Raw genomic sequence first — 55,862 nt, forward strand, 5'->3', positions numbered from 1 at the left:
GTCCAGCGAATACCCCCGGGGGTAGAGCACTGAATGGGCTATGGGGACTCACCGTCTTACTGATCCTAATCAAACTCCGAATACCGGGGAGTACTACTGGGCAGACACACGGCGGGTGCTAACGTCCGTCGTGGAGAGGGCAACAACCCTGACCACCATCTAAGGTCCCTAAGTTATGGCTAAGTGGGAAAGGATGTGAGGATCCCAAAACAACCAGGATGTTGGCTTAGAAGCAGCCATCATTTAAAGAAAGCGTAACAGCTCACTGGTCTAAATAAGGGTCTTTGCGCCGAAAATGTACCGGGGCTAAAGCCATACACCGAAGCTGTGGATGCACATTTGTGCGTGGTAGCGGAGCGTTCCGTAAGCCTGTGAAGGGACAGTCGTGAGACATCCTGGAGGTATCGGAAGTGAGAATGCTGACATGAGTAACGATAAAGGGAGTGAGAGACTCCCTCGCCGAAAGTCCAAGGGTTCCTGCTTAAAGTTAATCTGAGCAGGGTTAGCCGGCCCCTAAGGCGAGGCCGAAAGGCGTAGTCGATGGGAACCACGTTAATATTCGTGGGCCTGCAGGTAGTGACGGATCGCGTGTGTTGTAAGGTCTTATTGGATTGATCTTGCAGCGAAGCGGTTCCAGGAAATAGCTCCTGCATATAGACCGTACCCTAAACCGACACTGGTGGACTGGTAGAGAATACCAAGGCGCTTGAGAGAACTGCGTTGAAGGAACTCGGCAAAATGCACGCGTAACTTCGGAAGAAGCGTGACCTCCATTTAGGCAACTAGGTGGGGGTGGCACAGACCAGGGGGTAGCGACTGTTTACCAAAAACACAGGGCTCTGCGAAGTCGCAAGACGACGTATAGGGTCTGACGCCTGCCCGGTGCTGGAAGGTTAAGAGGAGATGTGCAAGCATTGAATTGAAGCCCCAGTAAACGGCGGCCGTAACTATAACGGTCCTAAGGTAGCGAAATTCCTTGTCGGGTAAGTTCCGACCTGCACGAATGGCGTAACGACTTCCCCGCTGTCTCCAACGCAGACTCAGTGAAATTGAATTCCCCGTGAAGATGCGGGGTTCCTGCGGTTAGACGGAAAGACCCCGTGCACCTTTACTATAGCTTTACACTGGCATTCGTGTCGGCATGTGTAGGATAGGTGGTAGACTTTGAAGCAGTGGCGCCAGCCATTGTGGAGTCATCCTTGAAATACCACCCTTGCCTATATGGATGTCTAACTGCGGCCCGTTATCCGGGTCCAGGACCGTGTATGGTGGGTAGTTTGACTGGGGCGGTCGCCTCCTAAAGAGTAACGGAGGCGCGCGATGGTAGGCTCAGAACGGTCGGAAATCGTTCGTCGAGTGCAATGGCATAAGCCTGCCTGACTGCAAGACTGACAAGTCGAGCAGAGACGAAAGTCGGTCATAGTGATCCGGTGGTCCCGCGTGGAAGGGCCATCGCTCAACGGATAAAAGGTACGCCGGGGATAACAGGCTGATGACCCCCAAGAGTCCATATCGACGGGGTTGTTTGGCACCTCGATGTCGACTCATCGCATCCTGGGGCTGGAGCAGGTCCCAAGGGTATGGCTGTTCGCCATTTAAAGCGGTACGTGAGTTGGGTTCAGAACGTCGTGAGACAGTTCGGTCCCTATCTGCCGTGGGTGTAGGAATATTGATAGGATCTGTCCCTAGTACGAGAGGACCGGGATGGACGTATCTCTGGTGGACCTGTTGTCGTGCCAACGGCATAGCAGGGTAGCTATATACGGACGGGATAACCGCTGAAGGCATCTAAGCGGGAAACCCACCTAAAAACGAGTATTCCCTATCAGAGCCGTGGAAGACTACCACGTTGATAGGCCGGGTGTGGAAGTGCGGCAACGCATGTAGCTTACCGGTACTAATAGCTCGATCGACTTGATCACTCCCATTTACAATATCCATCAAGCGTAGCTTGATGAAAACTTTGCCCCTCACGCCTTATTCACTTCGTGAATGGCTCCGGGTGGGCGGCGCAAAGGCGCCGGCACACAGTCGTGTGCTTATTGTTTATCAGCGTTTATCGCTGATTTATCTGCACGAAAGACAACCAGCTTCTCAAATTTGTGTTCTTCGCCGACCTGGTGGTTATGGCGGAGCGGCTGCACCCGATCCCATTCCGAACTCGGCCGTGAAACGCTCCAGCGCCAATGGTACTTTGTCTTAAGACACGGGAGAGTAGGTCGCTGCCAGGTCTGCCAAGAACACAAATCAAACTATCTTCTCAAATACATACAAAACACCCATAGCGCGGGGTGGAGCAGCCCGGTAGCTCGTCAGGCTCATAACCTGAAGGCCGCAGGTTCAAATCCTGCCCCCGCAACCATCTTTACTTGCGACCCCGTAGCACCCGCTGCGGGGTTTTTGCTTTGCGTGGAAATCGTAAGGATTCCAGCGAGATCGCCCTGAACGTCGATCTCCACCTTGCCGTCGACTGGGGTCAGCACGATCTGATCCACGAGCGAGCGCAGCGTGTCGGCGGCCTCGATCCGCTTCCCCTCATCTTCGTCCTGCAGAGCGTCGTAAAGCTGTTGGACCCGCTTGCGGTATTGCAGTGCCATGCTCGGGTGCAGCAGCGGTGGCGGCTCGTCGGCTTCGGCCAGGAACTGTTCCAGTTCGGTCTTTCGGGCCTCGAGCTTCTTGCTGCGTTCTTTCACCATGTCGACCGAAAGGGCGTCGCTCAGGTACAGGTCGAGGATCTTTTCCAGTTCTCGGTTGACCTTGGCCAGTTCCGCCTCGGCCGACGCGATACCCGCACGGCCTTCCATGCGCAGGCGGTTCATCTCCTGCGTGAAGACCTCGCAGAAATGGGCGAAGAGCTCCGGATCGACGAGCTTGGTGCGCAGCGCATTGAGTACACGCGATTCAAGCTCGTCGCGGCGGATGTTGACCCGGTTGTTGCAGGTCCCCTTGTTGCGCGCTGTCGCACATCCGATCAGCGTCGCCGAAATCGCGGAATAGCCGCCACCACAGCAGGAACATTTGGTCAGTCCCGAGAAGAGGTATTTGGGACGGCGGCGGGTATTGATCCGGGAGAGATCGGCCTCGCCGTTTTCCTTCCGTGCGATCTTGTTCTTTTCCTGTCGCGCCTTCACCGCGCTCCAGAGGTCGTCGTCGAGAATGCGCAGCTCCGGCGCCTCCTGGATGACCCATTCCTCTTCCGGGTTGGGGCGGGCCTGCCGCTTGCCGGTGCTCGGATCTTTGACGAAGCGCTGTCGGTTCCAGACGATCTTGCCGACATACATCTCATTGTTGAGGATGCCGTTGCCCCGTTTCGGGTTGCCGTTGATCGTGCTGAAGCCCCAGTCGCCGCCTGACGGAGCGGGAATGCCTTCCTTGTTCAGGGCGAAGGCGATGGTCTTGGCCGATTTGCCGGCGGCATAGTCGCGGAAGATGCGGCGCACGACTTCGGCCTGGAATTCGTTGATGGTGCGATCGCCGCGGATCGGCTCGCCGTTCGCATCGAACTTCTTGACCACATCGTAGCCATAGGCATTGCCGCCACCCGATTTGCCTGCCTCGACGCGGCCGCGCTGCCCGCGGCGGGTCTTGTCGGCCAGATCCTTCAGGAACAGCGCATTCATCGTGCCCTTGAGGCCGACATGCAGATGCGTCACCTCGCCTTCCGACAGGGTGAACATCTTCACGTCGGCATAGGACATGCGCTTGAAGATGCCCGCGATGTCTTCCTGGTCGCGGGAGAGGCGGTCCATCGCCTCGGCGAGGATCAGGTCAAAGCGGCCGCCCATTGCGTCGGCCATGAGCGCCTGAATGCCCGGCCGGATCAGCGAGGCGCCGGAGATCGCGTGGTCCGAATACTCCTCGACGATGTGCCAGCCCTGCTTCTCGGCATGGAGACGGCACATACGGAACTGGTCGGCGATGGAAGCGTCGCGTTGATTGTCGGAAGAATAGCGAGCGTAGATCGCGACTTTCAAAACTTGGCTCCCATCCATATCAGGAGGAGCGCTTCCTCCTTTGCCGTGACATCATCACTTCCTCTGCATAGCACTCCTGCGCCGCCTGCCTCGCCAGGATGCCGACCAGTCGCAGAAGGCGTGGGTCGGGATTGCCGCGTGGCGTAAACGTCAGCTCCGGCACGTCCAGCAGCAAGGATTCGAGCAGCGCTTCGCGCTCTCCTCCTGTCATCTTTGCCGGGTTTCCTGGGGCTCGCAAGGTCATAACTTGCAGCATTCGCCCCGAGGGAAGCATAAGCAACGGAAATTGAAGGCGAATATTCGGCGGCAATTGGCGCGGGTGAGCGTGCTATCGCGTAGCTCAGCGTGTCCTGGCGAGCCATGGCGTAGCAAAATAACCTATCGGAATCCCTCGCTGGCCCGGTCATCATTGGCCTCGTCGCCTCTCCTCATGAGGTCATTGACTGTAGGCGCAACCTTATCGTATTGTAATTCGCGATACAAGGCGCTATATGCCGACCAAGGAGATTCGCCATGGCCACGACCGCCGAACGCAAGGAATACCCGATCTCGATGCGCTTGCCCGAGGCGGATGTCGCAATGATCGATCGCGCCGCCAGCTTGCGCGGCCGCTCGCGCACCGATTTCGTGCGCGACGCCGCTGTGCGCGCGGCCGAGGAGGTCGTCATGGAGCAGGGCCTGATCCGGATGAGCCCGGAGGGCTTCGCCGAGTTCATGGATGTGCTGGCGCGTCCGGCCGCTCCCGTTCCGGAGATGGTAGACGTTCTGAAGCGGCCCGCGCCATGGGAGCCCGGCTACGTGGCGAAGCGGTAAGCTCTTGCACCTTTCGGGTCCTGAACCGCTCTCTGCCGAACACGATGTGTCCGAGTTCACCTGTGGCAAGCCCACGCTTGACCACTGGCTGAAATCACGCGCCCTCTCCAATCAGCAGAAGGGCTTCACCGCCGTCCTCGTCGTGCATGAGGCTGGGCGCGTGGTCGGCTTCTACGGCCTCGCGCCTACCGGTGTGGTGCCTTCGGTTCTGCCGCGTTCGATCAGGACGGGGCAGCCGCCCAACCCGGTCCCCTGTATGCTGCTCGGCCAACTCGCAACCGACACCGGATGGGCAGGGCTGGGCATCGGGACCGGTCTTGTGAAGCATGCTCTCCAGCGCTGCGTTCAGGCCGCATCGCTGATCGGCGGGCGGGCCTTGCTGGTCAACGCCGTCGACGGGGAGGCGGCCAAGTTCTGGAGGCGGCGTGGCTTCGAGCCTTCCAGGGATGATCCCCTGGTTCTGCTCCGCTCGATCAGCGACATCGCTGCCTCGCTCGGCGAGGGCGGTGGGTGAAAGCTTGGCTGGCCTCCAACCGTAGCGATCCGCCCCTTCAGTCAGATTGAAGTAGATCAGATCCGCCCATGCAAATTCGTCCTCCCCCATTGCCCACATTCCACTGGCAGATGTTCGTGCTTTCCTTCGCGCTATTCTGGGCGGTCGGCGGCATGCCCGAACCTGCCAAGGCTCAGCCTCGGCCGCAGATTGCGAAGTGCGTTCCCGGCCAGGCCCGTACCGCCGACGAATATTGCCTCGTTGATGGCGACACGATCTGGATCGACGGGGAAAAGCTGCGCATGGAAGGCTACGACACCCCGGAACCGCAAACCCACATCTGTGGTGGCGACGCCGAAATCGCGCTGGCACACCGAGCCAGTGATCGGGTGATCGAGCTGCTGAACTCGCACGACTGGACCGTCGAATATGGAGAGCCGGACAACACCGGCACGCGGACGCTCGTGACGATCAGAATCGGTGGTCGCGACATCGGTGACATCCTGATTGCCGAAAGGCTGGCCAGACCCTGGCCCGATGGCGAAGAATGGTGGTGCAACCCGTAGACGTTAGTTCCACGCCGTCGACCGCCTGGCGAGATCAAACTAACTCACTGTGCGCCCCTTCTCTGTCGTTTCGACGATGATCCGCTGATCCTGGAAGCAGCTTTTCAGCGCCCAGTGTGACCAAGGCTTTGCCGTGCGAGGTAGGCGCGACTTGATGGAGTAGCTGTTCATCGCACTTGCATTCCCGCCGCTCGGATTCGACAACTGGTGTACTCGGGGGAAAATGCCATGCAGCTTGAGCGTGCTCGCATCAGAAATTTCCGTTCACTTCGCGATGTCGAAGTCGTTTTTGGCGCACACACCGCATTGATCGGCGGCAATGGCGCAGGAAAGTCTTCAATCTTGAAGGCTATCGAGAAGTTCTACTCGACTACGAAAAACTGCGACGCTGACGATTTCTTTGGACGCGATCAAGGGCAGCCGATCGAGATTGAACTAACCTTTCACCAGCTTAGCGAGCAAGAAGCCGCAGCGTTCGAGGATCGGGTGCGGGATGGTAGGTTGGTCGTCACCCGCATTTTTGACGGAGGTCCATCAAGTGGACGCTATCATGGTGTCGTTCCACAGATTCCCGACTTCGTCGCTGTTCGGGCTCATTCCGCAGCCACACCCAAGCGCGCTGCTTATAATGCCCTGCGCGAGAATAACCCACTCTACGCCGACCTTCCCACTGCTGGCAGTGCGGCAGCGGTCGACCAGGCGATGCTAACCTGGGAGGCTGAGCATCCCGATCAGTTGGTGCTGCTGCCCGACGATGGTCAGTTTTTCGGATTCCAGAACAACAGCCGAGGCAAGCTCCAGCAGCACACGAGCTTCGTGTTCATTCCGGCGGTTCGCGACGCATCAGCGGACGCGGCGGACGGCAAGACGAGCGTCATCGGCAAACTACTCGAACTGCTAGTGCGCAGTCAGATCCTTCAGCGGCCGGACGTTCAAGCGTTCAAGGCGCAGTTGACCGAGGCCTACCAGGCCTTGGTATCCGCCGAAAATATGCCTGAACTCGGTGCGCTCGCTGGGACCCTCACCGCCGACCTGCGGGGTTTGTATCAAGATGCTGAAGTTTCGTTGGCCTGGCGCGAGGTCGGCGAGATGCCAGTCCCGTTGCCAATGGCGGATGTGTTTCTCAAGGACGAAGGCTTCGGTGGACCGGTGGACAGGCAAGGTCACGGCCTCCAGCGTGCCTTCATCTTTACACTTCTCCAGCATCTTGCGCGAACTGCCGTGCCGGAGGGCGACGAGGCACCCCCTGATAGTGACGTTGACGGCAGTGATGACGCGCCCGCTGCGGCTGCGGCTGCGGTCATGGCGCAGGCACCGACGCTTATCCTCGCAATTGAAGAACCCGAACTGTATCAGCATCCGACCAAACAGCGGCACTTCGCGGAAGTGCTGCGGGGCTTGAGTAGCGGTACGCTCCCTGGCGCGCAGGGCCACACACAGGTTATCTTCGGTTCGCACTCGCCAATGTTCATTTCGATGGGGAAGGCCGACGAGATCAGGCTTACCCGGCGCTCGCATTGTGACGACAGTGAATTCAAGCAATGCAGCCTGCAAGCGCTGGATCTCGGCACCGTTGCGCAGAAGCTCGAACGCGGCTGGAATAAGCCCGCTGGCACTTTCAGTGCACAGACTTTGATGCCGCGGTTGCACATTCTCGGTGCTGAATTGGCCGAAGGCTTTTTCGCCACCGGTGTGATTCTGGTTGAGGGCCGAAGCGATAAAGCGGCGCTCACCGCGACGGCGCGGATGCTCGGCGTGAATTTCGAGGCGGCCGGCATCGCCATCCTGTCAACCGAAGGCAAAGCCAATCTCGATCGTCCCTATGTGATTTTTCGCGAGCTGGGTATTCCAACCTTCATGCTATGGGATTGCGACCAGCAGTTACCCGAGGCTAAACGAACGCCGGCAACCGATCTTGCTTTGAGCAAGCTCGCTAAGCCGAACGATCAGATCGACGCCGCGCCCACTAGCGACCTCATCAGCGATTGTTACGCGCATTTCGAAAAGACATTGGAGCACAAGCTCAAGGAGGATCTCACGCCTGAAGTACACACGGCGTGCCTTGCTGCTGCCTGCGAACCCTTTGGTGTGCATCCGAGCAACGATGCGCAGAAGATACCGGAAATCGTCTATCAGACACTTCTCCGTGCTAAAGAACAGGGCCACGAGAGCGAGATGCTGAAGAGCCTCGTCCGTGCCATGTGGCGTTTCTTCCGCGATGAGGAAATCCCGGACCCGACGGAGGCGCAAGCTCCGGTAGCAGTGGGTGCGTGATCCATGTGTGGCACTGTAACGAGGAACTGATTCGTGGCGACGCTCAAGATCATCCATACGGCTGACTGGCAGCTCGGAAAGCCGTTCGGGCGCTTTCCGCAGGAGGTGCGTAGTGCGTTGGCTGAGGCTCGCCTCGATGCCATCGATCGCCTCGGTGCTGCGGCAATATCCAGCGGTGCCACGCACATCGTCGTCGCCGGTGATGTGTTCGACAACGTCGAACCCGGCGACCGCATCGTCACGCAGATGCTGTCACGTATGCAGCGGGCGTCGGTCACCTGGTGGCTGATGCCGGGCAACCACGATCATGCGCGAGCCGGTGGACTCTGGAGCAGGCTGCGCGGGCGTGCGCCTGCCTCAGTCCGGATCGTGGACACTCCCGAGCCTATTGAGATGGAGCAGGGTGCTTGGCTTCTGCCGGCGCCCCTGGAGCACCGGAAGACGGTGTCCGATCCTTCCGCGGCGATGGTCGATATGACGACGCCGCCGGGGGCACTCCGCATCGGTCTCGCACATGGCTCCATCACAGAGTTTGGCGCCACCGGAGAGAGCTCCAATCTGATCCCGCCGGATCGCGCCAAGTCCGCGGGCCTTGACTACCTCGCGCTCGGGGACTGGCATGGCTTTTTGACGGTTGGCGACCGGACCGCTTACAGCGGGACCCCTGAAATTGACCGGTTCGGGCGCGATGAGCCGGGCGGCTGCATCGGCGTGAGCCTGCGATCCAACGAAACGCCCGAGCTGCAGCGGATCGAGACCGGTCGATATCGCTGGATGTCGCGCCGCTGGAGTATGGAGAACATGGAAGACTTGGACCGTGAACTCGCCGCGCTCCGCAGCGAGGCGCGTTTGTCGGACGTGCTCCTTTCGCTCCATCTCGTCGGTGTGGTGAGTCTCGCCGACCGCGTCACGATGACGTCGGCCGTCCAGGACTGTCTGGCGCACGAACTGCGGCATTTGGAACTCGACGCGGATGGCCTGACCGCGCGTCCGACGGCAGAGGACGTCGCCCAAATCGATGTCCAAGGTGCGCTCGCCGGGGCGACTGCTACCCTACAGGCCAGGGCTACCGGATCGGGTTCCGATGCCCAGATCGCCGCCGCGGCGCTGGAGCGTCTCTATGTCGAGGCGATGCGATTCGATGCGGAGGTTGCGCGATGATCCTCAAATCCCTGGAGGTCGAGAACTTCCGCAAGTTCCGCGAACCGCTACGCATCGACGGCTTCACCGACGGTTTGAACATCGTAGTCGAGCCGAACGAGACGGGCAAATCTACCCTATTGGAGGCCCTGCGTGCGGCCTTCTTCATCCGCTACTCCGCCAAGACCGAACTCGTCCGTTCCTATGTCCCGACTGGTGATGACGTGGCGCCCCGTGTCACTGTCGGCTTCGGCCTCAACGGGCAGACTTGGAGGCTCGAGAAGCAGTTCATGAAGTCTCCCTCCGTGCGACTTACCGGCGCGAGCGGGCGACGAGAGAGCGATGCGGCCGAAGAAGCGCTGCAGGAGCTGCTCGGATTCGAGCGGGGCAACAACCGGGGCAGCGATCCCGAAACGCGCGGGCCCCTTGGCATGCTCTGGGTCGAGCAGGCGACGGCACTCTCCGTGGAGAGTCCAAACCGCATCGTGCGCGATACCGTTCGGGGAGTGCTCGAGGCGGAAGTCGGCGCGGTGACGGGTGGTCGACGCTTTGACGCGATCCGGGCCAGCATCGAAGCGGCATATTCAGCGCTGCGCACATCGGCGACGGGCAAGTCGCGCGGCGACTTAGCGGTGGCAGAGGCTCGCGTGTCCACGGCGACGGCTGCCCGCCAGGCGGCCGAGACCAACTTCCATGAATACGAGAACACTCTCACCGAGTTGGACGCGGCGAGGTCACGGCTTAGGATTATCGAGCGTGATCTCGTCGACCCAGAGGCGGCGGAGCAGCGAAAAAAGCTCGAGGCGGACCAGAAGGTCGCGGAGACCGCCTCTCTGCGGTCGACTGCGGCGGAGGCGCAATTCGGACGCGCCGACGAGGTCGCGAAGACGGCTTCGTCGAGGATCGAGCGATTGGACGCAGCCGAGGCTCGCGTCGGATCCGCCGGCACATACCTCGAAGAGAAGGCTCGTCTGCGGGACGAAGCCAAGGCTGAGGCTGCTCGTGCCGGTGAGGAGGAAAAATCACTCCGCGCCGCGCTCGACGAGGCTCGCGCGGAAAGGGAGAAACACGAGGAGGCACTGTCCTCCGCACGCGCGCGATTGCGCGGGTTCGCTAATGCCGCGGGCGCTCGTCGCGCGATCGATGCGCGAAAAGCTCTAGCCGAGCTAGAGGAGCGTGAGCGTGCGCTGGTTGATGACTCCGCCGGGGCCGTCGATAGTGACGACCTTGAGGAGATTACCGAACTCGAGCTTGCCGCCATCCAGGCACGCGCCCGGTTCGAAGCAGGCGCTGTGAAGGTAGAAGTCGAACTCGGGGCGGGCGCATCTTTGAGGATTGACGGGTTGACGACCGACGTCACCAGCGTTGACGTCCTCAAGACCACCAAGTTCGAGTTGGGTGATGCGGGCAGCCTAGTCGTGCGCCCGCCGCAGGGTTCGGGTCAGTCCATTGAGGCCGATCTTGCAGCGGCGACGGAAGAACTCGCTTCCGCCTTGCGGTCGCTCGGCATCAAGTCGCATGCGGAGGGCGTGGCCCGGAACGAACGGGCCTCCGCTGCCAAGCGCGAGTTGAAGGCGCTCCGGACACAGATCGCCTCGGCATGTCCTGGAGATCCGACAATCGGGTTGGCGCCCGGGGCAGATGCCCTGCGCGCCTTCGTGGCCGAGCTGGGCGACATCGCCGACGTTGTCGCCCCAACCGACAATGTCGACACGCTGGAGAAGGCGGTGGTCGACGCCAAGCTCGCCGAGGCTGCCGCATCCGGAAAGCGCGAAGACGGGAGGACGGCTCTGTCGAAGGCGGAGAGTACGCTCGCAACGGCCGAAGCCGATTATTCCGCAGCCATCCGCGAATCCGAGGCTGCGGCTGAAGATCTCCGGAACCTCCTAGAGATCGGGGATCGGGAAACGCTCGAAGCGGCGCGCGGTGAGGCTCAGCGGGAGCGTGCCGCGAAGTTCGAAGCTCTCGAGAAGGCGCGCGAAAGCGCCACGTCTTTCGACGCCGACGCTATCCGACGCCGCATTGTGAACCTCGATCGTGCCGCCAGCCGGGCCGGCGAGGAACGACTTGAACTGACCGCCCGGATCGCGTCGCTCGAATCCACGATCGTTAGGGAAGGGACAAACGGGCCTGCCGGTCGCCTTGCCGAAACGCGGGAGGAAGAGGAGGCCGCGATCGCCGCTTGCGATCGTTTGCGGCATGAGGCCGACATGCTTGAGGTGCTCCGCGAGGCGCTGTCGGATGCCGCGAATGAAGCGTCGAGGACATTCCTCGCACCCGTCACGGCTCGGGCTAGTCGATACATCCAGCAGCTTCTTCCCGGATGTGATCTGTCATTCAACGAGGAGCTCGGGCTGACCGGCCTCACGAGGGCGGGGATCGATGAATCCTGTGGTGATCTCAGTCGAGGCACGCAGGAGCAGTTGGCGATATTGACTCGGCTCGCGTTTGCGGACCTCCTGCTCGAGGATGGAGCGCCGATCTCTCTGATCCTCGACGACCCTCTCGTCTATTCCGATGATGCCCGCTTGGAGACGATGACCGACATCCTGCAGGACGCTTCGAAGCGGATGCAGGTGATACTTCTCACGTGCCGGTCGAAGGCTTTTCGTCACGTCGAAGCCAATAGGATCACGCTGAGATGAGCAAACGGATGGATGCGGCGAACCGCTACAGGCTCGCCTTCACTGAAGCGGAGGAGGCGCTGGTCGCACGGATCGATTTGCGTTGATCGCATGCCAACCATGCCGAGGCCCGTGCTGCCTACCTCGCGAACCAAGCCGATCTTGGATATGTTGAGATCGCTGAGAGAGCGGGACGCCGTGCCTGCTCAACGGATCAGCTATTGGACCCAGATTATCAGCCTGGACGCTTGAAGGGCTCATATGAGCAGCCGTTCGAGCGCAATGATTGCCGGAGCGAGGAAATCTATACTGGCCTTCCCGCGAGGCGCTCGTCGAGAACCGGCTCGTCCCAGGTGCGCGTCACCCCGAGCCACTTGTCGATCACCGCCTGAAACTGGGGCTCTGCGAAACAGGTCTGGAACGTGTAGAGGCGATTGACCACTTGCCGCATCAGGTCGCGCATCTCCTCATCGTCGAACCGCGACACGCTTCCCCAGGGGATGTGGTTGCCGTCGGCGTCGATGACGAAGACATCGGAATAGTCACCGGTCTTCGTGACCGGGACCGGCCCCGCATGCAGGTCCTCCAGCATGCTGTTGCGGACGCAGATCATCGCCATCGCCTTGGCGAGCGTCGCCGCTAACTGTTCTTCTTCCTTCCGGCCCATTTTCGTCCTCCGGATCATTGTCAGAGGCCCGGCAACATGCCATCGGCGGCTGCGCTCGCTGGCGTCTCCGCGATCACCAGCCGCTCGTCGGGCAGCGGCCGTTGCAGGTCCTTCGCTTCCTTCCAGTCGGCGGTTAGCCAGGTCTCGACTTCGTCACGGCCCGTCAGGATGACGGGCATGGCCTTCGGATGGATCGGTTTCACCACGCCATTGGCCTCGGTCGTCAGGAAGGCGAACAGCTGATGATCGCCCGGACGCGGGGTCCGGTTCGATCCGCGGGTTCCGCGCCATGGCGTCCAGATTCCCGCGAAGAAGAACAGGGGCTGGGTCTCATCGAGGGCGAACCAGTGCAGCGGTTTGCGCTTCGTGAATGGCGTCCAGATTCCCGCGAAGAAGAACAGGGGCTGGGTCTCATCGAGGGCGAACCAGTGCAGCGGTTTGCGCTTCGTGACCGGATCGGGCTTTTGCCCATATTCGGAAAAGGCGGTGGCCGGGACCACGCTGCGATGCTCAACTCCGAGCCATTTGCGCCAATGGGGGCTGGCCGTGTTGCGGATATTGGTGACGCCGGTGTCCGGTGCATCGCGGGACTTCAGATATTCGATGGGCGTCGGCATGCCCCAGGTCAGCGAAGCCAGTTCCCGTCCGCCATCGGTGTTGCGCACCACCGGAGCCGGCCGGTCGGGATAGACGTCGATCGAAGGTTCGAGATTGCCGATGCTGTCATGGGTGGCGGCCACGAAATCCCTGATCGCCTGCTGATTGGTCGTAATGCGATACAGGTTGCACATCGCCCCACTACTCTCCTTGCGAATACTTTACGCCACCATAGGGCATCGCGCGCCGTCGATCACTTCCGGGATGGCCGAGATTGACTCTCGACCCACAAGAGAACAAATAAAGAACATAGCAACAGAATCGACCAGTGCAAAGCCCCGGAGACGCCATCCTCATATGCCCAGCCGTGCCGACAGCCCAGCCATTGCCGAACTTCGGGCGCGCATCGCGCGGCTCGAAGGCGATGGCGTGCGTCCGCACGAGGTGCTGCCCTTCGGGATCGCGCCGCTGGATCGCAAGCTGCCCGGTGGCGGACTGGCGCTCGGATGCCTCCATGAAGTCGCCGGAGGCGGCAACGGGGCGGTGGATGGCGCGGCTGCCGCCTGTTTCACCGCCGGGATCGCCGCCCGCACCGCCGGCCAGGTGCTCTGGTGCGTGGCGCTCCAGGATCTCTTCGCACCGGGGCTGGAGCAGGCCGGATTGCCGCCCGGCCGGGTGATCTTCGTCGAAGCCGGGGACGACAAGGCGACTCTCGCCTGTATGGAGGAAGGGCTGCGGCATGGCGGGCTGGGGGCGGTCGTCGGTGACGTCGCGCGCCTGCCGATGCCCGCCTCGCGGCGGCTGCATCTGGCCGCGAAAGGTTCGGCGACGATCTGCATCGCGTTGCGCCGCTGGCGGCGGCAGGCGGAGGCGAGCGATTTCGGGCAGCCGACGGCGGCGATGACCCGCTGGCGGATCTCGGCGCTGCCGTCCGCGCCCCTTCCGGTTCCCGGTGTTGGACGGCCGCGCTGGCTCGTTGAGTTGATCCGGGCGCGGGCGGGCGAATGTCTCGATATCGAACTGGAGGCGTGCGATGGCTCGGGTCATCTCTGTCTTCCTGCCGAACTGGCCGACAGACCGGTTGCGGCGGAAGGCGGGCGACGCAGCGCCGCCCGGTGAGGCGCCGCTGGTCATCGCCGGAAAGGAGAAGAACCGCCGGGTGGTGACGGCGGCCGATCCGGCCGCGCAGGCGCTCGGCCTGCGCGCCGGAATGCCTGTCACCAAGGCCCAGGCGATGGTGCCCGGCCTCCACATCGAGCCCGCCGACCCGCGGGCCGACCTGGACAGCCTCGAACGCCTCGCGCTCTGGGTGCTGCAACGCTTCTCACCTATCGTCGCCGCCGACGCGCCGGACGGGATCGTCATCGACGCGACCGGCGCCGACCATCTGCATGGCGGTGAGGCGGCCATGCTGGAGGTGCTGACCGGTCGGCTTGTCATGTCCGGCGTCACCGCCCGCGCCGCCATTGCCGATAGCTGGGGCGCGGCCCATGCGCTGGCGCGCTACGCGGCCGATCCGCTGTTTGTCGCCCCTCCCGGCGAAACCGTCCCGGTCCTCGCGCCGCTGCCGCTGCAAGCACTGCGCCTGCCGCCCGCGATCGCGGTGGGGTTGAATGACCTGGGCTTTGTCCGCATCGGCGACCTGATCGGGCAGCCCCGTGCGCCCCTGACCCGGCGCTTCGGCCCGGAGCTCTGCCGGCGTCTCGATCAGGCCCTGGGTGCGGTCGCCGAACCCATCGAGCCGATCCGACTGGAGGAGCTGGTCTCCGTCCGCCGCGTCTTCGCCGAACCCATAGGCGCCGCCGAGACCATCGCGCGCTATATTCGCAAGCTGGTCATGGCGCTCTGCGAGGCGCTCGAAGGGCGGGGTCTTGGCGCGCGCCGTCTCGACCTGCTCTGCTACCGCGTCGACAACCGGGTCGAGACGGTGCGCATCGGTCTGGCCATGCCGGTGCGGAATCCCGCGCGCCTGACCCGGCTTCTCTGCGACAAGATCGAGACGATCGCGCCAGGCTTCGGCGTCGAGATCATGTCGCTGACCGCCACCCTGGCCGAACCGCTGGCCCTGAAACAGGCGGCCAGCAGCCTGATCGAAGAGGGGGCGCCGGATCTCTCCGGCCTGATCGACACGCTGGCGAACCGGGTCGGCGCGCGGGCGGTCTATCGCTTCGCCCCGGTGGCGAGCGATGTGCCCGAACGCTCGGTCCGCCGCCTGCCGGCGCTTGCCGAGGATACGGGCGCAGGCTGGCCGGACCATTGGCCGCGCCCCTCGCGGCTGCTCTCCCAGCCGGAGCCGATCGAGACCATGGCGCTGCTGCCGGACCATCCTCCGAACTGGTTCTCCTGGAAGGGCGTGCGCCGCCGTGTTCGCCGGGCCGACGGCCCCGAGCGCATCTTCGGGGAATGGTGGAAACGCGATGCCGAGCTCATCGCTGTGCGGGACTATTTCCGGGTCGAGGACGATGCCGGCGAACGCTTCTGGATCTTCCGCTCCGGCGATGGCGAGGATGCGGCCACCGGCTCGCATCGCTGGTTCCTGCACGGGATATTCGGATGAGCGCGCCCGCTTACGCCGAATTGCAGGTGACGTCGCATTTCTCCTTCCTGCGCGGCGCGTCCTCGGCCGAGGAGCTGTTCGCCGCGGCGGCCGCGATGGGGATCGAGGCGCTCGCCGTGACCGATCGCAACACGCTGGCCGGCATCGTGCGCGCCCATGAGGCGGCGAAGGAGGCGGGGGTGCGGCTGATCGTCGGCTGCCGCCTCGATCTTGCCTGCGGCATGTCGGTGCTGGTCTATCCGACCGACCGGGCGGCCTATTCACGGCTTTGCCGATTGCTGTCGCTGGGCAAGGGGAGGGCGGGCAAGGCGCGCTGTCATCTCGAATGGGACGATCTGGTCGCCTATGGCGAGGGGTTGATCGTGGTCCTGGCGCCGGACCTCGCCGACGAGACCTGCGGTCTGCGGCTGCGGCGCCTGCGCGATGCCTTTGGCGATCGCGCCTATCTCGGCCTGACGCTGCGCCGGCGGCCCAATGACCAGATGCGCCTCTGGGAGCTGTCGACGCTCGCTGCGGGCCTAGGTGTGCCCACCGTCGTGACCAATGACGTGCTCTTCCATGAGCCCGGACGCCGCATCCTGCAGGATGTCGTCACCGCGATCCGGCACAATCTCACCGTCGATGCGCTCGGCACCCGGCGCGATCGCCATGCCGACCGCTATCTGAAGCCGCCTGCCGAAATGCACCGGCTCTTCGCGCGCTGGCCCGAGGCTTTGGCCCGGACGCGTGAGATCGCGGATCGCTGCCGCTTCTCGCTCGACGAGCTGCGCTATCAATATCCCGAAGAGCGCGACGATCCGGCGCTGACCCCGCAGGAGACCCTGGAGCGGCTGACCTGGGAGGGCGCGGCGAGCCGCTATCCCGAGGGTGTCCCCGACGAGGTGACAGCGGCGCTGAAGCATGAGCTGGCCCTGATCGGCAAGCTCGACTACGCGCCCTACTTCCTGACGGTGAACAGCATTGTCCGCTTCGCCCGGTCGCGCGGCATCCTCTGCCAGGGGCGCGGATCGGCCGCGAACTCGGCCGTCTGCTATGTGCTCGGTATCACCGCGATCGATCCCGGCCGCAACGATCTCCTCTTCGAGCGTTTCGTCTCCGAGGAGCGCCGGGAGCCGCCGGACATCGACGTGGATTTCGAGCATGAGCGGCGCGAGGAGGTGATCCAGTGGGTCTATGAGCATTACGGCCGCGAGCGCGCCGCGCTAACCGCCACCGTCATCCGCTACCGCTCCAAGGGCGCGCTGCGGGACGTCGGCAAGGCCCTGGGGCTTCCCGAAGACCTGATCCAGACGCTGTCCGGCCAGCTCTGGGGCTGGTCCGAGGCCGGTGTGACCGAGCAGCAGCTCCGCGATCTCAATCTCAACCCGCAAGATCGCCGATTGCGCCTGACGCTCGAACTGGCCGCCCAGCTTCGCGGCGCGCCGCGGCATCTGTCGCAGCATCCGGGCGGTTTCGTGCTGACCCACGACCGGCTCGACGATCTCGTCCCCATCGAGCCCGCGGCGATGGAGGGGCGCCAGATCATCGAATGGGACAAGGACGATATCGACGCGCTGCGCTTCATGAAGGTCGATGTCCTGGCGCTCGGCATGCTGAGCTGCATGCGCCGGGGGCTGGACCTGCTGGCCGAGCACAAGGATATCCGCCTCGATCTGGCGTCGATCCCGGCCGAGGATCCGCGCACCTATGCGATGATCCGCAAGGCCGACACACTCGGCACCTTCCAGATCGAGAGCCGGGCGCAGATGTCCATGCTGCCGCGCCTGAAGCCCCGGACCTATTACGACCTGGTGGTGCAGGTCGCGATCGTGCGGCCGGGGCCGATCCAGGGCGATATGGTTCATCCCTATCTGCGCCGGCGCGAGGGTCTGGAAGAGGTCGACTATCCCCGGCCCGAGCTGGAGAAGGTGCTGGGCAAGACGCTCGGCGTGCCGCTGTTCCAGGAACAGGCGATGCGCGTTGCCATCGAATGCGCGGGCTTCACCGCTGGCGAGGCCGATCTCCTGCGCAAGAGCATGGCGACCTTCAAGCATACCGGCGGGGTCTCGAAGTTCCGCGACCGGCTGATCTCGGGGATGATCGAGCGTGGCTACGAGCAGGACTTCGCGGAGCGGACCTTCCAGCAGCTCGAAGGCTTCGGCTCCTATGGTTTTCCGGAAAGCCATGCGGCGAGCTTTGCGCTGATCGCCTATGCCTCGGCCTGGCTCAAATGCTGGCACCCGGATGTCTTCTGCGCTGCGCTCCTCAACGCCCAGCCCATGGGCTTTTATGCGCCGGCCCAGATTGTGCGCGACGCGCGCGAGCATGAAGTGGAGGTCCGCCCGGTCTGCATCAATGCCTCCCGCTGGGACTGCACGCTGGAGCCGACCGGAGACGAAAGCCGATTCGCCGTCCGCCTCGGGCTGCGGATGGTCAAGGGTCTCGCCAATGCCCATGCCGCCGCCATCGTCGCGGCCCAGGGCGATGAGATGTTCACCTCGGTCGACGATCTCTGGCGGCGGGCGGGTGTACCCGTGGCGGCGCTCGATCAGATCGCGGCGGCCGACGGATTCCGCCCGGCGTTCGGTCTGGCCCGGCGCGAGGCGCAATGGGCCATCAAGGGGCTGCGCGACGAGGAACTGCCGCTCTTCGCCGCCGCCTCGGAGCGCGAGGGACGGACCGTTCCGGAACTCGACGAGCCGGCGATCGCGCTCAGAGCGATGCCTGCTGGCCGCGAGGTGGTCGAGGATTATGGGCATATCGGCCTGTCGCTGCGTCGCCATCCGGTCTCCTTCCTGCGCGAGGACCTGGCGAGGCGCCGGATCGTCACCTGCGCCGAGGCGATGGCGGCCCGTGATCAGCGCTGGCTGGAGGCTGCCGGGATCGTGCTGGTGCGCCAACGCCCCGGTTCGGCCAATGGCGTCATGTTCATCACGCTCGAGGACGAGACCGGCATCGCCAATCTCGTCGTCTGGCAGAAGATTTTCGAGCGCTATCGCCGGGTCATTCTCTCATCGAGCATGATCGCCGTGCGGGGCCGCGTTCAGCGCGAGGGCGAGGTCGTGCATCTCGTCGCCCATCGGATCGTCGATCTGTCGCGGGATCTGGCGACTGTCGTGCAGCGCGAGGTGGCGACGGACGGGCAGCAGGGGCCGGGGGCCGGCGGTATCAGGGTGAAGGCGCGGGATTTTCGGTAAAGCCGGTGGCTTTGACAGAAGGCGGTATCGGTTCGAACCAACGAATCGGCCTGCCTCTCGGGGGTCACAAATCTTCTGGCCGGATCGACCATTCTGCGATTTCTCTATCGATCAATCGCCATTGCTCTAAAAGGTCGGCAAGGTCGGCGCTGTCTACGACCGCATGATCGAGGCCCTCGAATTGGTCACCGAGATATGTGGCGAGGCCCGCACCGCCTTCGTTGGCGAACCACACTCCGACCAGATCCGCGATTTCCTTCAACTGCCTGAGAGTCTTTTCGGCATCGCGAATGTCGAAATCACCAAGCTCCCTGTCCTGCCGACTTTGCTTGTTCCCGGCATGAGCAACATGCGAGTTAACGTGCTCGGCAATTCGATCAAGGCTGGCGAGCCGAGTTTCGATCTTCTCCAATACCGTGGCTGAGATCAGATCGCTCGGGTTACGCCCTGATGGAGACACGCCGCTCAAAACATCGAAATGCCGATGCGCGGCCTGACTTTTCATGAGCTCTGGATCACCCCACACCGGACGCCCATTCGCGGCGACGAGGTGGTCATGTTGTTCTTGATGCAGGCGATCGAGATCGTATTGCGCGTCAAGCACTTTCTCGACGTAGATTCTCCTGGTCAACCAGTTTTGGCTCGCTTTCACGTCGTTGACGACAGATCGGATCGAGTAAACTCCCTTGGGGCCATTGATCGGGGCCTTATCGAGAAGTCGGCGAGTGCCGAGAAGCAGGCTTGACCAGTATCCCTCGGAAACGAGATTGAACATCATCTGGTTAAGCGGGGGTCTCGAGCCTCTCTTCTCATTTGCAAGACGGACGATCCGAACCGTCGTGCGAAAGGCGGCGTAGTTCCAGAGCAGATCCTGAATGGTTCTGTGGATGCCCGTTGTCTCGTCGCGAAAAGCATCCCGCCACGTGGCGATGTGCTGGTCATGCTGCGTCATTAGTTTTCCAAGCCTGAGCGCCAAACTCACCTCATCATACCGGCAGACGCCAACACCGGCGACGGCTATTCGCTTCTGATTCTTCATTCGCGCGGGCTCTTTTTATTGTTCCCGCGAATAAACGCGCATCTTGCCGTGGGCCTGACGGGGGAAGGCCTTCCCCCTGGCCGGCACTATCGTTGCCGGCGCACCCCCTTCAGCGGGGAGACCCCGCAACGCCCCCTGAGAGGGAGAGTGCGGACGGGTTTTCCGTGACGGGTTGAGTGCTGGAGGAGTGGCCTCCGGCGCCCGTCGCGGAGATCATCCCGATGGCCAGACAGGACCGCGCTCGCCCAGGCGGCGCCCGCAGCAATCTCTATGACGACATCACCGACAAGATCATCGCCGAGCTGGAGGAAGGACGGCTTCCCTGGGTCCAGCCTTGGGGGACTGCGGCGAAAGCGCCGCTTGCCATGCCGCGAAACGCCGCGACCTCGCGGCAGTATTCCGGGATCAATGTGCTGATCCTCTGGGGTGCCGTGGTCCAGAACGGCTATCCGACCCAGCATTGGCTCACCTATCGCCAGGCGGCAGCCCTCGGCGGCAATGTCCGTAAGGGCGAGCACGGCACGACGGTCGTCTATGCCGACCGCTTCACCCCGGAAGACGAGAAGCGCCGAGTCCGCGAGACCGGTGAAGAACCGGGACGCGTCCCGTTCCTGAAGCGTTTCACCGTGTTCAACGCGGCGCAATGCGAAGGCTTGCCCGAGGACATCGCTGTCGAGGCACCACCACCACCGCCAGGCATGATCGAGCCGAGGGTCGAGGCGCTGATCTGTGCCACTGGTATCGATTTCCGCATCGGCGGGGATCGCGCCTTCTATGTTCCGGCGCTCGACTATGTCCAGGTGCCGCCACCGGCCGCCTATTTCGAACCGATCAACTGGCACAGGACGGCGCTCCACGAGATGGGTCACGCCACAGGCCATGCCTCGCGCCTGGGGCGGGATTTTTCGGGCAGTTTCGGCACGAAGAAATACGCCTTCGAGGAGCTGGTGGCTGAGATGAACGCGGCCTTCTGCTGCGCCTCGCTCGGCATCGTGCCGACCGTGCGCCATGCCGACTACATCGGCTCCTGGCTGGAGGTGCTGCGCGAGGATAACCGCGCCATTGTCCGCGCGGCCTCACAGGCCAGTAAGGCGGCCGACTGGCTGCTGGCGCATCTGCCGGCCGAAGATGCCGGGGAACCGGATCCGGCTGCAATCGACGGGAGGGTCGCGGCATGATCCTCCTGACCGGAACACAGCGTGACCGGCTTCTGGCCAATGGATGCCAGCGCGGCGGGGATCACATCCCCGTCGTGAAATTCTTCAACCCCTTCGGCGCGGGCGTCTGGCTCGCCACCGAGCTGGATCAGGGCGGCGACATCATGTTCGGCCTGGCCGATATCGGCTACCCCGAACTCGGCTCGTGGAGCCTGGAAGAGCTGCGTGGGGTCCGGTTGCCCTTCGGCATGGGGATCGAGCGGGATCTGCTCTTCACCGGGGATTTCCCGATCTCGGTCTGGGCGGAGGCTGCGTGGGAAACCGGCAGCATCCAGGCGGCGGAACGAGCCCTCTACCGCGCCGGTGCGGCATTCACCCGCACATCCACAGATACGGAAAGCCGGGAATCCTGATTTCCGGTTGCCGGCTTTGTGGCCTGGCGTCGCACTCTTCAGAGGAAGAGGGCGGCGCTTCGCTTCGTGACGGGTTGGAGGTCGAGAGAGTGGCTCCCGGCCGCCCGTCGCGGAGAAATCACCATGGCCAAAGCTGCCAGGAAGAAGCCCGTCGCCCCGATGATCGTCTTTTCACGGGCGCGCGACATTCCGTTCAACCGGATCAGGCTGTCGGACAGCAATGTTCGCGAGGCTGACGTCGAGGCGGGTCTGGACGAACTTACCCATGACATCGACCGGCGCGAGGATCTCGTGCAGGGCCTCAACGTTCGCGCCATCCTCGACGCGGACGGCGTTGAGACCGGCGATTTCGAGACCCCGGCCGGCGGCCGCCGCTACAGGTCCATCGCGCGCCTCGTCGAAGCCGGTCGCTTCCCGGCCGATGGCCTCGTCCCCTGCATCGTCAAGAAGGCCGATGCCAAGACCTCGGCAGTCGACGACTCGCTGGCCGAGAACCTGCTGCGCCTCGCCCTGCATCCGCTCGACCAGTTCAAGGCGTTCAAGCGGATGTTCGACATGGGCATGTCGAAGGAGGAGATCGCCGACGCCTGGCGGACCACGCCGCGCTACATCATGCAGCGCCTTCGTCTCGCGACGGTCGCGCCGGCGCTGCACGACGCCTATGCGCGGAATGAGATGACGCTGGCGATGCTGGAAGCCTTCACCGTCAATCCCGACCACGAGCGCCAGCAGCAGGTCTGGGAGCGGATCAGCACGTCGTGGCAGAAAGAGCCCTGGCACATCCGCAGCCTGCTGACCGAGACCACGGTTCCGGCTGCCGACAAGCGCGCCCGCTTCATCGGCATCGACGCCTATGAGGCGGCGGGCGGCCCGGTGCTGCGCGATCTCTTCTCCGACGAGAACGGCGGTTGGTTGCAGGACGTCACGCTGCTCGACCGCCTGGTTGACGATAAGCTGCGCACTGTCGCCGACGAGATCGCCGGACAGGGCTGGAAGTGGATCGACGCGGCAGTCGAACTTCCCTACGGCTACGCCAACGGCCTGCGCAGGCTGGTCGGTGTGACCCAGGAGCTGACCGACGAGGAGCGCACCGCCCGCGAGGCGCTGCGCGACGAGTATGACGAACTCGAAGCGCAGTATGCAGAAGCCGACGACCTGCCCGATGAGATCGACCAGCGGCTCGGGGAGATCGAAGCCGAGTTGGAAGGCTTCGAGAACCGGCCCGTCACCTTCGCGCCGGAAGACATCGCCCGTGCCGGTGTTTTCGTCAGCATCGACCGCGATGGCGAGTTGATCGTCAGTCCCGGTTATGTCCGCCCCGAGGACGAACAACCCGAGAGCGTCGATGGTGAGGATGCGGGCGAAGGTGCCGACCCGTCCGATCCCGATGCGGTGCAGCGCGCGGTTATCACCGTCGGCGGCGAGCCGGTCCCGGACGGCGATGAAGAGGAGGACGATGCCGTCAAGCCGCTGCCCGAGCGGCTGGTGACCGACCTGACCGCCTGGCGGACGCTGGCGTTGCGCAATGCGCTTGCCGAGAATCCGCGCGTCGCCATGACGGCGCTGCTGCACAAGCTGGTTCTCGATACTTTCGAGCGCACCGCCACCTCGGGAACCAGCCTCTATGCCGCCGTGCGTCACATCTATCTTCCCACGGATGCGACCGGGCTCGCTGACAGCGCCGCCGCGAAGATGATCGACGAGCGCGCGGACGCCTGGCGGGGCGACATCCCCGCTGGCGATGACGACCGGCTCTGGGACTGGATCGACGGTCTCGACGATGCCAGCCGCCTGGCGCTGCTCGCCCATTGCGTCAGTTTCGGGGTCAACGCGCTTTACGAGCGGCCCAACCCCTATTCGGGGAATGGCATCTCGCAGCACGGTCTCGACCGCCGCATGGCCGAGGCCGAACGGCTGGCACAGGCCACCGGCCTCGATCTCGTCGAAGCGGGCTGGAGGCCCACGGTCGAGAACTACCTGGGTCGCGTGACCAAGACCCGCATCATCGAGGCGGTGCGCGAGGGCGCCGGCGATCGCGCGGCCGATCTCATCGCGCATCTCAAGAAGGGCGATATGGCGAAGGAGGCCGAACGGCTCCTGGCCGATACCGGCTGGCTGCCGGAGCCGCTGCGCCCCGCCATCGAGGCGCAGGCCGTGGATGGCGCGACCGATCAGGACGAGGACAGCGTGGCGCTGCCCGACTTCCTCGCCGGTGGCCATGAGGACACGGCCGAGGCCGCCGACGATCCAGAGGCCCTCGTCGCCGCCGAGTGACGCGCAGCAGCGGGGCGGCCTCCGCCGCCCCGCATTCCATCCCTTCCATCTGAAGGCCCGGCATCTCGCCGGGCCGCTTTCGTTTCAGGAGCAAGATCATGTCCGCTTCCCTCATTTTCGACATTGCGCCTCTCGGCTCGCTCGTGGCCTATAGCGACGGCCAGCCGAAACCGCCCGCACGTTTCACCAAGAAGCTCGCCGCGTGGAAATCCCGCAACGGGGCCGGTCGCCTCGTGCGCAAGGAACCGGGCCGCGAGCGCCCGACCTACACGACGCCGCCGTCCTTCACCCTGCATGAGGGTGATTTCGGCGAAGGCGGCATCATCCTCATCACCATCATGCGCAGCTACGGCATCGACAGCGATCTGAGCTTCCGGGTTGTCGAACGCCCGAAGATCGGTCAGGTCCGTGTTGTGCAGGATGTCGGAGAGAACGTCGAATTGCTGCACCTCGCGGAGAACCACGAGGCGGCCGAACTCTGGCTAGCCAGGAACGGCTACAGCCGCGCGCGCCTCGAGGAGATCACCGCCGACGAGGCAGGCGCCGATGCCGTCGAGGGTCGAGCTGCCGCGTGACCATCGCCGATCCCGTTCATCCGGCCCGCTTGTCCCGTGACGGCGGGCCTTCTTCGTTTCAGGAGAACACAATGGCCATTCCCGATCCCGTTCGAACGAACTTCGACACTCTGCTTCGTGCTGCCGATGACGGCAATCTCGCCCTTATGGAATGCCTCGACGCCGCGACCCGTGAGACACGCTATGTCCTGTGCGCGGTCGGCCGCGACGGGGGTGATTACGTCTTCACGCCGTTCGGCCATCTCGCAAGCGGCAACCCCTATGACGCCTATCTGCCGCCGGATCCCGACGATCCTGCCGGCTTTGTCGAGAAGGCCGAAGATGGGGGCGCATCATGATGACGGTCGATGAAATCTTCGCCGATGACCGCCGCAATCCGCCATCGGAGCGCTCGCTTCCCTGGGAGGAAACCCGCAACGGCGTCACCGTCATCGTGGAACCGAAACCGCATTGGGCCGAGGACATGCGCGCCTTCCGGCTCGATGCCCGCGAATACTGCCGCTATGCCGACTGGACGGCCCATGGCGCCCGGACGCGCTTTTTCGGTCATATCGACACCTCCGGCGACGATGTGATGATGAAGGCCCGCGCCATGATCGCCCGCGAAATCGCCGATGGGTTCTGGGACTGACCGGCCCTGAAAGCCGAACCTTGCACACGGGGCTATCGGGTATCGCTGCACAAGCAGCGATGGATCGAGTTCGAGCTTCACCATTGCGCCAACTCCTTGGTGTTGTGGGGGCAACGGGTTCCGTCCCCGGCCTGAAACACACCCTGAATATCCGCCGGCAACGAGGCTGGCGCAGCAAAGCATCTGCGACGGGTTTCCGGCACCGGCTCGACGCAAAGCACCATCCCCCGCTTCCATTCGCTAACCTTGGTCCGACCGTCTCTTTGCATTCAACCCCGGTGGGGTCGGCTTACGCGCGCGTGCCGCCCTCGGGGATTCGGAAAGAATCCGAACGCCCGAGGGTGATTGCAGATCCGGTCAGACACTTCGGGCGCCTGTCGCGCGGGGGATGGTCCCCCGCCTCCAAAGACAGGAGCCGGAACCCATGTCCTACGCAGATGCCACCGCTTTCGCCGCCAGCCTCGCCACCACGCTGATGGTCGTGATCGTCGTGTTCCAGGCCGGGGACGGCACCCACGGCGTTTATCTGAACAGTCAAGCTGTCTCACTGGCATTTCGCTGAGCTCGCCGGCTCCCGGAACAGCGTCTCGATCAGCGGACATTCCCGCCGATTGCCTTCTGTGCATTGGGCCACCACGTCCTTCAGCACTCGCTCCATGCGTTTCAGGTCGGCGATCTTTTCACGCACGTCGTCGAGATGCGCGGCGGCAACGGCGCTTGCCTCGGCGCAGGGCTGGTCGCGCTCGTCGACGAGGCGCAGCAGTTCACGGACTTCATCGAGGGAGAAGCCGAGCTCGCGCGCCCGCAAGACGAAGCGAAGCCGTCGCTCGTGGGTGCTGTCGTAGCTGCGATAGCCGCTCGCCGTGCGCGGCGGCTCCGGCAGGAGGCCGACCTTCTCGTAATAGCGGACCGTCTCCAGATTGCACCCTGTGCGCTGTGCGAGTTCGGCGCGCTTGAGGCCTTTCACGCCAGCGTGATCGCGCATCCAAAAATACCCCTTGACCCTGTAGTTGCTACAGACCGCACATTAGCGCCTGGATAGGTTTTCGACAAGAAGAGCGAGGTCGAACATGAATGCATCCCGACACGGACCAGCAGACGTTGCACCGACTGCGGCAAACCTGACGACGCCAGAGCGAAGCGAGGCCGGGCGACAGCGCCTGGTCGCCGTCGGCGGCATACTCGGCGCCATCGCCGCCTCGTCCTGTTGCATCATTCCGCTCGTCCTGTTCAGCCTCGGCATCGGCGGCGCCTGGATCGGCAATCTGACGGCGCTTGCGCCCTACAAGCCACTGTTTGTCGCCGCAACGGCGGGCATGCTCGGCTACGGCTTCTACCTTGTCTACTGGAAGCCGCGACAGGCCTGTGCCGATGGGGCTGCCTGCACGCGCGCCGTCCCCAGCCGCCTCGTTCAGATCGCGCTCTGGTTCGCGACCGTACTCGTCGCCGCTGCTTTCGCCTTCGACTACGTCGCGCCGCTGCTGCTTTCCGCCTGACACCAAGAGGAGACTACCCCATGAGGAAGAGTTTGAGCGCTTTCACTTTGATCGCGTCGGTGATGACTGCGCCTGCCGCCTTCGCCGCCGAACGCACTGTGACGTTTGCCGTCGACAACATGACCTGCGCCTCGTGCCCCTACATCGTGAAGACCACGATGGCGGCAATCCCCGGTGTCGCGAAGGTGACCGTCTCCTTCGAGGCGAAGTCCGCGACCGTGACCTTCGACGACGCTAAGACGAGCACCGATGCCATCGCAGCCGCCAGCATGAATGCTGGTTATCCGGCCCACCCGACGCAGCAAGGCAGCTAGATGACTGATCGCGCCGTAATCCGCGCAGGTGCCGTTGGCGCCGTCCTCGCCGCGATCTGCTGCGCGGCGCCGCTCCTCGCCGTCGGCCTGTCTCTGGCGGGTCTTGGCACGTGGCTGACAGGTGTGGGTGCAGTGGTGCTTCCCCTGATCGTCGCGGGCTTCGGCTTCGGCGCGTGGGGGCCCCATCATCGCCGGGCAAGAGCCACGGCCTATGAGACGAAGATTCGCAAGGAAGGCGTGAAGCCATGAACGATTGCTGTGCAACCTCCTCCCGGGACAACCCGGCCGTTTCTCAGCCCGCGACACTGGCGAGCTTTGCCGTTCGACCGGGCGTAACGTTTCCGGATTGGTCGGCGGTCACGTCGCCTGTGGTCAAGAACGCTCTGCAGGCGATGGTCGGGTCCGACCACGTGCTCAATCGCTGGAGCGGTTACGATCCCGCCACCGACAGGGTGCGTGTTGCGTTGCTCCGACTCTACGCCGACCACGGGGGTGCCCCGACCATAAGCGCGCTTGCGGAGCGTACAAAACTCAGTGAGATGGTCATCCGGCCACTGCTCGACGAGCTCCGCCGGCGCGACCTCGTCGTTCTCGATGGCGAGCTGATCGTCGGCGCCTATCCGTTCAGCGATCATAACACCGGCCATCGGGTCACTCTGGACGGACGCACGCTGAATGCAATGTGCGCGGTCGACGCGCTGGGCATCGGTGCCATGACCGATCGCGACACCGCGATCGCCTCGCCCTGCGGCCATTGCGGCGCACTGATCCGGATCACCACGCAGGACCGAGGGCGGGCACTCGCCGACGTCGAGCCACAGTCGGCCGTCATGTGGCAGAGCGTCCGTTATGAAGGCGGCTGCGCCGCGAGCTCGCTCTGCGCGACGACCGCTTTTTTCTGCTCGGACGAGCATCTTTCCGCCTGGCGCGACGAACGTTCCACCGACGAGCCAGGTTTCCGGCTGTCGATCGAGGAAGGACTGGAAGCCGGCCGTGCTCTGTTCGGGCCGAGCCTCGCTGGTCTCGATGTGGCGTCGAAGAGCCTGGTGGTCGCCAACCGACCCTTGCGCACAAACGGTCGCAATGGAGGCGCTTACGATCTCGTCGTCATCGGCGCCGGCTCGGCCGGCTTCTCGGCCTCGATCACGGCCGCCGATCAGGGCGCACAGGTGGCGCTCATCGGCAGTGGCACCATCGGCGGCACCTGCGTCAATGTCGGCTGCGTGCCGTCGAAGACCCTGATCCGCGCGGCCGAGACGCTTCATAACGCTCGCGTGGCGGCACGTTTTGCCGGCATTACTGCTGAAGCCGAACTGACAGACTGGCGCGGAACCGTTCGTCAGAAGGACACGCTCGTGTCTGGGCTGCGCCAGGCCAAATACGCGGACCTGCTCCCCGCGTACAATGGTATCGCCTATCGCGACGGGCCGGCTCGCCTCCTCGACGGCGGTGTCGAAGTTGACGGCGCGCGTATTGCCGCTGGCAAGATCATTATCGCAACCGGCGCGCGGCCGGCAGTTCCTGCTATTCCTGGCCTCGAGACCGTACCGTATCTCACCAGTACGACGGCGCTCGACCTCGAGGAACTGCCGCGATCGCTGCTGGTGATCGGCGGCGGTTATATCGGCGCGGAGCTCGCCCAGATGTTCGCCCGTGCCGGCGTCAAGGTGACCCTCGTCTGCCGGTCCCGACTGCTCCCCGAGGCCGAGCCCGAGATCGGCGCGGCGCTCACGGGGTATTTCGAGGATGAAGGCATCACCGTTATCTCCGGCATCGCTTACCGCGCGATCCGCAAAACCGAGGGCCGAGCGTCACTGACCGTCACGCGTGACGGTCACGATGTCCAGATCGACGCCGATCAGGTGCTGATCACCACGGGCCGCACGCCCAACATCGAAGGCCTTGGGCTGGCCGAGCACGGGATCACCGTCTCGGCGAAGGGCGGCATCGTGGTCGACGACCGCATGCGCACGACCAAGGCTGGCGTCTATGCCGCCGGCGACGTCACCGGCCGCGACCAGTTCGTCTACATGGCCGCCTATGGCGCCAAGCTCGCCGCCAAGAACGCCCTCAATGGCGACAGCCTGCGCTACGATAACAGCGCCATGCCCGCTATCGTCTTCACCGATCCGCAGGTCGCAAGCGTAGGTCTCACCGAGGCGGCGGCGCGTGCGGCCGGGCATGAGATCCGCGTTTCGACGATCGGTCTCGATCAGGTGCCGCGCGCACTCGCCGCCCGCGACACTCGTGGGCTTATCAAGCTCGTGGCCGATGCTGCTGGCGGTCGTTTGCTCGGCGCCCACATCCTCGCGCCGGAAGGTGCCGACAGCATTCAGACCGCGGCTCTCGCGATCCGCCAGGGTCTCACCGTCGATGACCTCGCGGACACGATCTTTCCTTACCTCACCACGGTCGAGGGGCTGAAGCTCGCAGCACTTTCGTTCGGCAAGGACATCGCCAAACTCTCCTGCTGCGCCGGGTGAGCACAATCGGCGTCAAGGGCGTTTCCTGCCGATGATCGGTATGACGTCGGCGGTGCGGTTATCGCGCCGCCGTTCCATAAGCTGGCACAGCGCGCGGACTTGACGATGCTGGGCGAGCACGGTTTCGACGGCGCGCCGCTCCTGTTCGGCCCGGGCCGTCCCCGCCGGCCGATCCGTCGCGTTGCGCCGGGCTCTCGACTCGGCAACTGCATGGCGGAAGGCTTCCAGCACCTCGGAAGCGCGGTTCGCGGTCGCGCGACTGACACCTGCCTCGATGGCCAGATTCACAACCGTCAGCCTGCCATCAGCCACGCGGGGGCACCCATAAAGGAGGCGCGCCATCGCCTCACGAAGCGCCTGTTCCGTGGCTGCACTGACCGGCTTCATGATGTGCGTTCCTTCAACGGCGCGATGAGCCTGCGTTTTCTGTCGTTGTCCAGGCGCAGCGCTTCGCGTTGCAGCGGGGAGAGACGCTTGTCGACGAGAAGATCCTCCGCCTGTGCAATGGAGGCTTCCCATGGCGGGAGATGTCGCTCGACGAGGCAGGCGTTGGGACATCGGTCGGGCGCGCATCGCGACAGGACCGGCACCGAGGCTGAAGGTTTCTCAGACTCCCGCAGGCAGAGCGCCGTCAATGGGTCGAAGAAGCAGTCGTTCAGATATCCGACATGCAGCGTGCGCGCCAGATGCGCCAGCATCGCCTTCAGGCGCTTGCGATCGGCCAGTTGCCCCGGAAGCGGGCCGAGTTCGCGGCCGACCCGCTCCAGTTCCACGCCGACGCGTTTACCGGCGGGTCCGCCTGGACCGTGACCGCGTCGATGGTTTTCGAAGTAGTCGATGATGTCGTCGAGTTGTCCGAGCGCCAGTTCCTGTTCGACCTCCTGCCTGAAGCCGGATGCGGACGAGCCGGCATAGCCGTTGAACATGGCCACGGAGGCGTGCTTGTACTGGATTTTGCCGGCGACAACCCCGAAGGGCCGGTTCGCGATGTACCAGGCCAGCGTTCGCCTGAACTGACGGGTGTTGAAGCGCCAGACGTCTTCTCCCACTCGGGGGATCACAGGACTATCGTCCGCGCCATATCGCTCATCGAGATGTTCTCGGAATTGGTTGATCTTCTTGGCGATGAGTATCGGCGTCTCGGCATTGTTCGTCTCGCGGTCGTCAAGGGCAAGCCATAGCCGCTCTGTCCCCGCATTCCGGCGGAATCGTTCCGAAAGACGCTCGGCAACCCGGATCGCCTGGACGGCGGCCTCGATGGTGATCCATTCGACCTGTTCGCCGCGAGCGCCGCGATCCTTCCAGGTCACGCCCTCGATCGCCAGCCTTTCTGTTCGCCCGTCCCGGTCGAGATTCCGTTTCAGGCAGCCGGATCGCAGCGACTGCACCTCACCGTCGCGCATGCCCGTCAGATAGCAACACACGATATAGGCGGCCGTCTGCAGGTGCCGTTCTTCCCGCGCCAGGCTGATGGCATCGAAGCGCTCCCGCCACGGTCGCCCCGTGTCGGGATCCGGGGAGATCGGCGTGTCCATCCCGCCCACCTCGAACCCAAGCTCGTCGACAGCATCATGAACCATCGACAACAGGGCCGGATCTTTGTGGACGGTGGTGAGATGCAGCCCGCATTGCATCGTCAGGAGCTTCAGATTGATGACCTCGCCATCAAACCTGCCGCCCCGCGACAATCTGCCGGTCAGCCCCCCGATCGAAAGAGGTCTTTCCCAGACAGGAATGCCTCTTCCTTCCTCGCGACGCTTGTCGATCCAGGAGGCCAGCATTACCGCGGGCCGCGTGTGGCGGGCGCGCGAGCGTGCTGCGAACCGGCTGTTCAGTGCATCGGCTTCAGCCCGGGCAGTGAAGATGTCGTCGCAGAGGTGCTCGACATATTTCAAGGCCCATCGCAGCATTGCGCCGATGACCGGCTCCGGGATGCGCGCGGTCCGGTTTTCCGAACAGCGCGTTCCCTGGCCGGTTGCCCGATAGACCGGTCGGCCGCGCCACGGGGTGAAGGTGATGCCACCGCACGTCAGATAGGGCGCCAGGCGATGAAGCTGGACGATGGGCCTGAGGCACACACCCACGCGCCCCGGCGTGATCGGCCGCGCCCGGTGATGGGTCGCGTATGCATCGATCAAATCCTGATCGACGTTTGCCAGATCGAGCTTGCCGATCCGCGAGCGCACGAAGTCCAGGAACCGGCGCAGCGTCGCAAGCGCAGTATGGCCGGAGACTGGCCGCAACCGCGGCTCACCGTCGGCGCGCCGTTCATTCATCCAGGCATAGATGTATTCCTTCGCAAGCAACCGCTCTGCCGCGCAGGGGATCACGCCGAAGTCGACCGTTCGAAAGGCCTTTCTGGCCATGTTGAACATCGCCGGCGCCATATCCCAGACATCATCGCCGAACCGCGAGAGCGCCGCTCGGTCGGTACCATCCCTGAGAGGCATCGAAGCCAAAACGATGTCGTCATCGACCCTGAGGCGTGAGACGGCACGCTCATCGTTCAAAGGAGAGGTAGTGGTCATGAGCCGTAAGCCTCCGGCGGAAGATAGAGCAACCGCGCCGAGGATTCTGCCGCCTCAACCCGTGCGCCTCCGACGACGGAGGACGGGAACATCGGCAGAATTTGCTCCGTGATCCTGCGGTATGGCCGATCGAATTTCTCGTTCCAGTCGCCAGAAGGCAACGCCTCCCGCAGCTCGTCCATGAACGCCTGGAACGCGATCAGCGCCGGTAGTTTCCGTGCGGTAATGACCGCGTTGGAGCATTCCAGGCACCCCCAGAACGGCGTCGGACAGGCTTCGCCTTCCCGACCGAAAGGGCTGACGCGGAAGTTGCTGCACGCCGCCAGCCAAAGATCCTGCTCTCCGTCCAGGAGCGGGCCGATCTTTTCCGACGGCACCGGCAGCCCGGTCGCGTCGGCTGAGGTTCGCAGCCGGGCTTCATCCGCGGGCACAACGATCCAAGGTCGCAGAGCCGGCGCCATCGCGTCGGTCAGTGCCTCGACTATCGTCTGCTCATGCAGATGCCGAAGGGCGGGGATGTCGGCATAATGGTTGGCCGCCACCGCTACCGTGTGGCCGACGGCAAAGTTCTCCAACTGCCCTCCGGTCCGCTTATACCAGTCAGCCTTCTGGGTCTTGCGCAGCCTGGAGAGATTGAGCGCCAGCGATTTTCCGGCGTCATCGACGATTCCGTACTTCTCGACAAACGCGGCCACGCAGGTCCCCAGCTTTTTCGGCGACGACAGGCGCCCCGGCTTCCAGGTGATCCAGAGCTTGCTCGATCCAGTGTGCTGCCGAGCCTTTTCCGTCAGCTTGATCGCCAGCCGCAGGACGGCTCCGGGCGTCTCCCGTCCGCCATCGCGGACACGCAAGCGCTTCCACTGGGCATGATGCGCGCGCCGCTTTCGATACTCGATCTCGACATAACCCCGGTTGGGATTGCGCAAGCAGTCAGCCTCAAGCCCACGCAGCGCTTCGATCTCCATGCCGGTCGTCAAGGACAGCCAGACGAGGAAGCCGACGACATCGTACCGGGTCAGATGGAAGCCGGCATGCAGTTCCTCGACCGGAGGCGGCTCGAGCCCGCATCTATGAGCGTGGTAGCGCAGATTGTCGAACAGCGCGCCTTCCCCGGCGACTACTCCCGCCGTCACAATCTGTTCGACCACTAGGTCATAGCGACGGCGCAATTCTGGATCACGGCCTACATCCAGAAGTGGGGGAGGCAGAGCCTCGCCCGTCGCTATCCGGTCGCGAGCCTCGATGATCTGGCGCATCGCTGCCTGCAGCAACGTCGAGGCAATCCTCCCACTGTAGGCATCGCGCGGCTTTGAGACGCCGTGCTCGCCGTGACCGATGTATTTCAGGCGCAACAGTGTTTCGGGCGGAAGCCTTTCAGGATTGAGCTCGGCGGCGACGCGCAGCACCCCGATCAGAGCACCGAGCACATTGCGCTGATTGGGTCGCTCGCCGCCGTTCTGCTCCAGCCAGTCCTCATAGGCATTGATTACCGCCGGAGTTAAGTCGTCGAGACGACGAGGTTTTACCGACGCCCCTTCCAGGAACAGCCAGAACCGCCGCAGACGGCGGATAAAGGTGCCTGCGGTTTTCCAGAGTGGTGCCGGCCCCATCCGGTGGAGATACTCCTGCAGGAATGGCGCAACCTCATGGGTCAGCGCCGTCAGCGGCCAGGAAGACAGATTGACGTCGATCCTCCCGGCATCTTCCGTCCGAAGGACGAAGACGAGCGGATTTTGCGGATTTTCCTCTTGAGTGTCGAACAATTCGATTCCAACTGGGAAGGTGGCACGACGACCGCGTTTCATCACAGGGGTCCACCAGCATTAACGCGCAGTTCCCAGGCCTCGACCGCAGCGTCGATCATTTCCTGGCTTTCTTCCATGCAATCCAGGTAGATGTGAGTGCTTTCGATGCGGCTATGGCCCAGCAAACGCTGCAACTTCAGAAGAGGATCGCCAATCAAGCGGCGGTACGCCGCGCCGATATGGGATCGGCGTTCGTCGAGTACCCATCCGATCTGTTCACGCACGAGCAGCGACAGCATATGAACCGCAAAGGTGTGGCGCATCATGTGCGGAGTGACGTCGAGGTCGATCCCGAACCGCCTGCACCGTACGCTTGCCCTCCGGAAGACCACCTCCCAAGCGGCCGGGGGCATGGGCCGCGCCCCTTCCGCCAGCCAAAGACACAATGGTTCGGATGTTTCCGCCCATACCAAGCGGCTGCGTTCGCGCGGCGCCAGCACGTCGACACTGGCTCGAACTGTGTCCTTTTCCAGAAGGAGCCTTCCCCGATCGTGGCTGACGACACGGATCGGATGTTCGATTGACCTATTGCGCGGTTGCGAAAGGCGCATGAGGACATTGGTCCGTTCCAACGCCGCGTATTCATGCAGACGCTTCAGCACGCGCTCGGGCAAGCGGATCTCGCGCCCCTTGCTACCCTTGGCAATGGCCGGCGCCAGTCGGAAAGATCGGCTCCTCAATGCACCGACCGGCTCCGTCCTCGGGAACTCGATCCAGAGCAGACTTGCCGCTTCCTGGAGCCGCAGGCCCGTCGTGACGAGCAATTCGGCGAACAACGCATTGCGCTCGCTGTTGCGGCCCTGCCAGGTGGGATCCTCGCTCCCGTCTGGAAGACGACCACGCAAGCCGATCTCGCGAAACAGGAGATACCGATCCAGGGAAAGGAACCGGATATCGCGTGTCCGTGCGCCGCGCTCGGTGGCAACATTGGCAGCGACCGCTATGGCCCCGCCGCCGTTCGTCCGTCGCCATGATTGCCGATAGGTGAAAGGCGATTTGGCGATCATTCCCTCTTCAAGAGCCCATCGGTAAAGCTTGTCGAGCGCTGCTACCGACCGGTTCCAGCTCGCGGCCGAGATGCGCGCCGGAGGAAGCGCCAGACGTCGCGCCGCATGGAAGGCTGCGACATCGTGCCGATCAGCCGCCCAGAGGGCTCTGTTGTCTCGGCGCTCGGCAAGAAAGCGCATCCAGATCAGGATATCCCAACCATAGGCGCGCAAGCTGTTGGGCGAACGAACCCCCAACGTGGGGCAAGCTCGAAAGAACCGGTTCAGGTCGTGATCGTAGCTGTCGTCATCGCCAAGAATGAACGGCATGCCGTCCACGAGGTTCAGCTTCTCGGCGGCTGCGACTTCATCCACCGACAGCCTGTGGACGACGCCATCAACCGTAACAGACTGCCGCAGCGTCGAAAGATCCGTGAAGAAGAGCTGGGGCATCCTGTTCTCCTCGGCCGCGATTTTCCCGCCGGGACGGGCTCGAGCCCGTCCCGGCGGGAAAATCGCATCGCCTCACCTCAAGCGAAGGGGAATGTCGTCAACGTTGATCGTGTGCTGCGAACGTCACAGCGGTAAGACAGAACACAGAGTCAGGATAACGGCGCCATGCCCGCCGACGAGTTCGACGGCGACGAAGAGATGGTGAAGCTCGAACTCGATCCCTTCGGCTGAGGCGCGAAAGCGCCTCCGCCCGACGGCCCGGCCCGCGTCAGGCGCAGCCGGGCCTTGTGCCATGCGCAGGCTGCGCATCGCCAGCGGCGGTGCCGAGGCCTCGCCTCGGCTCTGGAAAGGGAGAGTTGGGCCGGGATCGGGGCGAGCCTGGCGGAAGGAGAGGAGAGCGCCGCCGGGCCATATCATCCCGCTCTCCTGGAGGATCATCCAATGACCGATACCGACAAACCAGCCACGCCGGAATTCGACATGGCCGCCAGCGTCGCGCGCTTCTTCGCCGAGCGCGATGAGCGCAACCGTCGCGCTGAAGCGGTCCGTCCCGACAACAAGACGGCGCTGTTCGATGCGCTGGCCGCCGCAGGCATCACTCTCGTGACCGTCACCTTCGACGGTTCTGGCGACAGCGGCCAGATCGAGGACATCACCGCGCAATCGGACGACCGGACCGTGGACCTGCCGCAGGGCGAGATCACCATTGCCACGGTGGCATGGGGAACCGACAAGGTGACCGCAATCTCAATGGGCGTTGAGGCGGCCATCGAACAGCTCGCCTATGACTTCCTCTCGGAAACCCATGGCGGCTGGGAGAACAATGATGGCGCCTATGGCGAGTTCAGCTTCGATGTGGCGGCGCGCACCATCACGCTCGACTACAACGAGCGCTACACCGCCACCGAATTCTACAGTCACGAGTTCTGAGGGGGTGGAAATGGCACATCCCTATCATCATGCGCTCTCGTCGGTGAAGAAATGGGGCGGCACGGTCGAGGATTACTTGCCCATCCATAGCTGGTTCGATGCCAGCAAGGAGATCCTGGCCGATTTTCGTCATCGCGCGCTTCGCCACCATGCCGAGGGCATCTTCATGGCCGAGACCATTTTCGGGGCGACGATCACCCTGTCCACCGGCAGGGTGATCCCGGCCCGATGGGTCGGGGAGCAGCATGTCCGCGAGGATCTGGGCCGTATCCCGTCCTTCGCCGATTGGGCGCGGGCAATCCACCCGGCGCCTTGGATGGGGCGGACGCAGCGGATCGAGGCGGAGGTCGATCCGCATTGCGTCAATGGCCGACTTCAGGAAGAAGTCTGAGCAGTCGCGTCAGCCTCCCCCTTATGAAAGCCTCTTGCCATGCTCAGCCATATCGTCATCTCCGTCCTGCTCTGCACGGCTTCCTGCGAACCGGCGGAAATCCGCGTCTGGGACGGTGACTCGATCCGGCTGGGTATGGGACAGCAGTCCGAAGCTGTTCGGATATTCAACATCGACGCTCCCGAAATGGAGGGCCGCTGCATCCATGAAACCGACCTTGCCCGGCAAGCGAAGATCAGGCTGGCGGAAATCCTGCAAGGTCGGCGGGTCGAAATCCTGCGTCAGGGGACCGACCGCTATGGCCGGACCCTGGCGGCGATACGCGTCGAAGGCCGCGATGTCGGCGATATTCTCGTCGATGAAGGGCTGGCGAGAACCTGGGCCGGGCGGCGTGAGCCCTGGTGCTGATCGCCGGATCGTCCCGCCGAGGTGCGGGACGATCCACCGTCGGGACGGGAGAGTAAGAGTGCGGGCCGGTTGGCCGTGACGGATTGTGAGGCGGGAGAGGGGCTTCCGCCGTCCGTCGCGGAGCATTCCCCATGAGCCTTTCCCACCACACCACTTTCGCCTCGATCGGCGAAATTGTCGCGCGACAGATCCTGCCCCGGCTGCGTCATGCCCAGAAGCTGCCGCTGCGCATCTCCTGCATCGGTATCGCCAGCGATGACGAAAGCGATGACGTCGGCGGCTTCGAGCGCACGCTCGTCATCGGCCAGTGCCAATCCCCCGAAGAGGCGTTGATCATCGCCAGCCAGCGCGTTGCGCGCGGTGATTTCCGCGTTGGACAGGGCGATGCGCTGCGCTTTCGCCCCCGCGTCATGGTCATTCAGGACAACGAACTGGGCCTTGTCCTTGCCGGTGAGGTCCGGGCCGGGATCGTGCTCTGGCAGCATCCGGTCGCCTCCGACGCCGAGGCTCGCCGCACCGTCACGGAGGCCAGCCGTCTGCGGGGCATGGCCTTCACGGCATCCGGGCGCGGCGATGCGGTATCGGCTCGTGATCTCCGCCACCGCGCCAGCCTGCTCGAGGCGCGGCTGGTCGATCCCTTCTGGCGCGAGACGACTGCCGATCTGCTGCGGCTGCCACAAGCTGCCTGACCTGTCGCCCCTTTCCATCCACTAGGCCCGGCCCCGCGCCGGGCCTTCTCGTTTCAGGAGCCTGACATGGCCGACTACTTCACCCATTTCTCCTGCCTGCTCGACGTGGGCAGCCCCGAGAACGCCGCCCGCGCGCTTGATCTCTACAACGCGCTGGCGCGCGAAAACGCCGCCGAAGATCCGCCCTCGGACGGCTTCATGCTTTCGATCCAGCCCGAACATGGCGGCACCCAGCTCTGGATGCGCGATGACGGCACCGGCGATCCCGAGCATGTCATCCAGTTCGTCAAACGCTGTGCCGCCGCGTTCGGCCTGACCGGGCTATGGGGGATGCAATACGCCAATACCTGCTCACGTCCGAGAATCGACGGGTTCGGGGGCGGCGCGCATGTCCTCGACCTCGCCACCGGCGAGACGGTGGACTGGATCTACACCGACGGTTGGCTTTCCACCGTTCTGGACGGGGGCGACCCCAATGCCTGACGTCATCGAAACCACGGTCTATCGGCTCGACGAGCTTTCCGAAGCCGCGAAAGACAATGCCCGCGCCTGGTATCGCGAGGGCGGCTTCGACTACGATTGGTACGATGCCGTCTATGAGGATTTCCGGCGGATCGCGGACATCCTCGGCATCCGCATCAAGAGCCGCACCGTCCGCCTCATGGGCGGCGGCGTGCGACAAGAGCCTTGCATCTGGTTTACGGGCTTCTGGTCGCAGGGCGATGGCGCCGCGTTCGAAGGCCACTATTCCTATCGCAAAGGCACGGCGGCGGAAATCCGTACCTATGCGCCGAAGGATGTGGAGCTGCACCGCATCGCGGATGCCCTGCACCAGGCGCAACGCCGCAACTTCTACCAGTTGACCGCCGAGGCGACCCATCGGGGGCGATACTATCACGAATACTGCATGGCGATCTCGGTCACCCGCGACAGCCCGACCTGGCAGGACATGACCGCCGATGCCGAGGAGACCGTCATGGAGGCATTGCGCGATCTCGCCCGTTGGCTTTATCGCCAGCTTGAGCGCGAATACGACTACCTGACTTCGGATGAGGCGGTCGATGAGGCCATCGTTGCCAACGAATACAGCTTCACAGTTGATGGAAAGCGCTTCGGCTGAAACCCTTCTGCGCTGCCTCACAGAACCGACAGCAGGTCCGTCCGTGAGAAGTCGTCGCCGACGAAGAGCAACGGGCAGCCGCGTTCGCTGGCGACCTCATAGGCGAAGCAATCCCCGTAGTTGAGTCCGGCGGGATGAACGCCCTTGCCCCAGCGGGCATAGGCTTCGGCGATCCTGCGTGCCGAGGCTTCAGTGACGGAGACCACCTCGAACCCAAGGCCCTCGACCAGGGCGGCGATCTCTTCACCGACATTGCGCCGCCCGGCGACGATCAGCGCCTCGGCCACTGTTCCGGCCGAGATCAGCAGGCCGTCTGCCGCCTCGATCGCCACCATGCAGGTCTCGGCCTGCGGCTCGTCCAGCACGATGGCCATCAGCGCCGAGGTATCGACGGCGATCATGCCGGCATCCCGTCATCCCCGTAGAGGAAATCCTGGCTGCGCGCGGCAGCCGCGCCGGGCAATGCCTTGCCCCGCGCCGTGGCCCGGACCCGCTACATCAGCGCGCGCCGGCCTTTCGGGGTCGCCACCACGGCAACCGGCACGAGGCGGGCGACCTCGTGGCCCCGCCGCGTCAGGATCACCTCGTCGCCGGCTTCGGCCCGCTTCACCAGTTCGGTGAGCTGCCCCTTCGCCTCGGTGACAGAAACCCTCATCGCATATCACTCCAGATGTTCTCCGCTATTCTGCACAAGATGGTCCAGATAATGGTCCACTTCAAGCCCCCAGAGCGAAAGGAGGGCCGGGAACAGGTGCCCCCGGACGGGTTGAGAGAGGGTCGTCCGGCAGGTGCCCCTTTCCCTCTCGGAGACCGATCATGGCTTTGCCCGAACTTGCTTCCCAATCCGCAATCCGCGTCCCCGACGAGCGCCGCATGGACTTCCTGCCGCGCCTTTTTGGCCGGCGCCTGCTCATCATCGGCGAGCATACCGTCTTTCGCTTCATGGAGATACTCAGCCCCGGCGATTACGGCGGCGGGCTCTGGGATTTCTACGAACGCGCCGGCCAGCCGCTCTATCTCGCGCCGACCTCAAAGCCCCGTTGCCGCCTGTTCTGCGAAGGCAACGGCTTCGAGGGCGAGGTCTCAAGCGATGCCGCCGGGATCATCGCCACGCTCTTCGCCTTCTCGCATCTTTCCTTCCGCTACGATGACGACGAACTCGCCGAGGGCTATGGTCGCCTCTACGAGCATGCCGCCGATCACGCGGAGGCGGCGGCGATTTTCCAGGCCATCGACTGAAACCCACAAGCGCCCAGCCTGACGGTCGGGCGCTTGTTTCATGCCTGCTTTCGCCACGGCTTCAGAGCGAGAGATGGGCCGGAAGGGGTTTGAGCCGGTGCGGTCGAGAGAGAGCGCTGCCCGGCTTGATCCTGACTTGCTCTCCCGAGGAATCCCCGATGAACATGATTTCCGCATCCGCGGCGGCATCCGCCACCGCGCCGCTTCCGTTCGACCATGACGCTGAGACCGCGGCCTGCGTTTTCACCGCTGCCGGTCTGCTGCTGCCGCATCTGGAACGCGGTCAGCGTGTCGACGCCGCCACGCTGCGCGGCGCCATGGAGGCCGCCTTCGGCACGTCCGATGCCGCCGGCGCTTGGGACTGGAAGACCGCCTATGATGCCTGCGAGGCGGCGACCGTCCTCTTCCTGCGCAAATACGGCAATGCACTTTTCCGCAAAGCCGGGTCTCCGTCGGCAATCCTGCCGCAGCTTACGAAAATTGCCGGGCTCCTGCCGACCCACACCCGGCGTTCCGAGGAAGCGCAGACCTTCCAGCAGTTCTCCACCCCGATCCCTCTCGGCTTCGCTGCGGTGACGGCGGCGGCGATCACGCACGCCGACCGCGTGCTGGAGCCCTCGGCCGGCACCGGGCTCCTCGCCATCCTGGCCGAGATCGCCGGCGGTGCGCTGCTCGTCAACGAACTGGCCGAGGTCCGCGCCGGCCTGCTTTCCTCCCTCTTTCCGGCCCTGTCCATCACCCGCTTCGACGCCGCCCAGATCGACGATCATCTCGATCCCGGCCTGATCCCGACAGTGGTGCTGATGAACCCGCCGTTCTCGGTCATGGCCCATGTCGAGGGCCGCGTGGCTGATGCCGCCTTCCGCCATGTCGCCTCGACGCTGGCGCGCCTTGCGCCCGGCGGGCGGCTCGTCACCATCACCGGCGCGAGCTTCGCCCCCGACAATCCGGCCTGGACGGCTAACTGGAAACGGCTGCAGGAGCGCGGCCGCGTGGTCTTCTCGGCCGTCATCGATGGATCGGTCTATGCCAAGCACGGCACCACCATCGACACGCGGCTGACCGTCATCGACAAGCTGCCCGCCGAAGACCCGGCGGTGTTCCCGGCAGCGCCCGGTGTGGCGTCGGATGTTGCCACCCTGATGGGCTGGCTGGCGGAGCAACTTCCGGCCAGGCTTCCCGTCGATCCCGGCCTGGCCGTGCCGGTGGCACGACCGACCGCGCCGCGCACCGTGCGCGGCTATGTCAACCGCGCCGCGCGATCCGCGCCCGACGCGCCCCTTGCGGAACCGGAGGCCGTGCCGGTCGCCTACGAGATCGTGGATTGGGAACCGGCCGAGGGCGGCCGCCTCTCCGACGCGATCTACGAGGAATACGGTCTTCAGACCATCCGCATCGCCGGGGCGCAGGCGCATCCGACCCAGCTCGTGCAGTCGGCCTCGATGGCGAGCATCGCGCCGCCGAAGCCGAGCTATCGTCCGGTGCTGCCCAAAGACATTCTCGGCAGGCTGTCCGAGGCGCAGTTGGAGACGGTGATCTATGCCGGCGAGGCCCATATGGGATTCCTCGCCGGGGCTTGGACGGTGGACGACACGCTCGACAATCTTGCTGCCACGCCGGAGGACGCCAAGGGCGCCGTCCGCTTCCGCCAAGGGTTCATGGTCGGCGATGGCACCGGCGTCGGCAAGGGCCGGGAATCCGCAGCGATCATCCTCGACAACTGGATGCAGGGGCGGCGCAAGGCGGTCTGGATCTCGAAGTCCGACAAGCTGCTGGAGGATGCGCAGCGCGACTGGTCGGCGCTTGGCATGGAGCGGCTGCTGGTCACGCCGCTGTCGCGATTCCCGCAAGGCGCAAAGATCACCCTGAACGAAGGCATCCTATTTCTAACCTATGCCACGCTGCGCTCCGACGACCGCGGAGAAAGGATTTCCAGGGTCAGGCAGATCGTCGAATGGTTGGGTTCCGACTTCGATGGAGTGGTGATTTTCGACGAGGCGCACGCAATGGCCAATGCCGCAGGAGGCAAGGGAGAACGCGGCGATGTCGCCGCCAGCCAGCAGGGCCGTGCCGGGCTGCGCCTCCAGCACGCCCTGCCGCAGGCCCGCGTGGTCTATGTCTCGGCCACCGGCGCCACCACCGTCCACAATCTCGCCTATGCGCAGCGGCTCGGTCTCTGGGGCGGCGAGGATTTCCCATTCTCGACCAGGGCGGAGTTCGTCGAGGCGATCGAGGCCGGCGGCGTCGCGGCGATGGAGGTGCTGGCGCGCGACCTGCGGGCGCTTGGCCTCTACACCGCCCGCTCGCTGTCCTTCAAAGGCGTGGAATACGAGTTGCTCGACCACGAACTGACCCCTGAACAGGTCCGCATCTACGACAGCTATGCCGATGCCTTCGCCATCATCCATAACAATCTCGATGCGGCGATGCAGGCCGCCAACATCACCGGCGGCGAGGGCGGGTCCGGCACGCTGAACCGGCAGGCCAAGTCCGCCGCCCGCTCGGCCTTTGAGAGCGCCAAGCAGAGGTTCTTCGGGCACCTGTTGACGTCGATGAAAACCCCGACGCTGATCCGGTCCATCACGGCCGATCTGGAAGCGGGACATTCTTCCGTCATCCAGATCGTCTCGACCGGCGAGGCGCTGATGGAACGGCGGCTGGCAGAGATCCCCACCGAGGAATGGGGCGATCTGAAAATGGACCTGTCGCCGCGCGAGTATGTCCTAGACTACCTCGCTCATTCCTTCCCGGTGCAGCTTTATGAGCCGTTCACGGATTCGGAGGGCAACCTGTCGTCGCGCCCGGTCTATCGTGATGGCCAGCCGGTCGAGAGCCGCGAGGCCGCGGCCCGGCGCGACGAGATGATCGCCAACCTCGCCAGCTTGCCGCCGGTTCCCGGCGCGCTCGACCAGATCATCCAGCATTTCGGCACCGACACGGTGGCGGAGGTCACGGGCCGCTCGCGTCGTATCGTCCGCAAGCGCGGCGGCGGCGTTACCATCGACCGGCTCGTCGTGGAAAGTCGCGCCGGTTCGGCCAACCTGGCCGAGACGCAAGCCTTCATGGACGATCAGAAGCGGGTGCTGGTGTTCTCCGATGCCGGCGGCACCGGGCGCAGCTATCACGCCGAACTGTCAGCGAAGAACACCCGGCTGCGCGTCCATTACCTGCTCGAAGCCGGCTGGAAGGCGGACGCCGCCATCCAGGGCCTTGGCCGGACGCATCGCACCAATCAGGCGCAGCCGCCGCTGTTCCGGCCGATCTCGACCAATGTGAAAGCCGAGAAGCGCTTCCTCAGCACGATTGCCCGCCGCCTCGACACTTTGGGCGCGATCACGCGCGGCCAGCGCCAGACCGGCGGCCAGGGCCTGTTCCGGCCCGAGGACAATCTGGAAAGTCCCTACGCCCGCGACGCGCTGCGCCAGCTCTATCTCCTGCTGGTGCGCGGCAAGGTCGAGGGATGTTCGCTCGAACGCTTCGAATCCGCCACCGGGTTGAAACTGATGGACGCGAACGGCATCAAGGACGAGCTGCCCGCCATCACGACTTTCTTGAACCGGCTGCTGGCGCTGACCGTCGAGCTTCAGGGCGTTCTCTTCAGCGCTTTCGAGCAGCTTCTGACCGCGCGGATCGAGGGCGCCATCGCGTCCGGCATCTATGACGCTGGGCTGGAGACGCTGCGCGCCGAGAGCTTCACCGTCACCGACCGTCAGGTGATCTACACCCATCCCCGCACCGGGGCCGAGACCAGCCTGCTGACGATCACCGAACGCAAGCGCAACCGGCCCGTCATGCTCGATGCCGCCCTAGCGGAACTCGACGATCCGCGCGCGAAGCTCCTGATCAACGGGCGCTCAGGCCGCGCGGCGGTGCAAATCCCCACCACCAGCGTCATGCTGGACGATGGCGAGATCGAGCGCCGCGTCAGGCTGATCCGGCCGATGGAAGCACACAATATCCCCATCAGGATGATGGGCGAGACCCATTGGGTCGAGGCCGACCGGGACGCATTCGCTGCGGCCTGGAATGCGGAACTTGCGGAGGTGCCGGAGTTCGCAGACAGCACCCTGCATATGGTGACGGGCTTGCTGCTGCCGATCTGGAAACGGCTGCCGAACGAGTCCACCCGCGTCTATCGCCTCCAGTCTGACGCGGGCGAGCGCATCATCGGCCGCAAGGTCTCCCCGGCCTGGGCCGCGAACGCGACCACGACCGGCATCGCGAAGGTCACGCCGAAGGATGCTTTCGCGGCGCTGATGGAAGGCCGGACGATCCTCGATCTCTCCGAGGGCCTCCAGCTTCGCCGGGTCCGCGTCATGGGGGTGAACCGCATCGAGCTTTCCGGCTTCACCGACACCATGCGCCAGCGTCTCACGGCATACGGCCTCTTCCACGAGATCATCTCCTGGAAGCTGCGCATGTTCGTGCCAGTCGATGCCAGCGGACCCGCCGTGCTGGCCAAGCTCTTCGACCGCTGGCCGGTCGAGCGCATCGGTGAACGGGAGGCAGCCTGATGCCGCGTCACGACGCCTTCGAACTGGCGACCCGTCTCGGCCGAGAGGCCGAGGCGGTCTGCCGCCACTATCTCTCGTCCGGCCACCGCGCCGGGCGATATTGGCTGGTCGGCGATGTGCAGAACACTCCTGGCCGCTCGATGTTCGTGCGCCTGACCGGCCCGGGTTCCGGCAAGGGCGCGGCGGGGAAATGGACCGACATGGCCACCGGGGAGCATGGCGATCTGCTCGACGTCATCCGCGAGGCGCTTGGCCTTGTCGACTTCAAGGACGTGGCCGAGGAAGCGCGCCGTTTCCTTGCCCTCCCGCATCCTGAACCGGAGAAGACGAGGACGCCGACCGGCAGCACATCCAGCAGCGTGCCCGGTTCGCCTGAAGCGTCGCGCCGCCTCTTCGCCATGGCGCAGCCGATCCACGGCACCCTTGCGGCGATCTACCTCAACGGGCGGGCGATCACCTCCCTCTCGGACACCACCGCGCTGCGCTACCATCCGAGGTGCTACTATAGACCCGACGAGTCTTCACCCACCGAGATCCGGCCGGCACTCGTTGCCGCCGTCACCGATCTTGCGGGCCAGCAGACCGGCGCGCATCGCACCTGGCTCGCCCCGGACGGTTCCGGCAAGGCGGCTGTCGAAACACCGCGGCGGGCGATGGGCGTCTTTCTCGGGCACGCTGTCCGCTTCGGAACCGCCGCTGAGGTTCTCGCCGCCGGCGAGGGCATCGAGACCGTGCTGTCGCCCCGTCAGGTTCTGCCCCGCATGCCGATGCTGGCGGCGCTTTCGGCCGCTCACCTCGCTGCCATCCTGTTCCCGCCGTCGCTGCGCCGGCTCTATGTCGTCAGGGATCGCGACCCGGCCGGGGACGGTGCAAGAGACGGCCTGGCCGCCAGAGCAGAGAGCCTCGGGATCGAGGCGATGTCGCTCACGCCGCTCAACGGCGATTTCAACGATGATCTGCGACGCCACGGCGCCGATGCCCTCCGGGCGCGTCTGAAGGATCAGCTTCATCCTGAAGACGTCCGCCGGTTCATGGAGAGGTGAGGTCGTGATCGGTCCCGGAGGCGCGGCCCAGCGTCATCCTCTGCCGGTTTCAGTCTTTCGCCATCGGCAGGTGCATCCATCGTCGGAGAGTCCCGCGCCCACGGCCTTCGGAGAGGGCGATCGGCGCACAAACGGGCCGGGCAGGCAATGGCCGGGTTTGGACTATTTTCCGCCGGCGGGGACGAACCCCGCCTTTGCATCGCGAAAGTCAAAATAGCCCACCCCCGGCCATCAAGGCCCTCGCGGAGCGGGCGAGGGCTGCCAACCCGTCCCGCCCGTGCGCTTCGACGCCTGCGAAGGCCGCGATGGGCGCGGTCTCCAGACGAAGGACGCTCCCGATGACGAACGAAACCTATTCCGCAGGCGACGAGCCGGTCCACACCTCCTCCCAGACCGATCACACCCTCACCGAACTCCAGCTCTACGGCTGGCGCCCGTTCCAGGACGAACCCGATCCGAGGCCGCTGCCCGAGGGCAACACCGTCGCCGCCGCCGTCACCGACATCTTCGACGCCCTCGTCGCGACGCTCGGCGACACCCGCTTAGAGCCCGACCTCGAAGAGCTGCTCTGGGGGACCGTCAATCTCTTCCACCGCGCCACCGGCCGGGTGGAGCGCGATCTCGACGACAACGAGCAGGCGCAGCGCCGGCTTCAGCGGGAACAGGACGGCAGCGAGGTCAAGTCGGTCGAACTCGAACGCCTCACGGCCGAGGGGCAGACCCTGATCGAACGGCGCGCCAGCATGGAACTCTTCCGCGACCTCGCGGCCGAGGCTTTCGAGCACCACACCGGCAGTGCCTGGCGGCCGCGCAGCGGCTCGATGGTCAACCATCGCAACCTGACCGCCGCGATGATCGACAGCCGCGACTTCCTTGCCGCGAAGCGCCGGGCCGAGACCGAGGTGATGCTGCCCGCCGGCCCGAAGGTTGCCGTGACTGGCGGCGCGGACTTCAACGATCACCGCCTGATCTGGGCGAAGCTCGATCAGGTCCATGCCAAGCACCCCGAGATGGTGCTGCTGCACGGCGGGTCGCCGAAGGGAGCCGAACTGATCGCTTCCCGTTGGGCAGATCACCGCAAGGTGCCCCAGGTCGCCTTCCGGCCCGACTGGACCAAGCACGCCAAGGCGGCGCCGTTCAAGCGAAACGATGCCATGCTGGACGTGCTGCCGGTCGGCGTCCTCGTCTTCCCCGGCACCGGGATTCAGGAGAATCTCGCCGACAAGGCCCGCAAGCTCGGCATCCCGGTCATGAAGTTCGACGGCGGCGCGTAAGCGCCGCCGCCTGGCGGCTTTCGGCCGCCGATACTTGACAAGATGCAAGGCCGCGCCTTTGATGGAACATCCTTGCAGAACCGGCGAAGCAGCATAGTCGCAGGCGGAGCGCATCTCCCGGCAGCCTGTCGTGATCCCCAACCGTTCTCTGGAGGTTTCCATGACGCTGATCCTGCTCGCCATCTCGCTCACCATCGCGGCCTGCGTGATCGCCTGGAATCTCGCGATCTATGCCTTGCCCGTCATGGCAGCCATCACGGCCGCGCAATATGCCTGGGGCGCGGGCGCCGGGGTCGTGATGTCCGGCCTCATGGCCATCGGCGCCGCCGTGCTCTCGATCGCGCTTGTGATCGTGACTCTTGGCTTCGCGAAGAACCCGGCCCTGCGGCTCATTGCGCTCGCTCTCTTCGCCGTGCCCGCCGTCATCGCCGGCTATGCCCTTGTCTATGGCATCACCAAGAACGCCATCGACTCGGGGCTGGTTCTCAACCTGTTCGGCGGCATGGGCGGTCTCGTCCTCGGCATCTCGGCCATCGTCAATCTGAACGCCCTCGGCGAGTCGGTGTTCTCGCGCTGAAACGGCAGACGCGATCAGCCACTTCTGAGGAAGGCCGGCAGCTTGCGCCGCCGAGCCCCGGTCGTTTCGCCCAAGACGGAAAAGCAGTTCGTCGCAGCATGTCACCATCGCACCCGGTCTGCTTCTCGCGGCGCTTGAAATGGTCTGCGGTGCGAACCGTGGTCCCGTGCGGTCGATGCCCCGCTGCATCGGTCCACGTCGTTTCGTGGGGCCTTCGCGAACACCTTCCTTGTCCCTTCACGATGCTGAGGGACCGAGCCTTTGGCCGATGAAGCAGGGCGGCGCCATACCGGACCTGAGAACCCGATAGCCTGTCCGATCACATCGCGGATGACATGGCCTTCCGGCGGCGGACACGACGGTGACCGGCAAAGACGGTTGAAGGAGTGCCATGCCGGTGGTCTCGGTTCGCATGGGGGCCTGCCTGGTCGCTGTCGCCAGCAAGGACGATGGTTCTGCTGTGCGTCCCCGATCTGCTTTCGAAAGCACCATCCCTCCGCCTGACTGATCCCCTAAGTCCGTTCGGCTTCCACCAGCAACCCCCGCGGCTCCCAGCCGTGTTGCCGCGCAAACGCGGCTGCCCGCCCCACCTGGGGCCTTGGGGGCAAGCTGCAGCAAGGGCGGCAGTTGCAGGAGTCTTCCGACGGCCTTGGCCGGGTCTCGTCGGAGGGACGGTCCCTCCGAGGAGCAACGGAGACCTACAATGCAGAACATCGTCATCCTCGCCGGCAACATCGGCCAGGCCCCCGAAACCCGCACCACCCAGGGCGGCACCGGCATCACCCACTTCACCCTGGCCACCTCGCGCCCCCGCTATTCGGAAGGCCGCGTCCTGCGCGACGAGAACGGCTATCGGGTCCAGGACACCGAATGGCACCGCATCACCTGCTTCAACGGCCTCGGCAAGACGGTCCAGCAGCATTGCGACAAGGGCATGAAGGTTCTGGTTCGCGGCCGCATCCACTACACGAAATGGACCGATGCCGCCGGGGTCGATCGCTACGGCTGCGAGATCATCGCCGAGACGGTCGATTTCCTGAGCCGGGCGAAGCAGACCCAGAACGACGACGGCAAGTTCATCGACGACGATGACATTCCGTTCTGATCGGGAACCCGAGGCCCGGCGGCGCAAGCCGCCGGGTTTCCCTCCTGCTTCACCGGATCGCGCCCGCCGCTTCTGGCAAGGTCCGGCGACCGAATCAGACGGGCATGGACGGGAGCGTCGTCTCTCTATCCTTGATAATTGCACCTGAATTTCGGCTGGTGCTCACAGCGAGAACGACTATTATAGTCGTAGTTCTGGAGTGCGTGCGTATCCCGGTGGGAGGTGATCATGTATGATCACCGCTCGCCAATCTCGGGCTGCGCGCGCGTTACTGGGATGGACACAGGAGACGCTCGCCGACAAGGCCCAGGTCGCATTGACCGCACTCAAACGCCTCGAATCCCAAAGCGGGCTCGAGGTGTTCGAGTCCACCCGCGACCAGGTGCGCCGCGCTCTCGAAGCGGCCGGGATCGTTTTCTTGTCGACGGATAAGGGCGAGGGCGTGTTGCTGCAACACGATACGGTCAACACCGACAAACGGTGAAACAGCGGCCAGCGTGATGTCAGGTTCTCGTCAAAAGGAATGGCTATCTTCCGCCGAAGATGGTTAACAAATACGTTACCCGAACGTGAGCGAATGATGGGCCGCGCGACACAGACATATCTCGACACACCACCGTCCAGCCAGACGCTGACGTCTTATGATCGCGAGCATATGAAACTCTACATGCGCCTTCTCGATGCCGAGCGTGATGGCGCCGATTGGCGCGAAGCTGTGCAGGTTCTCTTTGGCCTCGATCCAGAGTGCGATCCCGACCGCTGCCGCTCCATCCATGATACTCATCTCGCTCGCGCGCATTGGATGACCGAACACGGCTACCGCGAACTGGTCCGCGAAAGCCAGCGCAATTCCTGACGCGTGATGCGTGCCGCGCATCACCTGTTGACCATCGCCTGACTTCCTCAATTCAACGCGTGCGGGAATCCTGACCCTTCTCAATTCGTTTGAGTAGACCCGGGAGGCCGCGATGACCCCTGACGCATCGACTTGGCGTTCGTCGGCGCAATACGACCATCTGGATGAACTGACGGCATCCGATCTGGCCTGGGAATGGCTGCGCCGCAATGACGATTATGACGCAGATTTTGAAGCCTCAATTGCCGACCATGGAGACCCCCAACCGCTGACCGAACGGATCCGGCAGCGCTGGGGGTTGCGATTTCCCTGTCGATCCGCTGGTCCCGCCACCCGATGCGCCGGTCTTCTGGCTCCCAGCGGAGGACACAAGTGTGGTGGTGCTGACCGAAGCCCCTTCGGAACTTGACGACAGCACTGACGGCGCTCCGCCGAACTGGCGCCTCGACTTCTCGGTCGAGAACGCTGGCGCGGAGTTCCATGTCCCGCTTGGCAATGGGCGGAAGCTCCAGATCTTCGACGGCGCCATTATGGGGGACGCGATCGCGGTCGCCGTCGTCCCTCTCAGCCTCGCCGGTTTCGACCGGATCGAGGCCATTCAACGCTTCCTTTCGGCCCTGCATGGTCGCGCGATCCCGCCGGATACGCGCCTGACACGCCAGCAACGCGCGCGCCTCCGACGGATGCTGCGGGCCTTCGATGGCCATCGGGCCGGCGCGACGCAGCAGGAGATCGCGCGGGTTCTTCTGAACACCGGCCGGCTTGAGCGGGACGAATGGCAGGCGTCCTCGGCCCGTCATGCCATCAAGGCACTCCTGCGCGACGCCCGTTCCATGGTCGCCGGCGGTTATCGGAAACTCCTGCGTCATCGCCGCCCACGATAACGCGATCCTTTGCCCTGATGGTGGGCGATTTCGATACCCCCCAACTTCGCCCTGCAACTCGCCGCTCTTCCTGCGCCACCGTGGTCATTGCCCGCCGCTGATCCGCAGCGGCCGCTTGCAACCCCACGGAGGCCCGATCATGCCACATGAACCCGTCGTCCTGCCGCCGCGTTTTCTACGGACCAAGGAGGCCGCGACCTTTCTCAGCCTCTCGGCCCGGACCCTCGAAAAGCACCGCACCTACGGAACCGGGCCAGCCTATCGCAAGCTTGGCGGCCGTGTGGTCTATGCCATCGACGATCTTGAGGCCTGGACCGAGCGCGGCGCGGTGACCTCCACCTCCGATCCGCGCGGCTCCGTGCTGCCCGCCAAGCGTCATGCGTTTCCGTCCGGCCCGCAGGCCGGTCGTTACGCCCGCTGATCGCAGCCGGTTCCCTTCATGACGGTGCGACGCCGATCCCTTTCTGAGCGCGGGCAGCTCGACCTGTTCCGGGCGCTCCCCGGCGATTTCGCGCCACGAGACGCGCAGGATCTCATGGCCTATCCCTTCTTCTCCCTCGCCAAGTCGAAGCGCATCGCGCCCATCGACTTCGCCGCCGGCAATGTCTCCATCCGGGTCGAGGCTGTTCCCGATCACGGCATGGCCACGATCTGGGACGCCGATATTCTGATCTGGGCGGCGAGCCAGATCGTCGAAGCCCGCGACAGCGGCCTTCGCACCTCCCGGCTGATGGCCGCCACGCCCTACGAGATTCTCACCTATGTCGGGCGCGGCACCGGCTTGCGCGACTATCAGCGCCTGAAGGCGGCGCTCGACCGGCTGCAATCGACCACGATTTCCACCTCGATCCGCCAGCCGGTCGAAGGGCGCCGGCATCGCTTCTCCTGGATCAACGAATGGCAGGAACGCACCGACCATAGCGGCAGACCCGATGGCATCGAGATGATCGTGCCGGACTGGTTCTACCAGGCCGTCCTCGACGATGCGCTCGTGCTGACCATCGACCGGACCTATTTCGATCTCACCGGCGGCCTCGACCGCTGGCTCTACCGCCTGGTGCGCAAGCACGGCGGCCGCCAGCGCGATGGCTGGCGGTTCGATTTCCGTCACCTTCACCAGAAATCCGGCAGCCTGTCGCCGTTCAAGCGCTTCGCCTTCGAGTTGCGCGACATCATCCGGCGCCAGCCGCTGCCGGGCTATTCGCTGTTTCTCGAGGCCGAGGTCGGCGGGCGAATGCTGCTGGCCTTCGAGCCGCTCGCGCCCTGTGGAAAACCTGTGGATGGCCTCGTGCTATCGGGAACCCGGACTATCGTGCTATCGGGAACCGGAGGCTCGTGCTATCAGGAACCGAAACCGGGCTTAACACCCGGAACCCATTCAGGAAATCGCGCCCTTAACTTAGAGTCTAACAAAGAGTCTAACTTTGAAGAGCGCGCGCGCGATGTGGAAAACCTCATCCGCGACACCGCCAGAAGCCTTGGTAGAGCCGCTAAGAAGAGGGCATCCGACGCCCCGGCATCGCCTCGACCGGCATCTGATCGAGGCGCAACCGAGGCTCCTGAATCTGCAGAAAGACCCCGCCTGCCTCTCGATCTGCCGGGGGGGTGCAAATGATCATCGCGCTCCTCAACCAGAAGGGCGGTGTCGGCAAGACGACGCTGGCGCTGCATCTTGCCGGTGAACTGGCTCAGGGTGGCAAGCGCGTCACCCTGATCGACGCCGATCCGCAAGGCTCCGCCCTCGACTGGTCGCAACAACGCGCGCGTGAGGGCCTGCCACGCGCCTTCGGCACCGTTGGCCTGGCCCGCGACACGCTGCATCGCGAAGCGCCCGAACTCGCCCGCGATGTCGATCGCATCGTCATCGACGGGCCACCGCGCGTCGCCGGCCTCATGCGCTCCGCGCTGCTCGCCGCCGATCTCGTGCTGATCCCGGTGCAGCCATCGCCGTTCGACGGCTGGGCTTCGGCGGAGATGCTCGCCCTCCTGGCGGAGGCGCGCATCTACCGGCCCCAGCTCGTTGCCCGCTTCGTGCTCAACCGCTGCGGTGCCCGCACCGTCATCGCCCGCGAGACCGCCGAGACGCTGGCGGACCACGATCCTCCCGTGCTCACCAGCGCCATCGGCCAGCGCGTCGTCTTCGCCGACGCCGCGCAGACCGGGCGGCTCGTCCGCGAGATCGGGCGCCGATCACCCGCCGCGCGCGAGATTGCCGCCCTGGCCGCCGAGATCGGCCTGCTGGGGATCGGGAGGGTATCGGCATGACGATCCTTACCGGCGACTGCCGCGAAGAAATGCCCTGGCACGCACCCTACGACATGATCATCGCCGATCCGCCCTATGGCGACACTTCGCTCGCCTGGGATCGGCGCGTCGAGGGCTGGGTCGTGCTGGCGCGCGCCGCCCTCAGGCCGACCGGCTCGCTCTGGGTCTTCGGCTCGCTGCGCAGCTTCATGGCGACCGCCGACCGCTTCACTGACGCCGGCTTGCGGATCGCGCAGGAGATCGTCTGGGAAAAGCAGAACGGCACCGGCTTTCATGCCGACCGCTTCAAGCGGGTGCATGAACTGGCCGTCCAGTTCTATCCCGCCGAGACCGCTTGGCGTGACATCTACAACGACGTCCAGACCACGCCCGACGCGACGGCCCGCACGGTGCGGCGCAAGCAGCGCCCGCCCCATACCGGCCAGATCGACGCCGGCCATTATGTCAGCCATGACGGCGGGCCGCGCCTCATGCGCTCGGTCATCTACCTGCGCAACTGCCACGGCCGCGCCATCCATCCGACCGAAAAGCCGTCGGCGCTCCTGGAGATCCTGATCCGCACGAGCTGCCCCGAAGGCGGCCTGGTCGGCGACTGGTTCGCCGGTTCCGGCGCGGCCGGGGAAGCCTGCCGGCTTTCCGGCCGGCGCTATCTCGGCTGCGAGATCGACCCCGACATGGCCGAGTGCGCGCGGGCGCGCATCGCCACCGTGCTGCCATTCCATGACGGAATTTCGTCATGACGGCGCGCACCGAGAAGCGCTGCTTCGCTACGCGCCCGGCCGATCCCGATAGCTGGATCAAGGCCGGCGACGCGCCGCCAAAGCGCACGGATACCGCCGACGCCTATTCGGCGCGGCTGACCGTGGACATCACGCCGGCGCTGCGCGGCCGCATCAAGATCGCGGCCTTCCAGCGCGGCATCACCGTCGCCGACATGCTGCGCGACCTGCTGGCGCGCGAGTTTCCCGACATAGGGGGAGACCGCCCATGATCGGCATCGACGCCCATGACGGCGATCTGACCCGCGCGGAACTGACCTGGGTGGAAGGCAAGACCGAATACTGGATCAGATTCGGCCATGCGACTGGTGAGCAGATCCTCGATCGCAACCGGCGTGTTGTATTCTTCCATCCCGGCACGGTGTTTGCGTTCGTCCGCTGGGCGGCGAACGACCACGGCACGATCATTTCGCGCCTCGACATCCTGCGCGCGGTTGCGCCGGGCCAGTCCTATCAGACGCTGCCCTTCGTCCGTCCAGGCGGCGAAATCCTGCTGAAGATCGAAGGCTGGCCGAAGGTCGAGGCTGTCCTTCGCCATGTCGACGGGATCGAGGCCATAGGTGTCGATCCGGCCCAAGTCGATCCCGATCATTGGCGGCACGTCTCCCACTGGATAAACGCAGGCGAAGCGCCGCGTCCCTACACCGCGGAGCGTCATCAGGCATGGCTCTGGCGGCGGGAGATCGCCCCATGACGCGCTTTCGCTATGTCATGGTGACGACGGTTGCCACGCTCGGGATCGCCTTTGCCGGATTCGTTCCGACTGCGCCAAGGCTGGTCTGGAACGCATCGGCCAGCGTGCCGATCGGGTTCTATACTGTCGCACCCGACGACCGGATCGCGGTGCCCGATCTGGTCGCCGTCATCCCACCCGAACCCTTCGCCTCGTTTATGGTCGAGCGCGGCTACGTCGCACGCGACGTGCCGCTTCTGAAGCACGTTCTCGGCCTGCCCGGACAGCGCCTGTGCCGCGATGGCCGCGCCATTATCGTCGACGGCGTTCCGCTCGGCGAGGCGCGCGACCACGACAGCTTCGGCCGAGACCTGCCGGTCTGGCAGGGCTGTCGCGTCATCGCCGAGGGCGAAGTGTTCCTGATGAACCCGGACGTCGGCGACAGCCTCGACGGCCGCTATTTCGGCCCGTTCCCCGCCTCGGCGGTGATCGGCCACGCGATCCCGCTTTTCACCGACGAAGACGGCGAGGGCCGCTTTGTCTGGCGCGCGCCGATGCGGTGACAGCGCGTCCAGAGCGGGGCCGTTGAGCCGTCCCGCGTCTTCTCCACCGCATAGGAAAGGAGCCTTCCATGGCACAGATCGGCCAGTTTACCCGCACCCCGTCCGGCTATTCCGGGCGACTCCGCACGCTCTCGCTGGACGTCGAGCTGACCTTTACGCCGTCGGAAAATGCGGACGCCGACAAGGCGCCTGCCTATCGCATCCATCTCGGCGATGAGTATGGGCCGGAAGTCGGCGCAGGCTGGAAACATTCCGGCGAGCGCGCGGGACCGTTCGTCTCCGTGCTTCTCGACGATCCAGTTTTCCAGCAGCCGATCCGCGCCCGCCTGTTCCAGTCGGACGAAGACGGCCGCGACTGGGGCTTGCACTGGACCCGCCAAAAGAAGCGCGACGAGCAGGAGTGATCATGGTCACGTCCTGCATCCGTCCCGCCTCGGGGAGATGTGGCGCCCGCCGCCGCATCCTCCTCCTTCTTCTTTCCGGCCTGTTCGTCACAGCCATTGCCCCGCTGCCCGGCCTGGCGCAGATCGCCGTGATGGGTCGTGCCGTCGCCGTGCATCCGCACGGCGCCCATATCGAAGAGGCTTCGCAGCGGTTCGGCATCCCGGCGGCATGGATCATCGCCGTGATGCAGGTCGAAAGCGCGGGCAATATGCACGCCATATCGTCTGCCGGCGCGATGGGGCTGATGCAGGTCATGCCCTCGACTTGGGCGGAGCTGCGCATCCGCCATGCTCTCGGCCGCGACCCCTTCGAGCCGCGCGACAACATCCTCGCGGGCACCGCCTACCTACGCGAGATGTGGGATCGCTACGGCAATGTTGCCGCGATGCTCGCGGCCTACAATGCCGGTCCCGGTCGCTACGATGAATACCGCGCGACGGCTCGTCCGCTGCCTGCCGAGACGCGCGCCTATGTCGCTGCTTTGACGCCGATCCTGCTCGGCGAGCGGCCTTCCGGCAGCGGCTCGACGGTCGCTCCGCCGCCCGACTGGCGCGAGGCGGCGCTCTTCGTCGCGCGTGAAATCGGCGCTTCCGCTGCCGATCCCGCGTCCCCCGACCGCACGCCGGACGATGCCCCTTCGCTCGTCCCGGCGGCACCGGACGCACTCACCGCCTTGCAGTCGGAGGGGCTGTTCGTCGCCCGCGATGCCGGTGGGGACCGGCCATGAGCAGCGGCACCGCAATTCGCATCCCATCGGGCGCTGGCGTGTCATGGAGGGCGCAGAGGGTGGCGGCAGGCACCACGACCGAAAGATGGCGAGATAAAAGGCCGCACGGTGCGGCTGTGGCGGGCGGTTGTTTTTGTTCAGGTTTCCGGCGCGTCCCGCACCGTGCGGCGCTGGCGCGCACCGTGCGCTGCGCGCTCCTCTTCCTGATTTTCCTTGATGATTTGCACCGTGCGGGGGCGCCCCATGTCCGATGACAACGAGTTCCGCATCCGTCCGGGCCGTATCCGCTCGACCCGCGCGCAACAGGCGAGGCCCTTTGTCGCCCAGGCGCTCGCCGCCGCCCAGA

General features: G+C 64.6%; 56 protein-coding genes, 1 tRNA gene, 2 rRNA genes and 1 pseudogene (2 of these 60 running past the window's edge). 49 read left to right on the forward strand and 11 right to left on the reverse strand.

What is annotated here, in order from left to right; all coding sequences use genetic code 11:
- From OANT_RS16225 to OANT_RS16235, 3 genes are all read left to right on the forward strand, one after another.
- Window positions 1-1,922, forward strand: a 23S ribosomal RNA gene (locus OANT_RS16225) (it extends 985 nt beyond the left edge of the window).
- A 194-nt stretch (window positions 1,923-2,116) separates the two neighbouring features.
- A 5S ribosomal RNA gene (rrf, locus tag OANT_RS16230) occupies window positions 2,117-2,231 on the forward strand.
- A gap of 54 nt (window positions 2,232-2,285) precedes the next feature.
- Window positions 2,286-2,362: transfer RNA gene (locus OANT_RS16235), tRNA-Met, on the forward strand.
- Here the strand turns inward: OANT_RS16235 and OANT_RS25780 are convergent.
- On the reverse strand, window positions 2,319-3,974 hold the full coding sequence (locus tag OANT_RS25780; RefSeq protein WP_012092578.1) for a recombinase family protein: 1,656 nt from the start codon (window positions 3,972-3,974) through the stop codon (window positions 2,319-2,321). The two genes, OANT_RS16235 and OANT_RS25780, sit on opposite strands and share 44 nt — an antisense overlap.
- 513 nt (window positions 3,975-4,487) lie before the next feature.
- On the opposite strand from OANT_RS25780, the gene OANT_RS16250 reads away from it, so the two are divergent.
- The 6 genes from OANT_RS16250 to OANT_RS16275 all read left to right on the forward strand — a co-directional run bounded on the left by OANT_RS16250 (window position 4,488) and on the right by OANT_RS16275 (window position 11,905).
- Window positions 4,488-4,787 carry a type II toxin-antitoxin system TacA family antitoxin gene (locus tag OANT_RS16250; RefSeq protein WP_012092580.1) on the forward strand — a complete coding sequence of 100 codons (300 nt, stop codon included), beginning with the start codon at window positions 4,488-4,490 and terminating at the stop codon, window positions 4,785-4,787.
- 46 nt (window positions 4,788-4,833) lie between these two features.
- The gene (locus OANT_RS16255; protein WP_223850374.1) at window positions 4,834-5,301 is read left to right on the forward strand and encodes a GNAT family N-acetyltransferase; all 468 of its coding nucleotides are present in this window, start codon (window positions 4,834-4,836) and stop codon (window positions 5,299-5,301) included.
- Between the two features lie 68 nt (window positions 5,302-5,369).
- Window positions 5,370-5,846, forward strand: a complete 477-nt coding sequence (locus tag OANT_RS16260; protein WP_012092582.1) for a thermonuclease family protein — start codon at window positions 5,370-5,372, stop codon at window positions 5,844-5,846.
- 228 nt (window positions 5,847-6,074) lie between these two features.
- Window positions 6,075-8,120: an ATP-dependent nuclease gene (locus OANT_RS16265; RefSeq protein WP_012092583.1), complete on the forward strand. Its 2,046-nt coding sequence runs from the start codon at window positions 6,075-6,077 to the stop codon at window positions 8,118-8,120.
- Window positions 8,121-8,153: 33 nt separating this feature from the next.
- A complete protein-coding gene (locus OANT_RS16270) occupies window positions 8,154-9,281 on the forward strand; it encodes a metallophosphoesterase family protein (protein WP_012092584.1) in 1,128 nt (375 codons plus the stop codon).
- Entirely contained in the window at window positions 9,278-11,905 is a 2,628-nt protein-coding gene (locus OANT_RS16275) for an AAA family ATPase (protein ID WP_012092585.1), read from the forward strand. The genes OANT_RS16270 and OANT_RS16275 overlap by 4 nt, the downstream gene beginning before the upstream one ends.
- A 283-nt stretch (window positions 11,906-12,188) precedes the next feature.
- Here OANT_RS16275 and OANT_RS16280 read toward each other — a convergent pair whose 3' ends face one another.
- Window positions 12,189-12,551 (reverse strand): hypothetical protein, encoded by a 363-nt coding sequence (locus OANT_RS16280; RefSeq protein ID WP_012092586.1) that lies wholly within the window; start codon window positions 12,549-12,551, stop codon window positions 12,189-12,191.
- Window positions 12,552-12,571: 20 nt separating this feature from the next.
- Entirely contained in the window at window positions 12,572-13,342 is a 771-nt protein-coding gene (locus OANT_RS16285) for an SOS response-associated peptidase (RefSeq protein ID WP_012092587.1), read from the reverse strand.
- A 163-nt stretch (window positions 13,343-13,505) separates the two neighbouring features.
- Here OANT_RS16285 and OANT_RS16290 point away from each other — a divergent pair, with 163 nt between their 5' ends.
- Genes OANT_RS16290 through OANT_RS16300 form a run of 3 tightly spaced genes read left to right on the forward strand, consistent with a single transcriptional unit; the run spans window position 13,506 to window position 18,881 of the window.
- Window positions 13,506-14,267 carry an ImuA family protein gene (locus OANT_RS16290; RefSeq protein ID WP_012092588.1) on the forward strand — a complete coding sequence of 254 codons (762 nt, stop codon included), beginning with the start codon at window positions 13,506-13,508 and terminating at the stop codon, window positions 14,265-14,267.
- Window positions 14,182-15,705 (forward strand): Y-family DNA polymerase, encoded by a 1,524-nt coding sequence (locus OANT_RS16295; RefSeq protein WP_012092589.1) that lies wholly within the window; start codon window positions 14,182-14,184, stop codon window positions 15,703-15,705. The genes OANT_RS16290 and OANT_RS16295 overlap by 86 nt, the downstream gene beginning before the upstream one ends.
- Window positions 15,702-18,881 carry an error-prone DNA polymerase gene (locus OANT_RS16300; protein ID WP_012092590.1) on the forward strand — a complete coding sequence of 1,060 codons (3,180 nt, stop codon included), beginning with the start codon at window positions 15,702-15,704 and terminating at the stop codon, window positions 18,879-18,881. Before OANT_RS16295 ends, OANT_RS16300 begins: the two co-directional genes overlap by 4 nt.
- A gap of 64 nt (window positions 18,882-18,945) precedes the next feature.
- Here the strand turns inward: OANT_RS16300 and OANT_RS16305 are convergent, their stop codons facing one another.
- Window positions 18,946-19,920: an AbiU2 domain-containing protein gene (locus OANT_RS16305; protein ID WP_012092591.1), complete on the reverse strand. Its 975-nt coding sequence runs from the start codon at window positions 19,918-19,920 to the stop codon at window positions 18,946-18,948.
- Window positions 19,921-20,141: 221 nt separating this feature from the next.
- Between OANT_RS16305 and OANT_RS16310 the strand changes: the two genes are divergently transcribed.
- The 7 genes from OANT_RS16310 to OANT_RS26930 all read left to right on the forward strand — a co-directional run bounded on the left by OANT_RS16310 (window position 20,142) and on the right by OANT_RS26930 (window position 25,532).
- On the forward strand, window positions 20,142-21,098 hold the full coding sequence (locus OANT_RS16310) for an ArdC family protein (RefSeq protein WP_012092592.1): 957 nt from the start codon (window positions 20,142-20,144) through the stop codon (window positions 21,096-21,098).
- Complete coding sequence (locus OANT_RS16315; RefSeq protein ID WP_012092593.1) at window positions 21,095-21,490, forward strand: DUF2958 domain-containing protein; 396 nt, start codon at window positions 21,095-21,097, stop codon at window positions 21,488-21,490. The genes OANT_RS16310 and OANT_RS16315 overlap by 4 nt, the downstream gene beginning before the upstream one ends.
- Before the next feature lie 123 nt (window positions 21,491-21,613).
- The gene (locus OANT_RS16320) at window positions 21,614-23,764 is read left to right on the forward strand and encodes a ParB/RepB/Spo0J family partition protein (protein WP_012092594.1); all 2,151 of its coding nucleotides are present in this window, start codon (window positions 21,614-21,616) and stop codon (window positions 23,762-23,764) included.
- Between the two features lie 98 nt (window positions 23,765-23,862).
- Window positions 23,863-24,339 carry a UCP036055 family protein gene (locus OANT_RS16325; protein WP_012092595.1) on the forward strand — a complete coding sequence of 159 codons (477 nt, stop codon included), beginning with the start codon at window positions 23,863-23,865 and terminating at the stop codon, window positions 24,337-24,339.
- 71 nt (window positions 24,340-24,410) lie between these two features.
- A complete protein-coding gene (locus OANT_RS16330; RefSeq protein WP_012092596.1) occupies window positions 24,411-24,677 on the forward strand; it encodes a DUF6117 family protein in 267 nt (88 codons plus the stop codon).
- Window positions 24,674-24,970, forward strand: coding sequence for a hypothetical protein (locus OANT_RS16335; protein ID WP_012092597.1), 297 nt, complete (start codon window positions 24,674-24,676; stop codon window positions 24,968-24,970). Before OANT_RS16330 ends, OANT_RS16335 begins: the two co-directional genes overlap by 4 nt.
- A gap of 424 nt (window positions 24,971-25,394) precedes the next feature.
- Window positions 25,395-25,532 (forward strand): hypothetical protein, encoded by a 138-nt coding sequence (locus OANT_RS26930; protein WP_166436082.1) that lies wholly within the window; start codon window positions 25,395-25,397, stop codon window positions 25,530-25,532.
- Here the strand turns inward: OANT_RS26930 and OANT_RS16340 are convergent.
- Complete coding sequence (locus OANT_RS16340; RefSeq protein WP_012092599.1) at window positions 25,515-25,955, reverse strand: MerR family transcriptional regulator; 441 nt, start codon at window positions 25,953-25,955, stop codon at window positions 25,515-25,517. The genes OANT_RS26930 and OANT_RS16340 overlap by 18 nt on opposite strands.
- Window positions 25,956-26,040: 85 nt before the next feature.
- On the opposite strand from OANT_RS16340, the gene OANT_RS16345 reads away from it, so the two are divergent.
- Genes OANT_RS16345 through merBA form a run of 4 tightly spaced genes read left to right on the forward strand, consistent with a single transcriptional unit; the run spans window position 26,041 to window position 29,263 of the window.
- The gene (locus OANT_RS16345; protein ID WP_012092600.1) at window positions 26,041-26,466 is read left to right on the forward strand and encodes a mercuric transporter MerT family protein; all 426 of its coding nucleotides are present in this window, start codon (window positions 26,041-26,043) and stop codon (window positions 26,464-26,466) included.
- A gap of 20 nt (window positions 26,467-26,486) precedes the next feature.
- Window positions 26,487-26,780, forward strand: a complete 294-nt coding sequence (locus OANT_RS16350; protein ID WP_012092601.1) for a heavy-metal-associated domain-containing protein — start codon at window positions 26,487-26,489, stop codon at window positions 26,778-26,780.
- Window positions 26,781-27,029: a hypothetical protein gene (locus tag OANT_RS16355; RefSeq protein ID WP_012092602.1), complete on the forward strand. Its 249-nt coding sequence runs from the start codon at window positions 26,781-26,783 to the stop codon at window positions 27,027-27,029.
- Window positions 27,026-29,263: a bifunctional organomercurial lyase/mercury(II) reductase MerBA gene (gene merBA, locus OANT_RS16360; protein WP_012092603.1), complete on the forward strand. Its 2,238-nt coding sequence runs from the start codon at window positions 27,026-27,028 to the stop codon at window positions 29,261-29,263. Before OANT_RS16355 ends, merBA begins: the two co-directional genes overlap by 4 nt.
- Before the next feature lie 12 nt (window positions 29,264-29,275).
- On the opposite strand, the gene OANT_RS16365 is transcribed toward merBA, so the two are convergent.
- From OANT_RS16365 to OANT_RS16380, 4 genes are read right to left on the reverse strand one after another with little or no spacing between them, the layout of a single operon-like run.
- Window positions 29,276-29,650 carry a hypothetical protein gene (locus tag OANT_RS16365; RefSeq protein WP_012092604.1) on the reverse strand — a complete coding sequence of 125 codons (375 nt, stop codon included), beginning with the start codon at window positions 29,648-29,650 and terminating at the stop codon, window positions 29,276-29,278.
- Complete coding sequence (locus OANT_RS16370; protein WP_012092605.1) at window positions 29,647-31,791, reverse strand: hypothetical protein; 2,145 nt, start codon at window positions 31,789-31,791, stop codon at window positions 29,647-29,649. Before OANT_RS16370 ends, OANT_RS16365 begins: the two co-directional genes overlap by 4 nt.
- The gene (locus OANT_RS16375) at window positions 31,788-33,596 is read right to left on the reverse strand and encodes a site-specific integrase (protein WP_012092606.1); all 1,809 of its coding nucleotides are present in this window, start codon (window positions 33,594-33,596) and stop codon (window positions 31,788-31,790) included. Before OANT_RS16375 ends, OANT_RS16370 begins: the two co-directional genes overlap by 4 nt.
- On the reverse strand, window positions 33,596-35,035 hold the full coding sequence (locus OANT_RS16380; protein WP_012092607.1) for a tyrosine-type recombinase/integrase: 1,440 nt from the start codon (window positions 35,033-35,035) through the stop codon (window positions 33,596-33,598). Before OANT_RS16380 ends, OANT_RS16375 begins: the two co-directional genes overlap by 1 nt.
- 441 nt (window positions 35,036-35,476) lie before the next feature.
- On the opposite strand from OANT_RS16380, the gene OANT_RS16390 reads away from it, so the two are divergent.
- The 6 genes from OANT_RS16390 (at window position 35,477) to OANT_RS16415 (ending at window position 38,573) form a co-directional block, all read left to right on the forward strand.
- Window positions 35,477-35,965: a DUF6878 family protein gene (locus OANT_RS16390; protein WP_012092608.1), complete on the forward strand. Its 489-nt coding sequence runs from the start codon at window positions 35,477-35,479 to the stop codon at window positions 35,963-35,965.
- Between the two features lie 10 nt (window positions 35,966-35,975).
- Complete coding sequence (locus OANT_RS16395) at window positions 35,976-36,356, forward strand: DUF6915 family protein (RefSeq protein ID WP_012092609.1); 381 nt, start codon at window positions 35,976-35,978, stop codon at window positions 36,354-36,356.
- Window positions 36,357-36,395: 39 nt separating this feature from the next.
- The gene (locus OANT_RS16400; protein ID WP_012092610.1) at window positions 36,396-36,764 is read left to right on the forward strand and encodes a thermonuclease family protein; all 369 of its coding nucleotides are present in this window, start codon (window positions 36,396-36,398) and stop codon (window positions 36,762-36,764) included.
- A 131-nt stretch (window positions 36,765-36,895) separates the two neighbouring features.
- Window positions 36,896-37,453, forward strand: a complete 558-nt coding sequence (locus OANT_RS16405) for a hypothetical protein (RefSeq protein WP_012092611.1) — start codon at window positions 36,896-36,898, stop codon at window positions 37,451-37,453.
- Between the two features lie 66 nt (window positions 37,454-37,519).
- The gene (locus OANT_RS16410; RefSeq protein ID WP_012092612.1) at window positions 37,520-37,936 is read left to right on the forward strand and encodes a hypothetical protein; all 417 of its coding nucleotides are present in this window, start codon (window positions 37,520-37,522) and stop codon (window positions 37,934-37,936) included.
- Entirely contained in the window at window positions 37,929-38,573 is a 645-nt protein-coding gene (locus OANT_RS16415; RefSeq protein WP_012092613.1) for a DUF8835 domain-containing pootine, read from the forward strand. The genes OANT_RS16410 and OANT_RS16415 overlap by 8 nt, the downstream gene beginning before the upstream one ends.
- Before the next feature lie 17 nt (window positions 38,574-38,590).
- Here OANT_RS16415 and OANT_RS16420 read toward each other — a convergent pair whose 3' ends face one another.
- Entirely contained in the window at window positions 38,591-38,974 is a 384-nt protein-coding gene (locus OANT_RS16420) for a type II toxin-antitoxin system VapC family toxin (RefSeq protein ID WP_012092614.1), read from the reverse strand.
- Window positions 38,971-39,228: pseudogene (locus OANT_RS16425) on the reverse strand (type II toxin-antitoxin system Phd/YefM family antitoxin). The gene OANT_RS16420 and the pseudogene OANT_RS16425 overlap by 4 nt, the downstream one beginning before the upstream one ends.
- Before the next feature lie 161 nt (window positions 39,229-39,389).
- On the opposite strand from OANT_RS16425, the gene OANT_RS16430 reads away from it, so the two are divergent.
- From OANT_RS16430 to OANT_RS16520, 20 genes are all read left to right on the forward strand, one after another.
- Window positions 39,390-39,812: an antirestriction protein gene (locus OANT_RS16430; RefSeq protein WP_012092616.1), complete on the forward strand. Its 423-nt coding sequence runs from the start codon at window positions 39,390-39,392 to the stop codon at window positions 39,810-39,812.
- 158 nt (window positions 39,813-39,970) lie between these two features.
- Window positions 39,971-44,326 (forward strand): strawberry notch-like NTP hydrolase domain-containing protein, encoded by a 4,356-nt coding sequence (locus OANT_RS16435; RefSeq protein ID WP_012092617.1) that lies wholly within the window; start codon window positions 39,971-39,973, stop codon window positions 44,324-44,326.
- Window positions 44,326-45,369, forward strand: coding sequence for a DUF7146 domain-containing protein (locus tag OANT_RS16440; protein WP_012092618.1), 1,044 nt, complete (start codon window positions 44,326-44,328; stop codon window positions 45,367-45,369). Before OANT_RS16435 ends, OANT_RS16440 begins: the two co-directional genes overlap by 1 nt.
- Window positions 45,370-45,707: 338 nt before the next feature.
- Entirely contained in the window at window positions 45,708-46,643 is a 936-nt protein-coding gene (locus tag OANT_RS16445) for a DUF2493 domain-containing protein (protein WP_012092619.1), read from the forward strand.
- A gap of 160 nt (window positions 46,644-46,803) precedes the next feature.
- Complete coding sequence (locus tag OANT_RS16450; protein ID WP_012092620.1) at window positions 46,804-47,220, forward strand: hypothetical protein; 417 nt, start codon at window positions 46,804-46,806, stop codon at window positions 47,218-47,220.
- 703 nt (window positions 47,221-47,923) lie between these two features.
- The gene (locus OANT_RS16455; RefSeq protein ID WP_012092621.1) at window positions 47,924-48,325 is read left to right on the forward strand and encodes a single-stranded DNA-binding protein; all 402 of its coding nucleotides are present in this window, start codon (window positions 47,924-47,926) and stop codon (window positions 48,323-48,325) included.
- A gap of 232 nt (window positions 48,326-48,557) precedes the next feature.
- Window positions 48,558-48,809: a helix-turn-helix domain-containing protein gene (locus OANT_RS16460; RefSeq protein ID WP_012092622.1), complete on the forward strand. Its 252-nt coding sequence runs from the start codon at window positions 48,558-48,560 to the stop codon at window positions 48,807-48,809.
- A gap of 96 nt (window positions 48,810-48,905) precedes the next feature.
- Window positions 48,906-49,181 (forward strand): DNA -binding domain-containing protein, encoded by a 276-nt coding sequence (locus tag OANT_RS16465; protein ID WP_028034393.1) that lies wholly within the window; start codon window positions 48,906-48,908, stop codon window positions 49,179-49,181.
- A 112-nt stretch (window positions 49,182-49,293) separates the two neighbouring features.
- Window positions 49,294-49,590, forward strand: a complete 297-nt coding sequence (locus OANT_RS25785) for a transcriptional regulator domain-containing protein (RefSeq protein WP_012092624.1) — start codon at window positions 49,294-49,296, stop codon at window positions 49,588-49,590.
- Window positions 49,556-50,065: a DUF2285 domain-containing protein gene (locus OANT_RS25790; RefSeq protein WP_036749067.1), complete on the forward strand. Its 510-nt coding sequence runs from the start codon at window positions 49,556-49,558 to the stop codon at window positions 50,063-50,065. Before OANT_RS25785 ends, OANT_RS25790 begins: the two co-directional genes overlap by 35 nt.
- Before the next feature lie 139 nt (window positions 50,066-50,204).
- A complete protein-coding gene (locus OANT_RS16475) occupies window positions 50,205-50,486 on the forward strand; it encodes a helix-turn-helix transcriptional regulator (protein WP_012092626.1) in 282 nt (93 codons plus the stop codon).
- An 18-nt stretch (window positions 50,487-50,504) separates the two neighbouring features.
- Entirely contained in the window at window positions 50,505-51,680 is a 1,176-nt protein-coding gene (locus tag OANT_RS16480) for a replication initiator protein A (protein WP_012092627.1), read from the forward strand.
- Complete coding sequence (gene parA / locus OANT_RS16485) at window positions 51,677-52,330, forward strand: ParA family partition ATPase (RefSeq protein WP_012092628.1); 654 nt, start codon at window positions 51,677-51,679, stop codon at window positions 52,328-52,330. The genes OANT_RS16480 and parA overlap by 4 nt, the downstream gene beginning before the upstream one ends.
- Window positions 52,327-53,070 (forward strand): DNA-methyltransferase, encoded by a 744-nt coding sequence (locus OANT_RS16490; RefSeq protein ID WP_012092629.1) that lies wholly within the window; start codon window positions 52,327-52,329, stop codon window positions 53,068-53,070. Before parA ends, OANT_RS16490 begins: the two co-directional genes overlap by 4 nt.
- Complete coding sequence (locus OANT_RS16495; RefSeq protein ID WP_012092630.1) at window positions 53,067-53,321, forward strand: hypothetical protein; 255 nt, start codon at window positions 53,067-53,069, stop codon at window positions 53,319-53,321. Before OANT_RS16490 ends, OANT_RS16495 begins: the two co-directional genes overlap by 4 nt.
- Window positions 53,318-53,803, forward strand: a complete 486-nt coding sequence (locus OANT_RS16500; RefSeq protein ID WP_012092631.1) for a DUF2840 domain-containing protein — start codon at window positions 53,318-53,320, stop codon at window positions 53,801-53,803. The genes OANT_RS16495 and OANT_RS16500 overlap by 4 nt, the downstream gene beginning before the upstream one ends.
- A complete protein-coding gene (locus OANT_RS16505; RefSeq protein ID WP_012092632.1) occupies window positions 53,800-54,345 on the forward strand; it encodes a S26 family signal peptidase in 546 nt (181 codons plus the stop codon). Before OANT_RS16500 ends, OANT_RS16505 begins: the two co-directional genes overlap by 4 nt.
- 68 nt (window positions 54,346-54,413) lie before the next feature.
- Window positions 54,414-54,749, forward strand: coding sequence for a DUF736 domain-containing protein (locus OANT_RS16510; RefSeq protein WP_012092633.1), 336 nt, complete (start codon window positions 54,414-54,416; stop codon window positions 54,747-54,749).
- Window positions 54,750-54,751: 2 nt separating this feature from the next.
- On the forward strand, window positions 54,752-55,516 hold the full coding sequence (locus tag OANT_RS16515) for a lytic transglycosylase domain-containing protein (protein ID WP_012092634.1): 765 nt from the start codon (window positions 54,752-54,754) through the stop codon (window positions 55,514-55,516).
- A 243-nt stretch (window positions 55,517-55,759) separates the two neighbouring features.
- A protein-coding gene (locus OANT_RS16520; protein WP_012092635.1) for a relaxase/mobilization nuclease domain-containing protein crosses the window boundary here: on the forward strand, window positions 55,760-55,862 show its start. 1,637 nt of this gene lie beyond the right edge of the window; 103 of the gene's 1,740 nt are visible here — the first part of the coding sequence; the start codon lies at window positions 55,760-55,762; its stop codon lies beyond the right edge, outside the window.

This window comes from Brucella anthropi ATCC 49188 (assembly GCF_000017405.1).
Classification (GTDB): domain Bacteria; phylum Pseudomonadota; class Alphaproteobacteria; order Rhizobiales; family Rhizobiaceae; genus Brucella; species Brucella anthropi.

Bases quoted from the DNA above. Each gene is read 5' to 3' on its own strand.
- OANT_RS16250 (WP_012092580.1), top strand. From the start codon at position 4,488: ATGGCCACGACCGCCGAACGCAAGGAATACCCGATCTCGATGCGCTTG.
- OANT_RS16260 (WP_012092582.1), top strand. From the start codon at position 5,370: ATGCAAATTCGTCCTCCCCCATTGCCCACATTCCACTGGCAGATGTTC.
- OANT_RS16265 (WP_012092583.1), top strand. From the start codon at position 6,075: ATGCAGCTTGAGCGTGCTCGCATCAGAAATTTCCGTTCACTTCGCGAT.
- OANT_RS16275 (WP_012092585.1), top strand. From the start codon at position 9,278: ATGATCCTCAAATCCCTGGAGGTCGAGAACTTCCGCAAGTTCCGCGAA.
- OANT_RS16280 (WP_012092586.1), bottom strand. From the start codon at position 12,551: ATGGGCCGGAAGGAAGAAGAACAGTTAGCGGCGACGCTCGCCAAGGCG.
- OANT_RS16285 (WP_012092587.1), bottom strand. From the start codon at position 13,342: ATGTGCAACCTGTATCGCATTACGACCAATCAGCAGGCGATCAGGGAT.
- OANT_RS16290 (WP_012092588.1), top strand. From the start codon at position 13,506: ATGCCCAGCCGTGCCGACAGCCCAGCCATTGCCGAACTTCGGGCGCGC.
- OANT_RS16295 (WP_012092589.1), top strand. From the start codon at position 14,182: ATGGCTCGGGTCATCTCTGTCTTCCTGCCGAACTGGCCGACAGACCGG.
- OANT_RS16300 (WP_012092590.1), top strand. From the start codon at position 15,702: ATGAGCGCGCCCGCTTACGCCGAATTGCAGGTGACGTCGCATTTCTCC.
- OANT_RS16305 (WP_012092591.1), bottom strand. From the start codon at position 19,920: ATGAAGAATCAGAAGCGAATAGCCGTCGCCGGTGTTGGCGTCTGCCGG.
- OANT_RS16310 (WP_012092592.1), top strand. From the start codon at position 20,142: ATGGCCAGACAGGACCGCGCTCGCCCAGGCGGCGCCCGCAGCAATCTC.
- OANT_RS16315 (WP_012092593.1), top strand. From the start codon at position 21,095: ATGATCCTCCTGACCGGAACACAGCGTGACCGGCTTCTGGCCAATGGA.
- OANT_RS16320 (WP_012092594.1), top strand. From the start codon at position 21,614: ATGGCCAAAGCTGCCAGGAAGAAGCCCGTCGCCCCGATGATCGTCTTT.
- OANT_RS16325 (WP_012092595.1), top strand. From the start codon at position 23,863: ATGTCCGCTTCCCTCATTTTCGACATTGCGCCTCTCGGCTCGCTCGTG.
- OANT_RS16330 (WP_012092596.1), top strand. From the start codon at position 24,411: ATGGCCATTCCCGATCCCGTTCGAACGAACTTCGACACTCTGCTTCGT.
- OANT_RS16335 (WP_012092597.1), top strand. From the start codon at position 24,674: ATGATGACGGTCGATGAAATCTTCGCCGATGACCGCCGCAATCCGCCA.
- OANT_RS26930 (WP_166436082.1), top strand. From the start codon at position 25,395: ATGTCCTACGCAGATGCCACCGCTTTCGCCGCCAGCCTCGCCACCACG.
- OANT_RS16340 (WP_012092599.1), bottom strand. From the start codon at position 25,955: ATGCGCGATCACGCTGGCGTGAAAGGCCTCAAGCGCGCCGAACTCGCA.
- OANT_RS16345 (WP_012092600.1), top strand. From the start codon at position 26,041: ATGAATGCATCCCGACACGGACCAGCAGACGTTGCACCGACTGCGGCA.
- OANT_RS16350 (WP_012092601.1), top strand. From the start codon at position 26,487: ATGAGGAAGAGTTTGAGCGCTTTCACTTTGATCGCGTCGGTGATGACT.
- OANT_RS16355 (WP_012092602.1), top strand. From the start codon at position 26,781: ATGACTGATCGCGCCGTAATCCGCGCAGGTGCCGTTGGCGCCGTCCTC.
- merBA (WP_012092603.1), top strand. From the start codon at position 27,026: ATGAACGATTGCTGTGCAACCTCCTCCCGGGACAACCCGGCCGTTTCT.
- OANT_RS16365 (WP_012092604.1), bottom strand. From the start codon at position 29,650: ATGAAGCCGGTCAGTGCAGCCACGGAACAGGCGCTTCGTGAGGCGATG.
- OANT_RS16370 (WP_012092605.1), bottom strand. From the start codon at position 31,791: ATGACCACTACCTCTCCTTTGAACGATGAGCGTGCCGTCTCACGCCTC.
- OANT_RS16375 (WP_012092606.1), bottom strand. From the start codon at position 33,596: ATGAAACGCGGTCGTCGTGCCACCTTCCCAGTTGGAATCGAATTGTTC.
- OANT_RS16380 (WP_012092607.1), bottom strand. From the start codon at position 35,035: ATGCCCCAGCTCTTCTTCACGGATCTTTCGACGCTGCGGCAGTCTGTT.
- OANT_RS16390 (WP_012092608.1), top strand. From the start codon at position 35,477: ATGACCGATACCGACAAACCAGCCACGCCGGAATTCGACATGGCCGCC.
- OANT_RS16395 (WP_012092609.1), top strand. From the start codon at position 35,976: ATGGCACATCCCTATCATCATGCGCTCTCGTCGGTGAAGAAATGGGGC.
- OANT_RS16400 (WP_012092610.1), top strand. From the start codon at position 36,396: ATGCTCAGCCATATCGTCATCTCCGTCCTGCTCTGCACGGCTTCCTGC.
- OANT_RS16405 (WP_012092611.1), top strand. From the start codon at position 36,896: ATGAGCCTTTCCCACCACACCACTTTCGCCTCGATCGGCGAAATTGTC.
- OANT_RS16410 (WP_012092612.1), top strand. From the start codon at position 37,520: ATGGCCGACTACTTCACCCATTTCTCCTGCCTGCTCGACGTGGGCAGC.
- OANT_RS16415 (WP_012092613.1), top strand. From the start codon at position 37,929: ATGCCTGACGTCATCGAAACCACGGTCTATCGGCTCGACGAGCTTTCC.
- OANT_RS16420 (WP_012092614.1), bottom strand. From the start codon at position 38,974: ATGATCGCCGTCGATACCTCGGCGCTGATGGCCATCGTGCTGGACGAG.
- OANT_RS16430 (WP_012092616.1), top strand. From the start codon at position 39,390: ATGGCTTTGCCCGAACTTGCTTCCCAATCCGCAATCCGCGTCCCCGAC.
- OANT_RS16435 (WP_012092617.1), top strand. From the start codon at position 39,971: ATGAACATGATTTCCGCATCCGCGGCGGCATCCGCCACCGCGCCGCTT.
- OANT_RS16440 (WP_012092618.1), top strand. From the start codon at position 44,326: ATGCCGCGTCACGACGCCTTCGAACTGGCGACCCGTCTCGGCCGAGAG.
- OANT_RS16445 (WP_012092619.1), top strand. From the start codon at position 45,708: ATGACGAACGAAACCTATTCCGCAGGCGACGAGCCGGTCCACACCTCC.
- OANT_RS16450 (WP_012092620.1), top strand. From the start codon at position 46,804: ATGACGCTGATCCTGCTCGCCATCTCGCTCACCATCGCGGCCTGCGTG.
- OANT_RS16455 (WP_012092621.1), top strand. From the start codon at position 47,924: ATGCAGAACATCGTCATCCTCGCCGGCAACATCGGCCAGGCCCCCGAA.
- OANT_RS16460 (WP_012092622.1), top strand. From the start codon at position 48,558: ATGATCACCGCTCGCCAATCTCGGGCTGCGCGCGCGTTACTGGGATGG.
- OANT_RS16465 (WP_028034393.1), top strand. From the start codon at position 48,906: ATGGGCCGCGCGACACAGACATATCTCGACACACCACCGTCCAGCCAG.
- OANT_RS25785 (WP_012092624.1), top strand. From the start codon at position 49,294: ATGACCCCTGACGCATCGACTTGGCGTTCGTCGGCGCAATACGACCAT.
- OANT_RS16475 (WP_012092626.1), top strand. From the start codon at position 50,205: ATGCCACATGAACCCGTCGTCCTGCCGCCGCGTTTTCTACGGACCAAG.
- OANT_RS16480 (WP_012092627.1), top strand. From the start codon at position 50,505: ATGACGGTGCGACGCCGATCCCTTTCTGAGCGCGGGCAGCTCGACCTG.
- parA (WP_012092628.1), top strand. From the start codon at position 51,677: ATGATCATCGCGCTCCTCAACCAGAAGGGCGGTGTCGGCAAGACGACG.
- OANT_RS16490 (WP_012092629.1), top strand. From the start codon at position 52,327: ATGACGATCCTTACCGGCGACTGCCGCGAAGAAATGCCCTGGCACGCA.
- OANT_RS16495 (WP_012092630.1), top strand. From the start codon at position 53,067: ATGACGGCGCGCACCGAGAAGCGCTGCTTCGCTACGCGCCCGGCCGAT.
- OANT_RS16500 (WP_012092631.1), top strand. From the start codon at position 53,318: ATGATCGGCATCGACGCCCATGACGGCGATCTGACCCGCGCGGAACTG.
- OANT_RS16505 (WP_012092632.1), top strand. From the start codon at position 53,800: ATGACGCGCTTTCGCTATGTCATGGTGACGACGGTTGCCACGCTCGGG.
- OANT_RS16510 (WP_012092633.1), top strand. From the start codon at position 54,414: ATGGCACAGATCGGCCAGTTTACCCGCACCCCGTCCGGCTATTCCGGG.
- OANT_RS16515 (WP_012092634.1), top strand. From the start codon at position 54,752: ATGGTCACGTCCTGCATCCGTCCCGCCTCGGGGAGATGTGGCGCCCGC.